The following is a 57167-nucleotide window of genomic DNA, read 5'->3' as shown; positions in this document are numbered from 1 at the left end:
CTGCTCGAACATCTTCTCCCGATACTCTTCCCACAGGTGCGGGAGGAGTTCGGTGTCGGTGTGCGTGCGGAAGACGTGGCCCTTGGCTTCGAGCTGCGGCTTCTTCTCGGGGTAGTCGTACAGTTCGCCGTTGAAGACGGTCCAGACGGTGCGGTCTTCGTTCGAGATGGGCTGCTTGCCGTCGGCGAGGCCGACGATCGAGAGCCGGCGGTTGGCGAGGTGCAGGCCGGGGCGCTCGAGGAACCCGTCCTCGTCGGGACCGCGGTGGTAAATGGCCTGCGCCATCGCGGGCACCACGCCGACCGGCGCTTCCCGCTGGCCACTCAGGTCGAACATCCCCGCGATTCCGCACATCCTAAGCGACCGTTGGTTGTTGGTTGTCGTGATGCCTTGGCGAGCCGGGAGCGTGAGCGACCGGAGTCTTCGGATCCCGCTTCGTCCGGTCGCTCACGCTCCCGGCTCGCCTCGGTCAACGTGCTGTTCGCGTCTCGCGTAGTTCCACACCTTGCGCTGCATGAAGAACCGGACGCCGCGGGGGAACATGCGGCGGCCGAACCACACCCACCACGACGCGGTGCCGCACGCCTTCTCGGCCCGGTTCGTCTGAAGGCTGCGGACGACGGAATCGGCGACTTCCTCGGGCGGTTGCGCGCCGTCGAAGTCGAGGTAGATCTTGCCGTCGTTCCGCACCATGTGGCGGTTCAGGTCGTCGCTGCGGACCACGCCCGGCAGAACCAGCAGCACGTCGATGCCGTACCGGGCGAACTCGCCGCGGAGCGCTTCCGTGAGCCCGACGAAGGCGTGCTTGCTCGCGCAGTGCTCGGACATCGACGGGATGCCCCACCGGCCGCAGATGCTCGCCACGTTCACCACCGCCGGCCGCCAGCCGTCACGTGCCGTCGCGCTCGTGAGCAGGTGCGGGTGGCACGCCCGGATCATCTCGGCCTGGGCGAAGAAGTTCACCTCCATCGACCGCCGCACGACCTCCTCCGTCGAGGTCGCGAACTCGCCGAAGCTGCCGACGCCGGCGCAGTTCACCAGCACGTCGAGGCCGCCGAACCGCCCCACCACGTCAGCGACGAGCGTCTCGCGGTCCGCGGGGCTCGTCAGGTCGGCCGGGAACCCCTCGGCCTCGGCCCCGTGCGCCCGGCACGTGCCGACGATCTTCGCCAGTTCATCGACCGAGCGCGACGTCAGGGCGAGTCTTGCGCCGAGCTTCGCGAGCCGTTCGGCGGTGCGCCGGCCGATGCCCCGCGAGGCCCCGGTCACCAGCACCACCCGTCCCCGCAGTTCGCGCCGCATCACCATCACCTTTCATCGGTCCGGGGGCAACCGCAGAACCGCCCCGCCGAGGAATTTTATGCCCGGGGGTCCGCTTTACCAGCAGTGCCCCCGCCGCAATCGGTCGTAATTTGTTGCGGGGTAGGACAATCGGTACTCTTTCGCCGCCCCCGCGACGGTTCCTATAACACCCCCGTGCGGGCGACGCGCCTGCGCCTCACAGAGCAGGAGTCGAAATGGGTTACGACTACGTCATTGGGGCGGCCCTGGGGGCCGCGGTCGCGGTGTTCCTGTTCGGGTTCGCGATCGTCGTCCGGTCCGGGAACCTCGCCGGGGCGTTCGAGGGTATGGCGATCGCCGGCCGCGCCCGTCGCGACGCCGCGTTCAAGGCGAAGCTCGACGCGATCATGGCCGGCGGCGACGTGAAGCCGACCGCGCCCGTCGCGCCGCCGAAGCCGGCCGCCCCGCCGCCCCCGCCCAAGCCGAGCGGCGCGCCCCTGCGGATGCTCGCGCTGCTCCAGGCCGAGGCCCGGCTCCTCGACTTCCTCATGGAAGACATTAGCGGCGCCCAGGACGCCCAGATCGGCCAGGCCGTGCGCGAGATCCACAAGAAGGCCCAGGGGGCGATCAAGCGGCACGCCGTCATCGAGCAGGTGCTCCCCGGCGACGAAGGCGACACCACGACCGTGCCGAAGGGGTTCGACCCGAGCGCGATCCGCGTCATCGGGAACGTGGCCGGGAGCCCGCCGTTCACCGGTGCGATCAACCACCCGGGCTGGCGCGTGGTGGAGTTGAAACTGGCCCCGCCGCCCGAGGGGGCCGACGAGTTCGTACTGCAACCGGCCGAGGTGCAGATCGGTTAAGAACGCGACCCGGAAACGAAGCGACCCCCAACACCCGTCGGGGGTCGCACGGTCCGATCGGCTCGCGATCAGACGAGCGGGATCGTGGTCCGGACGCCGAGCGGGTGCGTGAGTTCGAGTTCGGTCGCGGTTGCGCTGGCCCCGAGGAGGCTGTAGCGCATGAACCGGCCGTCGCGGTCGCACTTCACCAGACCGGCCGCCCGCATCACCCCCAGGTGGTGCGAAACGTTCACGACCTCGGACTTGCACGCCTTGGCCAGTTCCGTGACCGTCTTCTCGCCGATCGCAAGCGTGCGGATGATGGTCAGGCGGGTCGGCTCGCCGATCGCTGCGAGCCAGTCGGCCTCGGACCGGAGTTCTTCGACGGATCGTTTCATGGGTAGTCGTGCGGAGGGGGTTGGGGCGGTGGGCGTAAGTCCAACACTTCTATCATAGCACGGTGGACAACACTGGGCAGAATAATCAATTAGAACCCGCGGACGTCGGGGAAAGCCCGACGCGCGAAAACCCGGAGCGGTGCTCCGGGTTCGTGTGGGGACAGGCGCGCTCGCCGCATCACTCGCTGCGGCCGTCGAACAACGGGGTGATGACGCGGCCGCGGTTGAGTTGCACCGGGCGGTTCAACCGGTCGCGGACCTCGGCCGTCGGGTCCACGCCCAGGACCGAGTACACCGTCGCGCCGATGTCGTCCGGCGAGTACGGCGTCGTCACCGGGTACCCGCCCGACTTGTCGCTCCGGCCGATCACCTGCCCCGGCCGCACTCCGGCCCCGGCGAACAGCCCGCAGAAGCACGAAGCCCAGTGGTCGCGGCCGGCGGTCTTGCTGTCCACCTTCGGCGTGCGGCCGAACTCGCCCAGCACCATCACCAGCGTGTCGTCGAGCATCCCGCGGTCGCCGAGGTCGTCGATCAGCGCCGCCACGCCGCGGTCGGTGGGCGGGAGCAGTTCGTCCTTCATCCGCTTGAAGTTGTTCCCGTGCGTGTCCCAGTTCTGCACGCGGCCCATGTTCGCCTGCACCACCGGCACCCCGGCCTCGACGAGCCGCCGGGCCATCAGGATCGACTGTCCGAAAGCGTGCCGGCCGTACTTGTCGCGGACCGCCGCGGGCTCGCGGTCGATCTCGAAGGCCCGCGCGACCGCCCCCGAGGTCAGCACCGAGACGGCCTGGTGCTGCTGGTCGCTGAGCTTCTTCGTCTCGGCGCTCTCGGCGAGCCACCGCTGCTGGGCGTTCACCGCGTCGAGGAGCGCGACGCGGTCCCTGAGTTGGTCGACGTCCATCCCCGCGGCCGGGCGGAGGTTGTCGATGCGGAAGTCGGGCTTGTTCGGGTCAGCCGTCACCTGCATCGGGTCGTGATTCGGCCCGAGGAACCCCGCGTACTGCCCCGGCCACAGGAGCGGCCCCTCCTGGAGGTACGTCGGCAGGTTCACGCCACCGGGCGTGCCCTCGGGCGGCTTGTGGAAGTAGCTCCGGCCGGCGGCGTAGTTCGGGAAGTCGTCGCGGCTCGCGACCTTGTCGAAGAACGCGCCCGGCTGCTGGTGCCCGGTGAGGACGTGGTGCGTGGCGACGAGGTGATTGTTCTCCCGGTGCGCCAGCGACCGCACGACGGCGAACTTGTCGCTCCGGGCCGCGAGCTTCGGCATCGCCTCGCAGGCGAGCAGCCCGGGGGTCCTGGTCTGGATCGCACCGAGTTCGCCGCGGATCTCGGCCGGCGCGTCGGGCTTCGGGTCCCAGGTTTCGAGGTGGCTCGCCGCGCCCGTCAGGAAGACGATGATGAGCGACTTCGGCTTCTTCCGCGGCGCGGCCGTAGCGGCGTTCGCGAGCCCGAGGCCGAGGAGCCCGGAGTAGCCGACCTGGAGCAGTTCGCGGCGGGTGACGCCGATCGTGTGGCGGTGGGGCGCGGTCATGGCGGCGTGGTCCTCGGAACGAGGAGTGGCGGGGGGATGCCTGGCGGGTACTGACATTAGAGCCGGGAACCACGACGCGGGCAACGGGAAACAGCAAAGTGCCGTGGATTGGGGCCGTGGCCGGGCGAACCCTGAGCGCCCGCGAGGGGGTGCGCCATTTGTGGCCGGCACTCGTGGGGGATCGAACGCGCCAGGGATCGTGGCGAGCCGGGAGCGTCAGCGACCGGAGTTCTTGGTGAGCGCGCACCTCCGGTCGCTGACGCTCCCGGCTCGCCGTGCGGCTGGGTTTCTCGACCGCTGACTGGTCCGGGCGACCACGAGCGCAACTTCAAAAGCGCCAGCGAGGGGTGAGGCGCACCCCCTCGCTGGCGCTCAGGGTTCGCCCGGCCACTGCCCGCTCGGTCGGCAGCGCCGGCACCACGGGGGCAAGCCCCGTGGCTCGAAAGGCGACAAATGAAACGAGCCACGAGGTTGCCCCCGTGGCTCGCGCGCGTGCCGGGCGTCGCCGGTCACTCGGCCGAGATGGTCTCGCCGCCGTTACGGGTGACGATCGAGATCAGCGCCCGGATGTCGGTGTTCTGGCGGAGGAACCGGACCGACCCGTCGCAGAACAGGGCGTTCACGCCGCCCGTGTGGAACCCGTAGATGTGGCCCGTGCCGTCCGTGTTGTAGTACGGGTGCGGGTACGTGGCCCCGAGGTCCTCACCGTTAGTCACGTTGATCGCACTGGTGCCCGGGAACGTCGTGCCCGTCGCGTCCGACCCGCGGAGGATGAACAGCTCGGACGCCGGGCGGCACCACCCGCCCCCGTTGACCCGCGAGGTCGCGGTCGCCGTCACCGCGAGCTTCCCGTTGCGGTAGATGTTCGGGCGGCCGGCCGACTCGGTCAGGTGCAGGGTGTTCGACAGCCCGTCGGTGAACGCGTTGAAGTTCAGCTTGGTGGTCTTCGAGATCGCCCCGTTGGTCGCGCTCCCGGACCCGGGCATGGCCGGGGAGACGAGGCTGGTGAGGGCGGGGTCCACGCCGTAGAAGCCCGAGTAGTCGCCGTTGGCCACGATGTTCGTCCAGCCCGTGTCCGGCGCGCCATCGACGATCGTCCCGTTCGGGGCCGACGGGCACTCGAACCCCTTGAGCCGGGTGCCGAACACGGTCGGCTGGGCGTGCCAGTTCGTGGTGAGGCTCACCTGGGAGAACAGCGGCCCCTGCTCGATGTACGGCAGCAGGTACGTCGCCCAGCGGACGCGGACGGTGCTCGTGGCGTCCGGGCGGATGTTGCTCGGCAGGCCGCCGTTCGGGTCGTGGTAGTTGTGCAGCGCCAGCCCGAGCTGCTTGAGGTTGTTCTGGCACTGGGCGCGGGCCGCGGCCTCGCGGACCTTCTGCACGGCTGGCAGCAAGAGCCCGATCAGGATCGCGATGATGGCGATCACGACGAGCAGTTCGATCAGCGTGAACCCGCGGCGGGTGCGGGCGAGGTGAAACCGGGTCATGGCTTGGGCTCCGTTTATCGGGTGTGTTGTGGGTGCGGGGTCGGGGACGGTCACTTCAACTCGATCGTCGCGAGGTCGGTCGGTGCGCTCTGCACCTGGGCCTTCAGGCCCGACGTTTCCGGCTTGCCGAACTTGGCGGCGAGGAAGTTCACCGGCGGGCCGTCCGGGTCGCCCCGCTTCACCGGCGACAGCCACCACTCGACGGTGACGGCGTAGTCGCCGGCCGCCGCGCCGTCGCCCGCCGACACGCTGGTGAGCTTGAACGTGCCGTCCGGGCCGACCGTCGCCCGCGGCTTCACCGCGTCCGGGGCCGCGCCGATCGGGTGGAACACCACCGTGGCGTGCTCGGCCGGCTTCCCGTTGACGAGCACCTTGCCGGTCACCGGGTACAGCGGCGTTTCCTTCTTGCCGCACCCGGCGGCAACCGTGGCAAGGGTCGCGGTGAGGAGCGCGAGCCCGAGCCGAGTTCGGAGAGATCCTGTGAGGGTCATGGGCCTATTGGGGTTTGGTGTGTGCGAGGGTCGGGGTCTGATCGAACATCCACCAGGGGCGGGGCACGTCGGCGGGGTCACGCGCCTTGACAAAGACCCCCCCGCGGGACCGCCCGCGGATCCCCGACGAGCATCGACTCGTCGTCCGGCGAAGCGATCACCCCGTACTCGGCACCGGGCATCCGCCCGGCCAGGAGCTGGAAGTAGCGATCAAACAAGCCACTCATTGCCGTCACCTCCGATGCACGACTAACATCATCGTTGAAGTCGTGTTGAGGAAGATATCGGCAGTTACACCACTTTGCAAGTAGAGAAACTCGTGTTTAACACAGATGTGACGCAAAACGAAATCAGCACGCTACTTGCGGTAGCGTGCTGATGCGGGTTGGCGAGAATATTGCGGTCAGATCGCGTAGTCGCCGTCGAAAATCTTCCCCGACTTCGGCGTGACGTACACCATCTCGGCCGGCTTCAGGGTGAGCAAGCGGTAGCGGTCGGGTGTTACGTCCACGGTTATGACGAGGCCGAAGTCCTCGGCCATGAGCCGCACCTTCACGACCGACCCGGCCGGGTTGATGTGCAGCACCTTGGCGAGCATGCAGTTGCCGCCCTCGGCGGTGCGGGAGATGTCGAGTTCGTGCGGGCGGATGTAGGCGTCGATCTTGCCGTTCTCACTCGCACTGAACAACTTCGTCGGAAGTTCGACCGTGCCCGACTTACCGAGCAGCGCCTTGCCGCCCTCGACGCGGACCGGCAGCTTGTTCACGTTGCCGAGGAAGTCCATGACGAACGCCGTGGCCGGGTGCTCGAACACCTCGATCGGCGTCCCGACCTGCTCGACCTTGCCCCGGTTCATCACGACGACCTGGTCGGCGACCTCGAACGCCTCCTCCTGGTCGTGGGTCACGAAGATGCTGGTGACGTGGAACTCGTCGTGGAACCGGCGGAGCCACGAGCGGAGTTCGGCCCGCACCTTGGCGTCGAGCGCGCCGAATGGCTCGTCGAGCAGCAGCACCTCGGGGTCCGGCGCGAGCGCCCGCACCAGCGCGATCCGCTGCCGCTGGCCCCCCGAGAGCTCCAGCGGGAAGTGCTTCGCCTTCTCCTCCAGCCGCACCAGCCGGAGCAGTTCCATGACCCGGTGTTGAACCTTGTCCTCGGGAGTCTTGCGGACCCGCAGGCCGAACGCGACGTTCTCGAACACCGACATGTGCTTGAACAGCGCGTAGTGCTGGAACACGAACCCGACCTTGCGGTCCTTCGCCGAGTAGCGGGTGACGTCGTCGTCCTTGAACAGCACGCTCCCCGCGTCGGGCACTTCGAGGCCCGCGATGATGCGGAGCAGCGTCGTCTTCCCGGACCCGGACGGCCCGAGCAGCGCGATCAGTTGCCCGGCCGGGCACTCGACGGAGACGTTGTCGAGGGCCACGAAGTCCCCGAATCGCTTGGAGACGTTTTGTGCGGTAATTGACATGGTGCGGGCCGGTGGACTGCACTGCGGGGTTAGATTCGGGCGGGCCGCGGTTCCGGACCCGCGGCAATGCTTTATCATTATCCCGGTCAAGTTGGTAGGGGAAGTCGCCGCCGCCCGTCGTGCGGGGCCGACATTGTCACCTCAGCGAGCGCCTCGATGTCGAAGAAGTCACGCGCCCGGCAACAACAAGCGGCCGCGGCGAGCGCCCCACCGGTCCCCGCGGCGCGAGGCCCCTGGAAGTGGCTCGGTCTGCTCGCAGTCGGCGCGCTCGTGGGCGGCGGCGCGTACTGGGCGGTGAACCCGGGCGGCCCTCGCGGCCCGCGGCCGCCGGGGATGGTCTGGATTCTGGGCGGCACGTTCACAATGGGGACGTCTGACACGAACCCGCACTTCATCGACGCCCGCCCCGAGCACGACGTTGAGATCGACGGCTTCTGGATGGACGAAACCGAGGTCACGAACGCGCAGTTCGAGGAGTTCGTGGCGGCGACCGGGTACGTCACCGTGGCCGAGCAGAAGCCGACGAAGGAGCAGATCATGGCGAACCTCCAGCCGGGTGTGCCGCCGCCGCCCGACGACAAGCTGGAGCCCGGCGCGCTCGTGTTCCGACAGCCGGACGACCCGATCCCGTGGGTCGACGAGATGAACTGGTGGGAGTGGCTCCCCGGCGCGAACTGGCGGCACCCCGAGGGGCCGGGCAGCGACATCGCCGACCGCATGAACCACCCGGTCGTTCACGTGTGTTGGAAGGACGCTGATGCGTACTGCAAGTGGGCCGGGAAGCGGCTCCCCACCGAGGCCGAGTGGGAGCGCGCGGCCCGCGGCGGCCTGGTCGGCAAGAGCTACGCCTGGGGCGACGAACTCCCCGGCGACGGCGGCACCTGGCGGTGCAACATCTGGCAGGGTCCGTCGCCGAAGACGAACACGAAGGCCGACGGGTACGTCCGCACCGCCCCGGTGAAGTCGTACCCTCCGAACGGGTACGGGCTGTACGACGTGGCGGGGAACGTGTGGGAGTGGTGCGGGGACTGGTACGCACCGGACTCCTACCGCACCGCCCCGCTCAAGAACCCGCAGGGACCGGCGTCGAGCTACGACCCGCGGGCACGCGAGAACGAGAACCCGTACGCGCCGAAGCGGGTGATGCGGGGCGGGTCGTTCCTGTGCAGCGACGGGTTCTGCTCGCGGTACAAGCCCTACGGCCGCGGCCAGGGCGACGTCGACACCGGCCAGTCGCACGTCGGCTTCCGCTGCGCCAAGGACGCGAAGTGAAGGGCCGTGCCCGCGGTCGTAATCGAACGTGATTGGCGGGCCGCCACGGAAGGCGGCCCCTACCAGAGGGGTCGCGTTAGGTTTGTAGGGGCCGCCCTCCGTGGCGGCCCGCGCCTGGGGATGCTCCCAGAATCGCGAGGCGTCACATTACCCCGAGTTCCTACCGACCGCCGACCCAGCGCGTCACCACCCGTAGGTAGTCGGCCCACAGTTCGGGCAGACAGGTGAGGCTCGGGATGTGGTTCACTTCGAGCAAGTACGGGCCGCTCGTCGGCGACACGATGTAATCGTTGGCGATCACGTCGAGCCCCAGGCCTCGCTGGATCGCTCGCGTGTCCTCGACGAGCGCCGGATCGGCCGGCACGAACTCGGCGCCGGCCCCGTGGACCGACTTGAGCCAGCCCGGCCCGGTCATGCGGATCTGCCGCGGTTCGTCCACGATCACCAACCGCACCGCCTCGCCTTCGACGAACGGCTCGAACAGCGTCGGCTCCTTCGCGACCCACGTTCCGGTGAACCGCTCCTTGTTCTCGCCGCAGTGCCAGTTCCCCCACTTCGCGACGCTCTCACCATCGGCCGCGTACTCGCCGTAGGTTGTGGCGAAGCCCCGCGGCGCGCCCGCGAACCGAGTGTGCCGCAGCGCCCGGACCAGGCACGGCACCCGCAGGCGGCAGTCCATCATCGCGACCGGGTTTGGGAAGCACGGCCCGCCCCACAGCGCGAGGCCGGCGAGGAAGTCGAGGTCGTGCTCGAAGATGCCGTGGAACACGACCCGCGACACCCGCAGGTAGCGGGCGCTGTCGGGCGACCTCGCGAAGAGCTGGCCGCGCTCGACCACGATCTTCGGGAGCATGTCGTGCGCGACGCACTCGAAGGGGAGCCGGGCGGCGAGGGTCGCGGCGTCCGGGGCGTCGAACCCGACGAGGAGGATGCGTTCGTCCATTACAAGAGCCTGCGGGGTGGAGGCCCCGGCGAGCCCGGGGCTGCCCGCTAGACAGGCAGCTTCTTCATCAGGTTCACCATCTCGACGGCGCACACGGCGGCCTCGAACCCCTTGTTGCCGGCCTTCGCCCCGGCCCGGTGGACCGCCTGCTCCAGCGTGTCGCACGTCAGCACGCCGAAGATCACCGGGATGCCGGCGGCGAGCCCCGCGTTCGCGATCCCGCTCGTCGCCGACCCCGCGACGTGGTCGTAGTGGTCCGTGTCGCCGCGGATCACGCACCCCAGGCAGATCACCGCCGCGTACTTCCCCGACGTGCCCAGCTTCTGCGCCACCACCGGGATCTCGAACGAGCCGGGCACCTTGACGATGTCGATGCGGTCCTCGGTGACGCCGTGCCGCTTCAGCGCGTCGAGCGCGCCGGCGGTGAGCTGCTCCACGATGACCGCGTTGAACCGGGCCGCCACCAGCACGAACCGCCCGGCCGGGGGGGAGAAGTCGCCTTCGTAGATCATGGACCGCTGCCTCGGAGTTTGTGTGGGGGTGTTGTACGCGGCGGGACCGCGAGGAGCAGCCCGAACCGCTCTCGACACGCCCCCGCGGCGCGGCTATCTCGCGGCCTCACGCTTGGAGGAGTCCCGGTATGCCGAACCTCGCCGTCCGGATCGCGGCCGCGGCCTGCGCCTGCCTCGCCCAGACCGGGTGCGTCACCGGCGAACTCGCGGCGCAGCGGAGCCTGTCGCCGGACCCGAGCAGCCCGAACTCGGCCAAGGTGAAGACGCCCGGGAACCCGAAGATCCCGATGGCGCACCTCGAAACGAGCCGGCGCGTCGAGCAACTCGGCAAGCAGATCCTCACGCAGAACCCGTTCACCGGCGTCGAGCCCGCGTTCGCCACCGCCGGCGTGCCCGAGACCGTGCTGTTCCACCGCGGCACGGAGATGATCGTCGTCAGCGAGGGGCTGGTGAAGAAGTGCAAGACCGACGCGGAACTCGCCGCGGTGCTCTGCACCGAGTTGGGCCAGATGGTCGCCGAGAAGCAGGGGCTGAAGCGGGCCGCGAAGGACCCGATCCCCGAGTCGGCGCTGCCCGGCGGCGCGTCGCCGGCGAGCGGCGCGCCGTCCGACCCGGGGCTCCAGGCGGAACTCGCGTTCCGCGAGCGGGGCCGGCCGCGCGCCCCGCGGGTGAGCGAGACCGAGACCGCCGCGAAGCTCTCGCGCGAGTTGCTCCGCGGTGCGGGGTTCGACCCGGCCGAGTTCGACCGCGTCGAGCCGCTCGTGCGTCAGTCGGACCGCGGCACCGCCCTCCGCAAGCAGATGAGCGACTCGGCCCCGCCCCCGAAGTGGGACCACTGATCGCCTGAAACCACCTCGCGCCGGTGCCGTCATCCCTCGGGAACAATCCCCGAGGCACCGGTGACGCGCACGCCCCCTTCCCTCCTCCGTGCCGCCGGCTGGTGCGGCGCGACCGCGCTCGGTGCGGCGCTCCTGTGGCCGCTCGCGGGCCTTGTGGCGTGGCTCGCCCTCGGCCAGTCTCCCGATCTCAGGGGCGTGGACGTCCGCGGACTCGCGCTGATCGGCGCGTTCTTCGGGGCCGCCGCGGGTGCCGTCGCCGCACCGCTCGTCCTGCGCCCGCGACGCGCCGCCGCGGTGTTCTGGGTGCCCGCCCTCGCAGTGGCGAGTGGTGTCGGAAGCGGCGCGGCCGGAGCGGCCTGGGACATCGACGCCACCGGCGTCAGAGGTCTGCTGAGTTCGTCGCCGGGGTTCGGCCTCGGCGGCGCGCTCGCGGGCCTGGCGGGGTTCGTCTGGGCGCTCCGGTACCCGCGACCGTCGCTGTCCGCAGTGGCCTTCGACGATTCCGACGAGTTGGGGCAACCCGCACCTGCGGCTGCGACGACCATCGCACCACGCGGGCGGATCGGGTTGCTCAGTCTGGTGCGCCTCGTTCCGCTGATGGCATCGGCGGGGTGTTCGATGGCGCTCGCGGTCCGCGTGGGTGAATCGGACGGCGCTTCGGGAGTGCTGATCGGCGTGGTGGGCCTGTCGGTCGTGCTGACGCTGTGCGATCACGAGGAGCGGGTGCGGCGGTTGGAGCGCGAGGGGGAGTGGCGGGTCGTGATGAGGTGACTGTGCGGACGTCGAGCGATGCCCCCTCACCCGCCGCTCGAGGACTCGCGGCGACCTCTCCCCCGAGACCGGGGGCGAGGTGGGGCCTGTTGGCCTGATCCCGAGCTAGTCAGATCACATTGCTTGTGAGGAGCCCGGCGGCCCCACCTCGCCCCCGGTCTCGGGGGAGAGGTCGCGACCCGGCTTTGTGGGTCGCGGGTGAGGGGGCGCTGTGCTGCTCGGCACGACACCTCCGCATCGCTTACTTCACCGGCGTCACTCGGTGATCTTGAACGAGTCGAGGAAGGCGTCGGCGTCCTTGCCGCCCACGAAGTCCTTGGTGCCGATCACCATGACCTGGTAGAGCCGCTTGCCGGCGAGGTACACCCGCGCCCGGACGAGCCCGTCCTTCGCCGGCAGCGACGCCGAGAACTCACGCCCCGGGTACTTCTTGTCGAGCGTCACCTCTTTGCTCTCGACCAGCTTGCCCTTCACGTTCCCGACCGCGCCATCGCGCGCGCCGTCGAGCCGCTTCTGCGTCATCTCGGCCGTCTCGCCGTCGGGGATCGGCAGGTCGGCGATGCCTACGACGTACCCGCCCTCCTTCGCCCCCGAGACGTGCATCGTGAACTTGATGCCGTTGGTGGTCTGCGACTTCTCGTCGGGCTTCGCGGGGAACTTCGCCTTGAACTTCCCCTCCTTCGAGGTGAACGGCTCCGCGTCCTGGCCGACCGACGCGGCGGGCAGGGCGAGGGCGACGATCGACACAACCAGAGCGGCGCGTGCGGTGGTGAACACAGGTCGGTCCCGTGGAGGTGAGTGGGGGCCGCGCCGTTATACCCGCACGCGGCCGCCCGGACCAGCGCCCCCCTCACTTCCCGCCCGCGTCGACCGCGAAGTACGGGTCGGCGAAGTCGGTGCCGGTCTTGTCGGCGGTGCGGGCCGCGAAGACCTGCAGCCCGGGTGCGAGATCCGCGGGCAGTTTCACCTTCACCGACTTGGTCTGCTTCGCTCCCGCAGGGAACGTCACCGACTGGTCGGGGAACAGGCCGCGGCCCTGGAGAACGACCGTCGCGCCGGGGTCGTCGCGGCCCGACTCCGAGAGCGTCACTTGAAGCGTGATCTCGTCGCCCGGCTTCGCCCGCGTCAGCACCGGCTCGACGCTCACGCGGTGCGGGGTCCAGTCGCGCCGGTGGTCGCCGCTGACGCAGACCGCGTCGCACGCCTTCCCCGCGGCCTCGCCCCACTTCACGCGGCGGGCGTAGTCCTCCTTGCTGAAGGCGTACGGCCCGCCGTGCTCGGCGAGAATCCACTCGGGGGCGATGTCGAGCACCTTCGCGGCGCTCGTGCCGTAGGCCGCGGGCGAGCTGCGGTTCAGCCCCATCCACCCGCCGGTGCCGCTGAACTGGTCCTGGTGGAAGAAGTTGTCGGCCGTGAACACGCACCGCTTCCCGTCGATCGTCGCCTCGATGCCGCTCGTGAACCACGACTGGCCCGGCAGGTGGTGGAACTTGAACGTGTACCCGCCCCACGTCGCGCTCTCGCCGTCCTTCAGTTCCTTGGTGAACGCGATCGGTCGCTCGTCGAGGAACGGCGCCCGGAGCCGGAACGGCTCCTTGAGCGGCAGCGCGACGAGGTCGAGCGACCACACCTCCCGCGGCTCGCCGGTCTTCAGGACGTGGATGCCGTCGAAGTGGTCGTAGTGGGCGTGGCTGAACGCGACCAACTCGACGGGGCCGAGCTTCTCGTCCTTCTGGAGCTTCGCCACCTGATCGGCAGAGCGCTGGCCCCACGGGTCGAGGACGAAGACGCCGGTGCCCGTGGACGACTTCACGACGTAGGTGTTCCCGGTGATCCAGACGTGGTCCGACACCTTCGACCACGGCTTGTCGCCGCCGCTCGCGATCTGCTCCTTGGGGACCAGGAACTCGTACTTCGGCGGGTTCCCGAGCCGGTCCTTGCTGAACCGCTCGAAACTCTTCTGGAACCCGGCCTCGTCCACCAGCTTGGCCGTCGCTTCGAGCGAAGCGGCGATGTCCTGCGAGAGCACCGGCCCGTGCGCCGGGCACAGGTGCGTGAACTTCAGCTTCGCCATCTTCCGCAGCGACTCGGCCGCCGGCTTCAGGCCCACGTCGGTCCAGTGGTCCCAGTCGGTCGTGTACGGCGTCCAGAGCTTCCCCGGCGAGCAAAACGCGTCGCCGCAGAACAGGAACGACGCCGTTTTCGGGTCGGCCGGCTCGCACAGGTACGCGAGGTGGTCCCGTGAGTGGCCCGGCGTCGCGACCGGCGTGACCGTCCAGTTCCCGAACGCGACCGGGGTCTTCTCGTCGAGCGTGCAATCGACGCCCGCGACGCCGGCGGGCAGCACGAAGTACGCGGTGCGCGAGCCCCGCAGCGGGATCGAGTCCTTCCAGAACTTCGCCACGCCCTCGGGGGTGAGCCACTCGGCCGCAGCTTTCGGGGCGCGCACCGGGTGGCCCTTCGTGCGGTACGCGGCGGCGAACGCCGCAGCGTCCCGGTGGTGGTGCGTCAGGAGCACGACCTCGACCGACCTCGCGCCGAGTTCCGCAACGGCCTCCGGCGGCGCGGCCGCGTCGATGAGGAGCGCCTTGTCGCCCGAGACGAGCGCGTACGAGTGCGGCGACGCCTTCGTGCGGAACACGCCGGGTTCGAGTTGCTCCCAGGACGGGGGAGCGGCGGGCTTGGTGCCGCCGGCCGCGAACCAGGCGGCGAGCGCGACGGCGACGGCGGACAGCAGAGCGAGAGCGAGGCGTGCGGGCATGGCGAGTTCCTCCGCCCGCATCGTCCCAGATTCGGACCGCGGGTCAAGCACTCTCAACACGCCCCGTTCGGGAAGTTCGTCCGGACTTTTCCAAGCGTCGGGCCTGGCGGCCAGTTCAGCAGACGTGGCGCGTAACACGCTACCTGATCGAAGATTGCAACGCGACGCAGTCGATCTGATACAAATTTGTCCGCAAGAATTAGGTTGATTTGGCGAAATCGGAGTTCATCGGCGACGGGTGGCGCGGGCGCGCCAAACCAATGATGAGAGGGGCGGCCCGCGGGCGGGTCGGGAGCGCGCGAAAAACCGCGACGAGTGGTTGCGTTCGGCGGCGATCACGGGTCTACTGGGGGCACCTGTCAGGCGGCCCCAACGGATTGCCCACGTTCACGCCGCGGAGGATGCCCATGGCCGTGGCACCCGACTTCTTCGAGACCGAACCCCGGAACTGGCGCGCCCGGCTCGCGGCCAGCGTCGAGGTCATGCGCGAGCTGAGCCGGTACACCGACCCGCAGGAGATGTACGCCGTCTTCGCGCGCCGGATGGCGCAACTGTTCCCGGTCAGCCGGCAGCTCACCGTGTCGCGCCGCGGGCTCGCCGCGCCGCAGTTCCGCGTGACCCGGTTCAACCTGTGGCGCGACCCGGTGAACCCGTGGAAGGACTGGCAGCGGCTGCCGGTCCACGAGGGCGGGCTGCTTGCCGAGTTGGTGTACGCCGACCAGCCCCGCCTCCTCGGGGACGTGACGCTCGACCGCGACGACCCGGCCCTGGCGTACCTCGACGGCCAGCGGTCGGTCCTGGCCCTGCCGCACTTCGACCAGGGGGTCGCGCAGAGCGTCGTCGTACTGGCCCGCGAGGAGCCGGACGCGTTCCCCCGCGACCGCATCGCCGACCTGGTGCTGCTGAGCAACCTGTTCGGGCGGGCCACGCAGACGCTCGTGCTGTCGCAGGCCGTCAAGGAAGCCTACGAGGCGGTCGATTACGAACTGCGCACGGTCGCCGACATCCAGAAGTCGCTGCTGCCGCCGTCGGTCCCCCGCGTGCCGGGCCTCGACGTCGCCGTCCACTACCAGACGGCCAAGCGGGCGGGCGGCGACTACTACGACTTCTTCCCGCTGCCCGAGGGCAAGCTCGGCGTCCTGGTCGCCGACGCGAGCGGGCACGGCGCGCCGGCGGCCGTGATGATGGCGATCGCGCACAGCATCGCGCACACGCTGCCGGACCCGCCGGTCCGGCCGGCCGCGCTGCTGACGCACCTGAACGCCCACATGACCAAGCGGTACACGCGGCAGACCGGGACCTTCATGACGGCGTTCTACGCGGTGTTCGACCCCGCCGCCCGGACGCTCTCGTACGCCAGTGCCGGGCACAACCCGCCCCGGCTGGTGCGGGCCGCCGACGGGTCGCGGGTGGTCCTGAACCGCGCGCAGTCCCTGCCGCTGGGGATCAAGCCGGACGAGCGGTACCCCGAGCAGGTGGTGCCGCTGCGCGCCGGCGACCGGGTCGTGTTCTTCACCGACGGCGTCATCGAGGCCGTGAACGCCGAGGGCGACGTGTTCGGCCCGGACCGCCTGGACGCGACCACCGACGGGCCGGCCGAGTCGGCCGAGGAGCTGCTGCGGGCCATCCTCCGGGGGTTCAACGGGTTCACCCAGGGCGTTCCGGTCGCAGACGACCGGACCCTCGTGGTGGTCCGCCGGGCGTGATCGGGAGTCGGTGGAAGCGCCAGGGATCGTGGCAAGCCGGGAGCGTCAGCGACCGGAGTTCTGGTGGAGCGCCCACCCCCGGTCACTGACGCTCCCGGCTCGCCGGGCACCTGGACTACTCGACCCCCGCTCGCTCAAATGTCCAAAACGCGAGCCGCACCCAGTGCGTTCTGGTGTTTGTGAAAAGACGAGTTAAGATACATCCTTCCGGCGTACCGACTTCGACCCACCGACCCACCGGCCCACCGCGGATGAAGGGTCTGGCCCCAACTCCCCACCCCGATGTCATCGCAAACACAGACGTTTCCGTGCCCCTTCTGCGGCCGCCGAATGGGCGTCGGGATCGAACTCCTCGGCAAGCACGTTCGGTGCCCGCACTGCAAGCAGGTCGTCCTGGCCCCGGCGACGCCGGGGGGCGCACCCGGGGGCGGGCCGGCCGCCCCGCCGCCGCAGGTCGCGCCACAGCCGGTGCCCGCCCCGGCCCCGCAACAGGCACCTTCGCCGGCGCTCCCGCACCTGCCGCCGATGCCCGAACCGATGTTCAACATCATGCCGAAGGAGGCGGCCGATAGCATCCTGAGCGAGCCCGACGAGTCGGACGACGAGGTGTTCGGCTCCCAGGGATTCAACCGGATGCCGGTCCCGCGGCTCCCGGACCTGAACCCCGGCCCGTCGCCCTACGGCTCTCCCCCGGCCTACGGCCCGCCGCCCTCGCCGTACGGCGCGCCGCAGCCCTACGCGGCACCCCCGCCCCAGCCCGCACCGGTTCACGTGCCGCAGCCGTACGCGCCGGCCCCCGCCGCGGCCCAGAACGGGAACCCGTTCTCCTTCGAGCCCGCTGCCCACGCGGCACCCGCGCCGCAGCCCGGTGTCGTGCCGGCCCCCGTACACGTGCCCGCGCCCGCGGCCAGCCCGCAGGGGCTCCACGCAACGGCGCTCGACGTGAACCCGTTCGGCGGTTTCGACGGCCCGGCACCGGCACCGCCCCCGCCGCCCCCGCAGCACGTCCGGCCGGCCGTGGTTCCGGCACCGGCGCCCGCCCCGTCGGCCCCGGCACCGAGTAACCCATGGGCGGGGGTCGAATCGCAGGGCGCTCAACCGTTCCAGACGGCCCCGGCGTACCCGTCGCCGGCCCCGCAACCGTACCCCGCACCCGCGCACCAGCAGTACCCGTCGCCGGCCCCGCAGCCTCAGCCGTACCCAGCCCCGGCGGCGTCGCCGTTCTCCGCACCCGCGAGCGGCTCGCAGCACGCGGCCCGACAGGACGACGACCGTGACGCGGCGAAGGCCCAGCCGCGCCCGCAGCGCGGCAAGGCGGCGGCCGCGCCTGCGTCGGGCGGCATCCCGAAGGCGGTCGTCTACGGCCTCGCCGGGTACGCCGCGCTGATGACCCTGCTCGCGCTCTACGGCCTCTTCTTCAAGGGCGGCGACGCGCCCCCGGGCCACCCGCTCGAATCGATCCCGGACACCATGGGCGAGTTCGACCCGGCACAGCGGAAGAAAGTCAGCCTGTACAAGTTCAAGGTCGACGGCCCGCTCCCCCCGAACCTCGTGGCTCAGCTCCCGTCCGGGAAGGTGGACGTGGGCGGCCTGGAGATCGAACCGGTCAAGGTCGAGCGGCGGCAGTTGGACATGATCACCGTCGACAAGAGCGGCCAGAAGTCGCCGGGGGGTCGGAGCGACTCGACACTCGTTCTGCGGTTGAAGATCAAGAACACCTCGGACGTGCCGTTCTGCCCACTCGACCCGGCGTTCAGCCGCAAGCCGAGCGCCCCCGACGCCCCGGCGACGCGGCTCGTCCTCGGCACGAAGGAGTTTACCGGCGGCCCGATCGTGTGGCCCAGTAAGTCCGGGGCACGGATGTACGAGAAGGACCAGGAGAAGGACAGCGAGCCGCTCAAGCCCGGGGAAACCCGCGAGTACAGCGTCTGTGCCACGACGGACGCCAAGCTGATACCCGAAATCAAAAAGGGCGGCGACAAGATCGTGTGGCGCGTCCAGGTCCGGCGCACCCCCGTCGAGTACAAGGGCCGGAGCATCCCGGTCACGGCGGTCATCGGCGTGGAGTTCTCGCGGGCCGACATCCAGAACTTCTGAGCCGCGCCCGGCGCGGAACGAGGGCGGCAGCCGGTCGGCTGCCGCCCTCGCGTTTCCCCGCCCCCGTCGACCGCCCGACCCGGACGCGACGTGATGTGGTAGATTGACCACTCACCCGAGGCCCCGCCATGACCCCGGCCGACCAGCGCTCCGAACTCGCGTCGAAGTACCTCGACCAGCTCCCGTACCCGCCGTACCCGGTGCAGGAGGAGGCCCTGCTCGCGTGGTTCACCGCCGAGCAGGGGGTGCTCGTGTGCGCGCCGACCGGCACCGGGAAGACGCTCATCGCCCATGCGGCGCTGTACGAGGCGCTGCACACGAACACGGTCGCGTACTACACCACGCCGCTGATCGCGCTGACCGAGCAGAAGTTCGCCGAGATGCAGGTCCAGGCCGTGCGGTGGGGGTTCCGGGCCGAGGACGTGGGGCTCGTGACCGGGAACCGCAAGGTGAACCCGAACGCCCGCGTGCTCATCGTCGTCGCCGAGATCCTGCTGAACCGGCTGCTCCACGCCGACGGCTACGACTTCTCGCACGTCTCCGCGGTCGTGATGGACGAGTTCCACAGCTTCGCCGACCCCGAGCGCGGCATCGTCTGGGAGCTGTCGCTGAACATGCTCCCGAAGCACGTCCGGCTGCTGCTGCTGTCGGCGACCGTCGGCAACTCGGTCGAGTTCATCAGTTGGCTCGACCGCGTCCACGGGCGGAAGCTCGAACTCGTCGAGGGCCGCGAGCGGAAGATCCCGCTGACGTACCGCTGGGTGCCCGACCAGTTCCTCAACGAGCTCCTCGTGGACATCGCCAAGGGGGACGACGCGACCCGCAAGACCCCGGCGCTGGTCTTCGCGTTCAACCGCGACGAGTGCTGGAGCGTCGCCGAGCAGCTCAAGGGGCTCGACCTGATGAGCCCGGCCCAGAAGGCGGCGCTCAACAAGGAGTGCGACCTGCTCGAGTGGCCGATGGGCGTCGGGCCGAAGCTCAAGCAGATGCTCCGCCGCGGGGTCGGGGTCCACCACGCGGGGCTGCTGCCGAAGTACCGCCGCGTGGTCGAGGAACTGTTCGAGAAGAAGCTGCTCTCGGTCGCGCTCTGCACCGAGACGCTCGCGGCGGGGATCAACCTCCCGGCCCGCTCGGTGGTGGTCACCAGTCTCGTGAAGGGGCCGTTCGGCAAGGAGAAGCTGATCGACCCGAGTTCGGCGCACCAGATCTTCGGCCGCGCCGGCCGCCCGCAGTTCGACACGGAAGGGTTCGTCTTCGCGTACCCGCACGAGGACGACGTCCGCATCAACCGCTGGAAGCAGCAGTACGACCAGATCCCCGAGAACACGAAGGACCCGGGGCTGCTCAAAGCGAAGAAGGCCCTCCTGAAGAAGAAGCCGGCGCGGAACTCGCAGAAGAAGTACTGGACCGAGACCGACTTCGAGCGGCTCCAGAACGCGGCCCCGGCCCGGCTCTACAGCAAGGGGCCGCTCCCGTGGCGGCTGCTCGCGTACCTGCTCAAGGTCTCGCCCGACGTCGAGAAGATCCGCAGCGTGGTCCGCAAGCGGCTCCTCGACCAGCCGCGGATCGAGGCCGGGCTGAAGCAACTCAACCGGATGCTCACGACGCTCCACAACAAGGGGTTCGTCGTCCTCGACCCGCCCCCGCCCGAGGAGACGGTGCCCGCGGCGAGCGGCCCCCGCGAGTCGGCCGCTCCTGCGCCGCCGCCGGCAGCGGCGACCCCGACAAAGGGGCTCTTCTTTGACGCCACACCCGGGCGAGCGGGGGGCGCAAGCACCACGAATGCGTCGCTGGTGCCGAACCTCGGGGGGCTCACGCCCCCCGCTGCACCGGTGCGCCCGGAGTACGTTCCCCTCACCGCCACGCCCACGGACGCGCTCGACAAGCTCCTCGTGTTTCGGGCGTGCCACCCGCTGTACGGCGCGTACCTCGTCGACCTCATGGCGACCGCGAGCCGCGAGGAGCGGCTCCAGCTCCTCGAGAGCGTGCTCGAACTCCCGCGGCCGCTGCTGAAGTTCGTTCGCGTGCCGTGGGACCTCAGCCCCGGCCCGCTCCAGACCGAGAAGCTCGACCCGGACCTCGTCAACCGCGGGCTCATCACCGCGAAGCCGCCCGCCGTGCCCGGCGAGGAGGAAGAGGAGGAAGAGTACGTCCCGTGGGACGAGCGGCCGCCGCTGCTGGCCGAGAAGGCCCGGATGCTGTTCGACGCGCAGTACCCCGAGGTGTCCGACTTCAACACGACCGCGGTGTGGGCCGCCGGCGAGGTGCTGAACTACGGCAACTTCAACACGTTCGTCACCACCAAGGACCTCACCAAGCAGGAGGGGCTGATCTTCCGGCACCTGCTGCGGTTGATCCTGCTCACCGAGGAGTTCGAGCAACTCACACCGCCGGGCGTCGAGGACGCCGTGTGGAAGGCCGACCTGAAGGAGATCGCCGACAAGCTCACCGACATCTGCCGCACCGTGGACCCGACCAGCACCGAGGAGGCGATCAAGAAGGCGCACGCGGCGGACGTGGTCGAGGGGGAGGAGCACGCGAAAGCGGTGACGGCGACCGTTCCCGAGCAGCCCGCGTCGCCGGCCGGCCTGACGTCCGACGAGGAAGACGCCTTCGGGGCGGGACTCGTTGAGTGAGTGGGTCCCGGGCAGTGAACAGCGGAAAGAGCGGCAGTGCCGCGGCCCGCGTCCTAAACTGCTGACTGCCCACTTTCCACTGTCCACTGCACGTTATTCCGATGAAGAACTCCGCCGTCTTGCTCATCACCTGTCCGGACCGCAAGGGCATCGTCGCCACGGTCGCGGAGTTCCTGTACAAGCACGACGCGAACATCCTCCACGCGGACCAGCACCAGGACGCGGAGCGGAGCCTGTTCCTGATGCGCGTCGAGTGGTCGCTCGACGGGTTCGCGCTCGACCTCGCGGAGTTCCCCCGGCGGTTCGCGCCGCTCGCCGACCGGTTCGAGATGCGGTGGCGGCTGGAGCGGTCCGACCAGCCGATCCGCGTCGCGCTGTTCGTCTCCAAGTACGACCACTGCCTGATGGACCTGCTCTACCGCCACAAGACCGGCGAGCTGGAGTGCGACATTCCACTGATCGTGGCCAACCACCCGGACGCCGAGAAGTGGGGCACGTTCTACGACGTCCCGTTCCACCACATCCCGGTGACCGCCGCCGGGAAGGAGGCGGCCGAGCGGGCTCAGCTCGACCTGCTCGCGGCCGAGAAGATCGACCTCGTCGTGATGGCCCGGTACATGCAGGTCCTCTCGAAGGAGTTCGTGGCCCGGTACCCGCAGCGGGTCATCAACGTCCACCACTCGTTCCTCCCGGCGTTCATGGGCGCGAAGCCGTACCACCGGGCGTTCGAGCGGGGCGTGAAGCTCATCGGCGCGACGAGCCACTACGCCACCGAGGACCTCGACGAGGGGCCGATCATCGAGCAGGACGTGGTCCGCATCTCGCACCGCGACGGGCTCGAAGACCTGCTGGAGAAGGGCCGCGACCTGGAGAAGGTGGTGCTGTCGCGGGCCGTGCGGTGGCACATCGACCACCGCATCCTCGTCTACGACCGCAAGACCGTGGTGTTCGACTGAGCGGCCGTGGGAGGATCGCCGGAGGGTCCGCGTGGGCACGTGGCGGGAACAACTCGAAGCCGACGGGTTCGCACTGTTGCCCGGGGTGGTGTCCCCCGCCGCGGTCGCCGGCGCGCTGGCCGAGTGGAACGCGGTGAGCGCCGCGAACGCGGCCGACCCGGCGATCCTCGCGAACGACGGCCCGGCCTACGGCGCGCGGAACCTGCTCCAGATGTGGCCGAGCGTCGTCTCGCTGGTGCGGGTGCCTTCTCTCCGCGAGCCGCTGATCGACGTGCTCGGTCCGGGTGCGGGCGTGGTGCGGGGGCTGTTCTTCGACAAGCCGCCGGGCCACACCTGGGCGCTGCCGTGGCACAAGGACTACAGCATCGCAGTCGCCGAGCACCGCGGCGGAACCGTGTTGACGAAACCGACCACGAAGGCCGGCGTGCCGCACGTCCTGGCGTCCCCGGAAGTGATCCGCGTGATGCTCACCGCCCGAATCCACCTCGACGACGCGACCGCCGACAACGGCGCGCTCCGTGTCATCCCCGGCTCGCACGTCCGTTACGAGATGGGTCGCGACGACCCCCGCGACCCCGTGACGGTGTGCTGCCAGGCCGGCGACGTGCTGCTGATGCGACCGCTCCTCACGCACTCCAGCGGCCACAGCGCGCCGGGCGCGAACCGGCACCGCCGCATCGTCCACCTGGAGTGCGCGCCGTCCCCTGCCCTTCCCGACGGGTACGAGTGGCACGCGTTTCACGCGATCGGAGACACCACATGTTGACCGCCGAAGGGTGCCGGCAGCGCCGGCAACGGCTTCTGGACCAGGTGAAGCCCACGCACCCGCTCGTGTTCGCCGACCCGGTGAACCTGCGGTACTTCGCGAACTTTTACGTCGATCCGTTCAGCCTCGCGGCCGACTTCGGCGGGTTCCTGGTGCTGCGGCCCGAGGGTCACGCGCACCTTTACCACGACGCGCGGCTCCCCGACTCGGTGCGGCTCGCGCACGCCGACGAGCGCACGCCGGTGATGTGGTACACCGGCCAGGAGCCCGGCCGCGGCGTGCGGCAACTGCTCCTGCGGTCGGCACTGGAAGCGCACGGGAGCCGGGTTCATGACGCACTCGCCGACGCGCTGGCGCCGCGGCTGTTCGAGATCGCGACCGACCTGCGGCGGCGCAAAGGCCCCGACGAAATCGCGCTCCTGAAGACGTGCATGCGGGCGACCGAAGCCGGGCACACCTGGGCGCGTGCGAACATCCGCGAGGGGATAACGGAACTCGACCTCTACGCCGGGGTGAGCGCCGCGTGCCACCGCGACCTCGGGCATTGGGCCATTGTCTACGGCGACTTCGTCGCGAGTACCGGCGGGCGTCGGGTCGGCCCGCCCACCACTCGCGTGCTCAAGAACAGCGAGACGTTCATCCTCGACTTCTCGGTGATTGTGCAGGGGTACCGCAGCGACTTCACGACGACCCTCTTGGTCGGTGGCGCGCCGAGCGCCGAGCAATCGCAGCTGTTCGCTTTGTGCGTCGAATCGCTAAAGAGTGGTGAACGCGAGCTGAAACCCGGGACCAAGTGCCAGACGGTGTACGACGCGGTGTGCGGGGTGTTCGCGGCGGCCGGCCTCCCGGATGCGATGGTCTCGCACGTGGGCCACGGCCTCGGGGCGATGCACCCCGAAGCACCGTTCATCGTGCGGCACTCGACGGAAACCCTCGGCGAAGGAGACGTTGTCACGCTCGAACCGGGTCTGAACGTCGGAGACGTCGGCATCCGCATCGAGCACAACTACCTCATCACCGCCGCCGGCTTCGAGCGGCTGAGCAACCACACGATCGCGCTGGTATAGTCACTTCAGCTTCTTGATCGCAATGTCCTTGAAGTGAACTTCCGCGCCCTCGGACTGGAGGGCGATGCGGCCCTTTGTGAAGCTGCAGTTCTTTCCCTCGTTCACATTTACGCCGTTCACGACGAACACGATGTCGCCGCCCGTGCAGGTGATCTCGCACGCGTTCCACTCGCCGAGCGGCTTCTCGACGGGCTCCTTCGGCTCGATGCGGAGGTAGCGCCGCTCGAGCTTCGGGTCGTGCCGCGACTTCTCGACTTCGAGCTTCGTGTCCGGCGGAAGGTTGAGGAGGAAGTCGCCGGCGCGGCCGGTGAGGAGTTGCGCCTCGATCGACGTCGGCCAGTACTTCTCGTCCTGAACGTGGAGCAGCACGCCGGTGTTCCCGCCCTTCCCCTCGGCCGGGAACCGCCACTTCAGTTTGAGGGCGTAGTCGCCGTAGTCCTTCGAAGTGACCATGCACCCGTTCGGCTTGCCGGTACAGCGGATGTACCCGTCCGTGACCGACCACGTCAACTTCGGGTCGGCCCTGTTGCCGTCCTTGTCGGGCTTCACGATGTACCCCCACCCGTCGAGCGAGTTGCCGTCGAACAGCGGCACGAACTCCGCATCGGCGGCGGGGAGCGCGGCCGCGAGGGCGGTTCCGATCGCAACGGAGAGGAGGCTCGCCCGCATGGCGGTTCTCGGTGGGGTGCAGGTCGAAGAACGACGTGGGATCGTTATAATCCCCGCATGCCATTCGAGCAGGTCACGGTTGTCGGGGTCGGGTTGATCGGCGGGTCGGTCGGGCTCGCGTCGCGCGCCCGCGGAGTTGCGTCACGGGTCGTCGGTGTCGGCCGCGACCCGAAGACCCTCGCACGGGCCGTCGAACTCGGGGCGATCGACGCCTTCTCGACCGACCTCGCCGCGGGCGTGCGGGACGCGGACCTCGTCGTCGTTTGCACCCCGGTGGACCGCATCGCCGGCATGATCCTCGCCGCGGCCCCGCACGTCCGCCCGGGGACGATCTTCACCGACGCCGGGAGCACCAAGCAAAACATCCTCTGCGGGCTCGCGGGGAAGTTGCCGGACCGGTACCCCTACGTCCCGGCGCACCCGATCGCGGGGGCCGAAAAGGCCGGCGTCGAGCACGCCCGTGCCGACCTGTTCCAGCACCGCGTGACGATCATTACACCGACGACACTCGGCACGGACTCCGAGGCCCTGGTCCGCGTCGAAGCGTTCTGGAAAGCACTCGGGGCGCGGGTGGTGCGCATGTCGCCCGAGGAGCACGACAGCGTGCTCGCCTCAACGAGTCACCTGCCCCACGCCGTCGCGTCAGGCGTCGCCGCGTCCACGCCCGTCGATTACCTGCCGCTGTCGGCCGGCGGGTTCCGCGACGTGACCCGGATCGCCGGCGGCGACCCCGCCCTGTGGGCCGCGATCTTCCAGGCGAACCGCGACCCGGTGCTGTCCGCCCTCCGCGTCTTCACTCAACACATGCTCGAGTTCCAGCGACTCCTCGAGGCCGGCGACGGGGCCGGTCTCGTGCGGTGGCTGGCCGAGGCAAAGCAGGTGCGCGATGCTCTTTGAAGTCGAGATCCGGCCGCTCGGGCGCGACGCGGAACGCGAGCGGGTGTGCGACGAGTTCGACCTGCTCACCCACGCCCAGCGCGGCGGCGACCTCGTCGCGGCGGCGGCCCGCGGGTTCCTGCTCGAGGGCGACCTGACCACCGAGCAGGTCGAGCAGTTCACCCGCGACGTGCTCATCGACCCGCTCGTCGAGACCGGCACCGCGGCCCCCGCCGGCACCCGCGGCGAGCAGTCGTACACCGTGCTCCTCAAGCCCGGGGTGATGGACCCGGTCGCGCAGACCGTCCTCGATTCGGCGACCATGCTCGGCCTGCCGGTCACCGCGGTCCGCACGTTCCGCCGGTACTTCGGCCAGCACGACATCCCGTCGCAGGACCGCGACACGTTGTTCCGCCGCGTGCTCGCCAACGACGCCATCGAGCGGGTCGTCGCCGGCCCCGTGAGGGCCGACCACCTCGGCTTCGGCACCGCGTACCAGTTCAAGCTCGCCACCGTGCCGATCTCGACGCTCGACGACGCTTCGCTGGTGAAGCTGAGCAAGGACGGGATGCTCGCGCTCACGCTCGACGAGATGAGGGCGGTCCAGGCCCACTTCCGCGACCTCGGCCGCGAGCCGACCGACTGCGAGCTCGAGTCGGTCGCGCAGACGTGGTCCGAGCACTGCTCGCACAAGACGCTCAAGGGCACCATCACCCTGCACGACAAATCGACGGGCGAGACGCGGACGTACAAGAACCTGCTCAAGGAGACGGTGTTCGCGGCGACGCAGGAGATCCGGCAGCGGCTCGGGGCCGACGACTGGTGCGTCAGCGTGTTCGCCGACAACGCCGGCATCGTGAAGTTCGACGACCAGAACCACCTGTGCTTCAAGGTCGAGACGCACAACCACCCTTCGGCGATCGAGCCCTACGGCGGCGCGAACACCGGCCTCGGCGGGGTCGTTCGCGACCTGCTCGGCACCGGGCTCGCCGCGAAGCCGGTGTGCAACACCGACGTGTTCTGCTTCGCCCCGCCGGACTTCCCGCCCGAGCAACTCCCGCAGGGCGTGCTGCACCCGCGGCGCGTGATGCACGGCGTCGTCGCCGGGGTCCGCGACTACGGCAACCGCATGGGCATCCCCACGGTGAACGGCGCGATCCTGTTCGACGAGCGCTACCTCGCCAACCCGCTCGTGTTCTGCGGCACCGTCGGCATCATCCCGGCCGATAAGGCGTTCAAGCAGGTGATGCCGGGCGACCTGATCGTCGCGGTCGGCGGCCGCACGGGCCGCGACGGCATCCACGGCGCGACGTTCTCCAGCCTCGAACTCACGCACGAGTCGGAGACGGTGAGCGGCGGGGCCGTGCAGATCGGCAACGCGATCACCGAGAAGAAGGTGCAGGACGTGATCCTGCAGGCCCGCGACCGCGGCCTGTTCACCGCGATCACCGACTGCGGGGCCGGCGGGTTCAGCTCGGCCGTCGGCGAGATGGGGGCCGACCTCGGCGCGACCCTCGACCTCGCCACCGCCCCGCTCAAGTACGAGGGGCTCAGCTACACCGAGATCTGGATCAGCGAGTCGCAGGAGCGGATGGTGCTGTCGGTGCCGACCGACAAGTGGCCCGAGTTGCAGGCGCTGTGCGAGTCCGAAGACGTGGAAGCCGTCGCGCTCGGCACGTTCGACCCGACGGGCCGCCTGAAGCTGACCTACGGCGAGCACGTCGTCGCCGACCTCGACATGCACTTCCTCCACGACGGCCGCCCGAACCAGGTGCGGAGCGCGGAGTGGGCACCGCACGCCCACGGACCGGGGTCCGTGGGCGGGGGCGACACCGCTCCCCTGGACGTGTTGCTGAAAATCCTCGGCACGCCGAGCGTGGCCTCCAAGGAGTGGGTGATCCGGCAGTACGACCACGAGGTCCAGGGCGGGAGCGTCGTGAAGCCGCTCGTGGGCGTAAAGAACGACGGCCCGTCGGACGCTGCGGTCATCATGCCCGTTCTCGGCTCGTGGACCGGCGCCGCGGTGGGGTGCGGCATCAACCCGCTGTACGACGACCCGTACTGGATGGGTGCGGCCGCGATCGACGAGGCGGTGCGGAACGTCGTCGCGGTCGGGGCGGACCCGAAGCGCACCGCGATCCTCGACAACTTCTGTTGGGGGAACGTCAACGACCCGGCCGTACTCGGGGCGCTCGTGCGAACCGCCGAGGCGTGCCGCGACGTGGCGCTCGCGTTCGGCACCCCGTTCATCAGCGGCAAGGACAGCCTGAACAACACCTACGCCGGGAAGACCGGCGAGCGCATCAACATTCCCGACACGCTCCTCGTCTCGGCGCTCGGCCGCGTCCCCGACGTCCGCAAGTGCGTGACGATGGACCTGAAGGAGCCCGGCAACGCACTGTACCTCGTCGGCGCGACGAAGGACGAGATGTCCGGCTCGCACCTGCACCGCGTCACCGGCCGGGCGGGCGGTGAGGTGCCGAAGGTCGATCTCGCGGTCGCCCCGAAGGTGTTCGCCGCGGTCCACGCAGCGATCACCGGCGGCTTCGTGCGGGCGTGCCACGACCTGAGCGAGGGGGGCCTCGCCGTCGCGGTCGCCGAGATGGCCTTCGCCGGCAACATCGGTGCGGACGTCACCAACCTCCCCGGCTCGCTCCCCGACGAGGTGAAGCTGTTCAGCGAGTCCTGCACCCGCTTCCTCGTCGAAGTGAAGCCCGAACGCGCCGCTGAGTTCGAGGCGTGCTTCGCCGGCCTCCCGCTCGCCAAGATCGGTACGACCGTCGTGGAGCCGCGGCTGCGGATCGCCGGGGCCGGCGGCGAGTGGCTCGTGTGGACGAAGCTCGCCGACCTGAAGGAGGCGTGGCAGAAGCCGCTGCGGTGGTGATTCGGCCACGGGCTATATTTTCGCGCGCGGCGAGCGAATAATGGAGCTGGCGGGGGCTCGCCCCGCCGGTCACCGGAGTTCCCGATATGTCCCGCTTGCTGCTCCCCGTCGGGTTCGCCGCGTGCCTCGGTCTCGTCGCCGGGCTCCCGGCGACCGCCGCGGCCGCCGCCCCACCGAAGGCCGAAGAGGAACTGGTCGACAAGGTCCGCAAGTCGATCGACTCGGGCGTCCGCTACCTCAAGAGCCAGCAGAACCCCCAGGGGAACTGGGAGGGGCTCGTCATCGGCTTCCTGGCCGACATGGAGGGCGGCAGCACGGCCCTCGTCACGCTGGCGCTGCTGAACTGCGGCGTGCCGCCGGACGACCCTGCGGTGAAGCGGGCCATCGACTACCTCCGGAAGCTCACCGAGACCCCGAAGAAGACCTACGTGGTCGCCCTGTGCAACCTCGTGTTCGCCGAGGTCCGCGACCCGAAGGACCGCCCGCTCGTCCAGAAGAACGCCGACTGGCTGGTGCGGAGCGGGCTGGGCTGGAAGCCGGACGCCGACGGCCGCGTCGCGGGTGAACTGAACGGGTGGAGCTACCCCCAGAACCAGATCGCCGACAACTCGAACACGCAGTACGCGCTCCTCGGGCTGTACGCCGCGAAGCAGGCCGGGGCGAAGTTGCACGAGAGCGTGTGGGCCGGGGTCCAGAAGTATTACAGCAGCAGCCAGATCCCCGTGACGCCGACGACCGGCGCGTGGCCGTACTACAACGCCCGCGACGCCGGCGGCCGGGCCGCCGACACGCCGAGCATCAGCATGACCGTCGCCGGCGTGTGCGGGCTGCTCATCGCCCGCATGGGCCTCGACTCCAACGAGCACGGCCTCGACCCGCGGACCGGGGTCGCCCAGAACTGCGGGGCGTACAGCGAGAACCCGGCGCTCGTGAAGGGGATGAACTGGGTCGCCGCGAACTTCACGTTCGATTCGCCGAAATCGATGTACTACAACGTGTACGGGATCGAGCGGCTCGGGCGGCTCTCGGGCCAGCGGTTCATCGGCTCGCACGACTGGTACCGGGAGGGGTGCGAGAAGCTCATCGCGATCCAGCAGCGGGCCGGCGACGGCTCGTTCGCCGGCGGCAAGCAGGTCGACGCCACGGCCCACCTGTCCACGGCGTTCTCGCTCCTGTTCCTGTCGAAGGGCCGCACCCCGGTCCTCGTCAGCAAGTTCGCCTGGGGGACGCTCCAGACCGGCGGCACCGCGGAGCAATCGGAGCCCGGGTTTCCGGCCCCGCCCGGCGGTGCGAACTGGAACCGCAAGCACAACGACACCCGCCACGTCGTCGAGTTCTGTAGCCGCGAGTTGTTCAACGGCACCCCGCTGTCGTGGCAGGTGTACGACGCGCGGCGCCGGGCGTTCGACAACGAGGGCGCGGCCGGCAAAACGAACGACGAGAAGATCCTCGAAGAGGTCGGGCTGCTGCTCCAGTCCCCGGTGCTGTACCTGAACGGGCACGGGCCTCTCATCCTGACCCCGGCCCAGGAGAAGATCCTCAAGACGTACATCGAGGAGGGCGGGTTCATCGTCGCCGAGGCGTGCTGCGGGGACGAGGCGTTCGCGGCCTCGTTCCGAAAGCTCGTGAAGAAGCTGTTCGAGACCAACCTCCAGAAGATGTCGCCGGACCACGCGATCCTCAAGATGTTCCCCGGCGTGCTCCCGACCGACTTCCCGGAGCTCGAGGTGCTCAACCGCGGGTGCCGCACGGTCGCGGTGTTCAGCCCGGTCCCGCTCGCGGGGTACTGGGAGGAATCGAAGTACATGCCGAAGGACTCGAAGAACCCGGCGAACCGCGGCGAGAAGGCGTTCTGCCTGATCCGCAATATCGTCGCCTACGCGACCGGCATGGAACTGCCCAAGCCGAAGCTGTCGAAGCAGGTGATCGTCCGCGGCGTCGAGACCGGCGTGACCCGCAGCCACTTCAAGGCCGTGCAACTCAAGATCGAGGGCGACCCCGAGCCGGCCCCGGACGCGCTGAAGAACCTGATGGGCTACCTCCGCGACAACGCCCGGCTCGAAGTGGCGCTCAACAGCGTCGTCCTCCCGGCCCACGACGACCAGTTGTTCAACTTCAAGTTCATGTACCTGCACGGCCGGAAACTCAAGACCGAGCAGGGCGGGCTCGTGTTCCAGCCGGACGCCATCGAGGCGATCCAATCGAACCTCAACTCCGGCGGGCTCCTGTTCGCGGACGCGGCGTGCGGCGGGTTCGAGCAGTGGAAGGCGTTCGACAAGTCGTTCCGCGAGTTGTGCGCGAAGCTGTACCCCGATCGGAAGCTGGAGCTGATCCCCGAGAAGGGGTCCGACGGCAAGGAGGACCCGCTGTACCGCGTCGCCCGCGAGGCCGGGCTCGACCTGAAGCACCTCCGCTGCCGCCGCGAACTGCCCGACGGCAAGGGCGGCGAGGCGGAGCTCCGGGCGTACCCGGCGCACCTGGAGGGGATCAAGATCGACGGCCGCTGGGTGGTGGTCTACAGCAAGTACGACGTGGGGTGTGCGATCGAGGGCCATAAGTCGGCCGACTGCCTGGGGTACGACAAGGAGAGCGCCCTGCGGATCGCCGGGGCGGTCGTGCTGTACTCGCTGAAGCGGTAGTGTATCGAGCCGCGGGGTTCATCCCCGTGGTCTTCTGCGGTTTGCCCCCCACGGGGGCAAGCCCGGTGGCTCAACCGCGTCACCGCCCGATGGGGCTGGGGCGGTCGATGTAGGCGTTCGGGCCGACGGCCCAATCGTCCTCGGTGATCGCGAGCCGCGCGCGGCCGCGCTTCTGCTGCTCCTCGATCGTGTACCCGGGGGCGTCGGCCCGGTCCATCTGCCGCACCGCGAGCGGGCCGGCGAACCGCGTACACGCGGCGCACGACATCAGCAGCAGTCCGACGATCAGCACCCGGCGCATGGGAGACTCCTTCGCATCGGCCGGAACCCGTCCGGGGTCATTATTCGCTGCTCTCGCCGCGCGTTGCGGGGAATCCGCACGCGGCGGGCCGGCCGCGGGTGCGGCCCGGCGGCGTATCCGGCACAATTCGCCCCCGCAACCCCGCCTTGAGCGGGGGCGGCCGGTTCCCTAAGATGACACCGACCTTCCGCACCTACCTCGTACTTCGCCAACCGTTCGGGCACCTCCGCTCCGGGGTTGGGTAACACCCTACCGCGGGGTCCGTCCACATGGCCGCGACCAGTCGACCCACGAAAAACAAGTACGGCGAGTATCCGGACGACATCTTCAAAGACACGAGGATGTCGTTCGGCGAGCACATCGAAGAACTCCGCGTGCGGATGTTCAACGCGATCAAGTGGCTGTGCTTCTTCCTGGTCATCGGGTTCGTCCTCGACGGCGTCGGCGACGCGATGAAGAACCCGCGGATCGGCGTCGGAAAGCCGATGCTCAAGGTCATCACCGAGCCCGTCGAGTCGCAGGTCCGCGACTTCTACTACCGTCGAATCGAAAAAGTTGCGAGGGAGAAACTCGGGGCGGCCGCGACGGCCACGTCGGAGCAGAAGCGGGAGACCCTGCGCATACTGGAGAAGGTGGAGATGGCGGGGGGCAAGCCCGACGACCTGACCCCGGACGAGTTGGCGATCTACGTGAAAACGCCGCAGGCGATCCAGCGGAAGCTGGAAGCGAACAACAACAGCCTCACGGCCCTCTCCCCCGAGGAGATCACGATCCTCCGCCTGACGCCCGTGAAGATGCCCATCGTCCTCCCGACGGCCCCGCTCGCGGAGGCACTCGGGCTCCCGGCCGGGCAGGTCAAGGCGAAGGAGGTCGAGATCGAGGCCCTGGTCGTCCCGGCCCGGTTCACCCACCTGACGAACATGGGCGAGGGACTCCTGGAGAACCGGCAGTACCTCAGCACGCTGAGCGTGCAGGAGGGGTTCGTCGTGTACTTCAAGGTGTCGATCCTGTGCAGCATCGTGCTCGCGAGCCCGTTCCTGCTGTACCAGTTCTGGGCGTTCGTCGGGGCCGGGCTGTACCCGCACGAGCGGCAGCACATCTACAGCATGTTCGCGCCGAGCCTGGTGCTGTTCCTCGCGGGCGTGGTGCTGTGCCAGTTCATCGTCCTCCCTGGGGCCGTCAAGGCACTGCTCGGGTTCAACGAGTGGCTCGGGCTGGACCCGGAGATCCGCCTCCGCGAGTGGCTCGGGTTAGCCCTCGTCCTGCCCCTCGTGTTCGGCGTCTCGTTCCAGACGCCGCTGCTCATGGTGTTCCTCAACCGCATCGGCGTCTTCACCGCCGCGGACTACCTCTCGAAGTGGCGGCAGGCGTTCATGGTGATGGCCGTGTTCGCGGCGCTCATCACCCCGACCCCGGACGTCATCACGATGCTGTACATGTTCGTGCCGATGTTCGGCCTGTACCTGCTCGGGATCGCGGTGTGCCACTACTTCCCGGCGGCGCACGAGGCCCTCGAAGAGGCCGAGGCCGAGGAAGTCGCCGTCTGACGGCACCCCGAAGTGCGGAACGCTGAACGGGGAGCGCGGAACCGAGGACGAGTCGTCGAGGGCGGCGGTTGCCGCGGTCCCCATTCCGCAGGTACAGGGTTCCCGAGGTCAAATGACTGACCCGTCGCAACCGCTGGTGTTCTTGGTGGGCGCGGGGCCGGGGAGCCCCGGGCTGCTGACGCTCCGCGCCGCCGAGGTGCTGGCCCGCGCCGACCTGGTGCTCTACGACCAACTGGTCCCCGAGCGGCTGCTGGAGTTCGCGGCGCCGACCGCCCACAAGATGTGCGTCCGCGAGCTGCCGGGCCAGCACCCGGACAAGTACCCGCACATCCACTCGCTCCTGATCGAGACGGCCCGCGCCGGGAAAACCGTGGTGCGGCTCAAGGGCGGCGACCCGCTCATCTTCGGCCGCGGGGGCGAGGAGGCCGAGGCGCTGCGGACCGCCGGGATCGCCTACGAGATCGTGCCCGGGGTCACGGCCGCGGTCGCCGCCGGCGCGTACCTGGAGATCCCGCTGACGCACCGCGACCACGCCAGCGCCATCGCGTTCGTCACCGGGCACGAGCTGCCGAACAAGCCCGGCAGCCGCATCGACTGGAAGGCCCTCTCCGCGTTCCCCGGCACGCTCGCGATCTACATGGGGATCGCCCGGCTGCCGATCATCGTCTCGGAGCTGCTGAAGCACGGGAAGGACCCGAAGACCCCGGCCGCGGTCGTCGAACGGGTGTCGTCGGGCGAGCAGCGGTCGGTGTACGCGGCCCTCGACAAGATCGAGGACGCCCGCCGTCACGGCGGCCTGGAGGCCCCCGGGCTCATCCTCATCGGCGACGCAATCGCCCGCCGCTCCGCGACCCCGTGGTACGAGTCGCGGCCGCTGTTCGGCCGCCGCGTCCTCGTCACCCGGCCGCGGCACCAGGCGCTCGGGATGGTGCGGAAGCTCGAGCACCTCGGGGCGGTCGTGTCGCGGCTCAGCGCCGTGGACATCTGCGAGCCGGCCGACCTCGGCGGGACCGACGCCGCGGTCGCGCAGCTCCAGCGGGGCGAGTGGGACTGGCTCGTGTTCACGAGCGCCAACGGGGTCCACGCCCTGCTCCGCCGCGTCGACGCGCTCGGGCTCGACCTGCGGGTGCTCGGCCGGGTGAGGATCGCGACCATCGGCCCGAAGACCGCGGCCGCGCTGCGGGAGTACCGGGTGCGGGCCGACGTGGTCCCCGAAGCCACGTTCTCGTCCGAGGGGCTCGCGGTCGCGCTCGGGCCGCACGTCACCGGGCAGCGGGTGCTGCTGGCGCGGGCGAACCGCGGCCGCGACCTGCTCCGGCAGGAACTGGCGCGGGTCGCGGCCGCGGTGGAACAGGTCACCGTGTACGACCAGGTGGACGCGGTCGCGCCCGAGGGCGCGGTCCTCGACGCGCTGCGGCGCGGCGAGATCCGGTACGTCACGCTGCCGAGTTCCAACATCGCCCGCGGGGTGCTGGGCGCGTTCGACGAGACGATCCGCGGGCGGGTCGCCCGCGGAGAGGTCCACCTGGTCGCGATCAGCCCGGAAACGGGTAAGGCAATCCGCGACTTGGGGTATCCCGTTGCAGCCGAAGCAGACGTGTTCACGGAAGACGGGCTGATCGACGCGGTCGTGCGGCTGGCGCGGGCCGAGCCGGCCCACTGAGCGGCCGGGTCACTTCAGGTCCTTCGAGGCGTTGAACGCGAGGTACGCGACGATCGCCGACGCCAGGAACCCGAGTACGTCCACGAACGCGAACGGGTTCCCGTCCTTCGCGTCGACGACCTTGGGCGCGAACGGCACCCCGATGATGAGGTCGAGGAGGAACAGGATCATCATCAGGATCGCGACGGCGAGCGACCCGTAACAGAGAGCTTTGTCCATCGCCCGACCTTTCACAGCCTCGCGGCACAAGCGGACATGCACCGGCCCCCTGGCCCGTAACGTGTTGGCCGTCAGGATAGGGTGAGCCGCCGGTTACGGACACGGGCAGGCGTCAAGTGTTGGGCAATTCTACAACGCCGTATCACCCACGCAACAGCGGACTTTAGCCGCCCGCCCGGAACACCCCCGCCCCGCACCCGAGCGAACCCTACAACCCGTGCCGCCCGTCCCCCGGCGGGGCTGCCCCGTCTGGGTTTCCGCACCGTTCCCGCGGTCCCGCCGTTTACAACGCCCCCCGCCGTTCACTACCCTGACTGGATACCCGCCGTCACCGAGGAATCGCACGTGGCTACCCCACTCTCCGAGTACGCCGTTCACCTCCGCCCGCAGGACAACATCGCCGTCTGCCGCAAGCCCATCCCGACTGGGGCCGACATCTCCTTCGACGGCGGCACCCTCCACGTCCCGGCCGCGATCCGCATGGGCCACAAGGTCGCGGTGCGGTCGATCGCGGCCGGCGAGCCGATTTTGAAGTACGGGCAGGTGATCGGGTTCGCGGCCCGCGACGTGAACCCGGGCGAGCACATCCACGTCCACAACGTGAAGCTCGGCGCGTTCGAGCGGGACTACGCCTACGCGAGCCAGGTGCCCGCCCCGATGCCGCCGCCGGCCGAGCACCGCTCGTTCATGGGCTACGACCGCGGGGCCGGCAAGCCGGACCACCTCCGCTACGGCACCCGCAACTACCTCGCCATCATCAGCACGGTGAACTGCTCCGCGAGCACCAGCAAGTACATCGCCGAGCGGGTGCGGGCGGCCGGCATCCTCGACAAGTTCCCGAACGTGGACGGGATCGTCGCCATCGTCCACCGCCAGGGCTGCGGGATGCAGTACGACGGCCCGGACCACCAGCAACTCGACCGCACCCTCGCCGGGTTTGCCCGACACCCCAACGTCGGGGCGTACCTGCTCGTTGGCCTCGGCTGCGAAATCGTGCAGGCCTCGCACCTCATCGACAACGAGCACCTGGACCTCGTGCAACTGAGCGGCGCGAAGTCGGCCCCGGTGTCGCTCTCGATCCAGGAGTGCGGCGGGATCGGCAAGACCGTCGAGGCCGGCGTCAAGGCCGTCGCCGAGATGCTGCCGCGGGTGAACGACGTGAAGCGCACGTCGATCTCGGCGAAGCACATCATCCTCGGCACGAACTGCGGCGGGTCGGACGGGAACAGCGGCGTGACCGCGAACCCGGCGCTCGGCGTGGCGAGCGACCTCATCGTCCAGCAGGGCGGGACGAGCATCCTCGGCGAGACGCCGGAGATTTACGGGGCCGAGCACATCCTGACCCGCCGGGCCGTGTCGCAGGAGGTCGGCGAGAAGCTCGTGGCCCGCATCAAGTGGTGGGAGAAGTACACGAGCATGTTCGGGGCGGAGATCAATAACAACCCGTCACCCGGGAACAAGGAGGGCGGGCTGACGACGATCTACGAGAAGTCGCTGGGCGCGATCGCGAAGGCCGGCAGCACGGCGATGGTGGACGTGTACCAGTACGCCGAGCCGGTGACCGCGAAGGGGTTCGTCGTCATGGACACGCCGGGGTACGACCCGGTGAGCATGACCGGCATCGTGGCCGGCGGCGCGAACGTGTGCGTGTTCACCACCGGCCGCGGGAGCGTGTTCGGGTGCAAGCCGGCCCCGAGCATCAAGGTGGCGACGAACTCGCCGCTGTACAACCACATGATCGGCGACATGGACATCAACGCCGGCCGAGTGCTGGAGGGCGCGACGGTGGCCGAGGTGGGCAAGGAGATCTTCGAGAAGATCCTGGCGACCGCGAGCGGCGAGCGGACCAAGAGCGAGATCAACGGCGTGGGCGAGGAGGAGTTCGCCCCGTGGTCGATCGGCCCGACCCTGTAATCGCGGAACTCGACGAGAGATCTCAACGGTCGAGGCCCGGGGTGGCACCCCCGGGCCTCACGCTTCAGGACAATTCCGCGGTCAGTCGATGTTCACCTGGCCGTCGTGCGACCCCTGGATGATCCACCACGCCTGTCGAGTGATGTCGTTGCGGACGAACCGGACGCTGCCGTCGGCCATCGCCGCGTTCACGCCGCCGGTGTGCAGGCTGCGGGCCTGTCCCTGATTGTTACTGCAGTCGCTGCAAGACCCAAGGCTGTTGGCCCCGTCCTCGACCGCGTCCTTCATGTCGTCCGAACGCGGGTTCTTGTCGTTGGGAGTGGTGCAGTCGCCCATCGCGTTGCCCACCGTCAGGCTCGACGCGGCGAGGCCGAACGCCCACACCCCGCGAGCGTCGGTCGGGACCATCGCCGCGCGGAGTTCGTTAATGAGGATTGTGTTCGAGCTACCGTCAGGGATGCCCTGAATGCCGAGCCCGATGCGGCGGTAGTTCCCGACGACCATCGTGAACGGCCCGCGGCCCACGAAGCCCCAGTCCCCGACAGGTGCGGCCTGATTTTGGTGGCCGCTGAGCGTATGGAAAGGCCCGACGTTCGCGCCGTAGTTGCCGCGCTTCCAGTTGCTCACATTCGCGAGGCTCCCGTTCGCACCCGCGGTGTAATCCGACTGGTTGTACGGGTCGGTCGGGCACAGGTAGGTCGAGACCGATGTGCCGCGGATCGTCTTCCAGCCGGCGTCGGTGGTCACCCCCGCCATGTGCAAGTTGATACTCGTCGCGTACTGGTTGAACAGGTTCCCCTGCTCGATGTACGGGAGGATCAGGATCGCCCAGTTCGGCCCGATCTCGTTGGTGTACGGGTACTCCGTGTAGCTGTTCATGATGCACGCCGCCGGGATGCCGCCGGTCGCGTCGGCGTAGGCGTGGCACGCGAGTGCGATCTGCTTGATGTTGTTGGTACACTTGGTCCGGGCGGCGGCCTCGCGGACCTTCTGCACGGCCGGCAGAAGGAGGCCAATCAGAATCGCGATGATGGCGATGACGACCAGCAATTCGATCAGTGTGAAGCCGCGCTGTCGGGAAGCGAGGGGCCGCATGGGTGAGCCTTCCGGACCTGGAGGAATGAATCAGCGGACACGCGGAGTGGCGGTTATGAGACCTGATTGGGGAGAACGACACCGCGCGCTCGTTCACAGCATAACTTACTCGACGGATTTCGCCACCCGGAATTATCGCCGGTTCTGAACGCATTCGACACACTCGACCAGCGAATTTATGGTATCCGCACGAGTTCCGGTTCGGGGCACGCGTCGAGGTGCGTGTCGGCGATGAACAGGCAACCGGCGTTCGGGCACCGCGCCCGCACCTCGGCCGGCATCCCCTCGGTCGCGGTGGTCAGAATCAGCTTTACGCCGTCCGGCCGCTGAACGAGTAGCGGGCACGTCACCCGCGGCGAGCCGGGTGTCGTCCACTCTTCAACGGCCTTGCCTGTCGCGAGATCGAACCTGATCGCCTTCCCGGCGTCGGCGTAGTCCGGGTTGTAGAACGCGATGATGACGGTGCCGTCGCCGCAGTCGCACATACCGTCCGGGAAGCCGACCTGTTCGGCGAGGTCGATGGCGACACCGTCGGGCGTGGCGGTGCGGGAAGCGACGTCGAGCCGGTACCGCACGACCTTCTTGGTTGGCGTGTCGATGTCGTAGAGGATCAGCCCGCGGTCGTCGGTGCGGAACACCTTCCCGTTCGAGCAGAGCTGCTTGTCGGCGAGGACCGACACCCGGTTGTCGTCGGCCGTCCACAGGTACAGGTGCGCGATCGGCTCCTTGAAGTGCGTGTCCTTGGTGCCGAACACGACCGCCCTCCCGCCGGGCACGACCTCGCCGTCGTTGATAATGGTCCGCGGGTTGTTGTCGGGGATCGTGGCGAGCGAATCGGACCACTCGGCCGTGGCAAGATCGCAGACGCGGAGTTGCTTCTCGACCCCCACAAGCGCCTTATCACCGTTGAGAACTGGAAGGCTAAACCCCGGCCGCCCTGGGCACGGCATCGAAAAGTCGTCCAGCAGCTCTTCAGTATGGTGTGCGTGGAGATTGCCTGTGGTCGCGAGGGCCGCGGTCTGGATGTTGACCCATACGAGTACCGAGTGCCCCGAAACCGACATCATCCGCGGGCCTTCCGGCAGGAACTTCGGTTCTTCCGTCCCGGGCGTGATGTACTTCTGGGCTTCGGTGGATCGCATCGTGGTCCCTCGCGGTGGTGTCCGTAACGTATCCCGAATACGGAGCGTTCACCAGTCGGGGAATCGGTCATGCTGCCGGGGAAGTCGGCGCTCGTGACGGGGAGCAGCCAGGGGATCGGCCTCGGCGTCGCGCAGGCGTTCGCGGCCAGCGGCGCGAAGGTCGTCGTCACCAGCGAGAAGCCGCTCGCGAAGTGCCCGGACGTTCAACGGCTCCTCAGCGACTACCAGCACACCCGGTATGTGCAGGCCGACCTGCTCAAGGACGGCGAGCCCGAGCGGCTCGTCGCCGAGGCGTGGGCCGCGTTCGGCGGCATCGACGTGCTCGTGAACAACCTCGGCACCTACAAGGAGCCGCCGCTCGACCAGATCACCCGCGACCACTTCGATTTCGTGTTCCGGCTCAACGTGTGGGTGCCGGTCGCGGTCGCGCGGGAGGTGGTGCGGCGGGCCGCGGCCGCGAAGCGCGGCGGCCGCATCCTGTTCAGCACGTCGCTCAACGGGACCCGGTCCGAGCCGCTGCACACCCTCTACGACGCGAGCAAGGGGGCGGTGAACGCGCTCACGCGGCAACTCGCGGTCGAACTCGCCCCGCACGGCTTCACCACGGCCGCGGTCGCGCCGGGGCTGGTCGAGACGCCGCTCACCGACTTCGGCCTGAAGTCCAGCCCGGCCGAGCGCGAAGCGGTGATCGCGCAGATCCCGGTCCGCCGCATCGCCACCGTCGAGGACGTCGCGTGGTGGTACGTCTTCCTGGCGTCGGACCGGGCGTCGTACTCGACCGGGAGCGTGTTCACCGTGGACGGCGGCCTCGACGCCCAGCAAATGGCCGTGCGCCCCGTCACCGACGCCGAGCGGCACTGAGCGCCGTCAGATCTTTCCGTCCAGGCCGAGTTGGTGGAAGTAGTGGGTCACGGTGTCCTGGTTCTCCAGGAGCCAGTCGATCGTCGGCTCGTTCCGCATCGCCTTCTTGATCACCTTGAGCGTGGCCTCGCGGTTCACCCGGAACAGGCCGGCGTGGTCGACCTCCCCCTCGGGCACGCTGAGGATGCTCGGGTCGAGCCACACCGAGTAGATGATGCCCAGGTCGTTGGCCTTCTCCTTCGGGATGTCGCCGGCCCGCACCGCGTCGAGCACACCGTGCGCGATGCCGGCCTGGACCGTTCCCATCAGGATCGACGTGTAGCGGGCGTCCTTGACGGTCACCTTCGAGACCATCAGCGTCGCCGGCTTCACCTGTACGTCGCTGTTGAGGATCGCGAACACTCGGGTGTGGCCCTTCACCTGATCGCCGACGAGCGTGGCGAGGGCCGTCCCGACCGGCCCGTCGAGTTCGCCGATCACCACTTCGGGCTCGGCGCACAGGTAGTCCTTGTCGCCCTCGACGAGCGCCTCGCCCGTCCGCATCACGATCCGCTCGGCCATTGCGCTGCTCCTTGTGGGGTGGGTCCAGGAGACTGGGATACGAAGTCAGCGGCGCGTTTCCGCCCGGAAGGGTGCCGAACCGGGCCGGGCACCCATAGCTTGACTCGGCGGGTCGTTCGCACCACCACTCCGAGGAGACTCCCAATGTCGGACAAGCCACTGGCCGGAAAGGTCGCCCTCATCACCGGGGCGTCGCGCGGGATCGGGGCGGCCATCGCCGCCCGGTTCGCCCGCGACGGGGCCAAGGTCGCCGTCAACTACGCGCGCAGTGAGAAGGAGGCCAACGAGGTCGTCGCCGCGATCACCGCGGCCGGCGGCAGCGCCATCGCGATCAAGGCCGACGTCGGCGACCCGGCCACCATCCCCCCGATGTTCGCCGCCGTCACGAAGGCGTTCGGCCGGCTCGACGTCCTCGTCAACAACGCCGCCGTCATGCAGCGCACGCTCCTGCCCGACGTGACCGCCGATTCGATCGACGCGCACTTCAACGTGAACGTCCGCGGCTACCTGCTGTGCGTGAAGCACGCGGCCGAACTGATGACGGGTGGCGGGAGCATCATCAACGTCGGCAGCGCGATCAGCCGCATGGCGTACCCCGGGGCGGTGGTGTACACGGCGACCAAGGGCGCGATCGACGTCATGACGCGGGTGCTGGCCACGGAGCTGGGACCGAAGGGGATCCGCGTGAACGTCCTCGCGCCGGGCTCGACGCGGACCGACATGAACAGCGAGAAGAGCGGGAAGACCAAGGAAGAGGAGCAGCAGGAGATCGCGGCGACGGCGCTGCGGCGGATCGGCGAGGTCGACGACATTGCCGACGCCGCGGCGCTCCTCGCGTCGAACGACGCCCGGTGGATCACCGGGGCGTGGCTCGACGCCTCCGGCGGCATCCGGTTGTGAACCCGACTCGATACGCGACGGGTGCGCTGTGGGGCACCCGTCGGCAACCGGGTCAGTCGCTGAGTTCGACGAGCGCTTCGAGGCACGCGGTCAAGGTTTCAACGTCGCCGAAGTTGGTCAGCGTGTGAACCAGCTCCAGGAGCTTCTCGGGCGACATCCCCACGTCTTCGGCCAGCTTGCGGGCGTTCATGAGGTCGGCCAGCGTCGGCACGTCCCCGTTCCGCGAGGCGACCGCCGCACCGCCGCGGGCCTTCACCCAGCCGAGCTTCTTGCGCGCGGCGTAGACGTATTGTTTGAGCGTCGACGGGGAGAGTTCGATCCCCTTGTAATCCCGCTTCAGCGCGTCGCGGACGGCGTCGTCACTGACCGTGTCGCGGCCGATCTTTTCCACGATATCCAGGATGATCGCCGGGTTACTCTTCCCGTCGTGGTTCGCGTCCGCCTTCGTATCCGCCTTGGCCTTTGCCATGTGCCCCTCGATGTGTTGAATACAACGTCGCTTCTACATTACATCGTGCTGTAGTTGTGGCCAGTAAAGAATCGTCCGAATTATGCACCGGGGGCGGTATAGTTGGCCGTGTTGTTCGGGCACCGCGGGCGGTGCGCCGGACTCGCCTTGTGGGGACCGGGGGCGGTTCGTATACCCCGCTCAAGGCGGTTCCGCGAGGCGCGCCGCGAGCGGTTCCAAACGATTCCCCGGGGCTTCCCGTGGCCTCCGACGTTCCCTTCCGGTTCAGCGAGCGGGCGGCGGTGATCCGCGCCCTCGCCCGCACCACCCTCGACTCGTACGGCCTGCCCGCCTGGGACTTCGGCTTCAACTCCAATCTCCGCCGGGCCGGGGTGTGCTTCTACCCGCACCGCGGCGAACCCGGCCGCATCGAGCTCTCAGTCCACTTCGCCGAGCGGAACGGGGACGAGTTCGTCCGCGACACGATCCTGCACGAGGTGGCGCACGCCCTGGTCGGCCCCGGGCACGGGCACGACGCGGTGTGGCGGGCCAAGTGCCGCGAGATCGGCGCGCGGCCCGAGGCGTGCTGCGCCGAAGACGTGGAGGCGCCGAAGGGCCGGTGGCGGGCCGCGTGCCTCGGGTGCGTGGCCGAGTACAGCCGGCACCGCCGCCCGGCGCGGGTCGACGGGTGGTTCTGCCGGGCGTGCGGGCCGCAGCGGGGGAAGCTACAATGGCGGGACGTCGGCCCCCTCTGAGGCGGCGCGGCCCCCGTCGCAGGAACCCGGATGAGCCACGAGCCAACCCCGCACGTCGTCAGCATCGTCTACACGCCGCGGGGAACAACCCCGCGCCGCCCGCAGGGGAACTACACGCGCGTTCCCATCGAGCGGGTCGAACTCGCCGAGTTCAAGGGGATCGTCGGCGACCTGCGGGGCGGGACGGGGAAGCGCCAGCTCAACATCATGTCGGCCGAGACGCTCGCCGAGCTGCGCGCCGAGGGCTTCAGGACCGGCCCCGGCGAGTTGGGCGAGCAGATCGTCGTGTCGGGCGTCGACCTGATGGCACTCCCCGTGGGCGGCCGGTTCCGCCTCGGGGCGGCGGTCGTCGAGGTCACGCTGCCGCGGACCGGGTGCGACCGGTTCGCGATGATCCAGGGGAAACCGAAAGCGGCGGTCGCCGGCCGGCTGGGCGTCCTCGCCCGCGTGGTGACCGGCGGCGCGGTCGCGGTCGGGGACCGCGTCGAACTCCTCCCCTCACAGGGCTGAACCGGTCGCCCGTCCCTGGTCGCCTCCCGGCGGCCGCCGTACACCTTCCACGGACGCGCGAACCGCCGACCGGCCGCGAGCGTACCGGCGGGTATCGACCCGCTCGACCCGCACCCTACCGGGCCACACAGCATGTTCTCCTGGGTGTACGACCCGCCGATGCTCCTCGCCGGGCTGCTGCTCGCGATCGTCCAGTTCGTCGCCGCGCTCCCGTGGCTGTATGCCATCGACCCCAAGGGGTTCAAGCACACGGCCGCCAGCGGGCTGGGGATGGCCTACGTCGGGGCCGGGCTGCTCGCGGCTGGGGCCGGGATCGCCGCGTTCATGGGGTACAAGTCGGACCCGACGAACCTCGCGTGGTTCGGCCGGTACGTGTACGGCGCGGCCCTCCACCTCCAGCTCCTGGTGGACCTGTTCCTGCTGCTCCCGCACCTCGCCGTCATGCTGTTCCCCAAGGCCGGGGCCGTGGCGCAGGCCGCATACCGCGAGGCGTGCCGGCAGCCGATGTTCTGGCTCATCGTCGTCAGCGCCAAGGTGCTCATCTGGCTGTCGGTGTGCATCCCGTACTTCACGTTCGGCGACGACTACAAGATGATGAAGCAGATCGGGTTCGACGCGGTCATGCTCTCGGCCGTGCTGTTCGGGGTGCTGGCCGCGAGCATGTCGATCAGCGAGGAGATCGAGGGCCGCACCGCCGTCACCCTGATGAGCAAGCCGATCAACCGCCGGCAGTTCCTCCTCGGGAAGTACCTGGGCATCCTCCTCGCGTGCCTCGTGATGTCGCTGGTCCTCGGGTGGACCCTGAACTTCGCGCTCCGGGCGATGCGCGAGTTCGACCCGATCAACAACGCCCCGGACCCGGTGGACCCGACCGCCGGTCAGGTCGAAAAGGTCGTGGACCCGCTCACGTTCCAGGCCCAGAAGACCGTCGTGCCGGTGTTCGAGAGGCCCGTCCCGAGTGCCCCCGGCAAGGCGCTGGCCCGCGGGTGCGGCCTGTGGTTCTCCGACACGCTCGCGCACTCGTTCGGTATCCTCCTCGGGTTCGGGCAGGTCATGATCCTGGTGGCGATCGCCTCCGCCCTGGCGACCCGGATCTCGTTCGTGGTGAACATCGTCTTGTGCCTGCTCATCTACTTCCTGGGGCACCTCGCGCCCGTACTGGTGCGGGTGACCGAGTCGGCGGGCGCGGCCGGCGGCGTGGGGGTCGGGCTGGTCGGGTTCATCGGGAAGCTGTTCGACGTGCTCCTGCCGGCGCTGGAGTTCTTCAACATGGGGCCGGCGATCATCCGGGAGACCCCGCTCGACCTGTGGATGTTTGGAACGTACGTCGTGACGGTCCTCGGGTACTCACTCATCTACACGGCGATCGCGCTCCTCGTCGGCCTGCTCCTGTTTGAGGACCGCGACCTCGCGTGAGGCCGCTCGGGTCCGGCGGCACCTACCGAAATCCGCACGGGCGGGCGACGACCCCGGGGTCGACGCCCGCCCGCGTCACTCACCGGTCCGGTCGGGCGTGTTGTGCCGACCGTTCCGGTCCCTTCGTTTCTTCGTTCGGGCTTTTCCACTATTGTGAGTGCGGGTGGGTCTGCTACGCTCAGGCAATACCCGAGTTCCCTTCCGCCACCCCCCCGAGGTCGTTGTGGACTCCTCTGCGTTCAACCAGCTCAAGGCGGACTTCCTGAGGGCCCGCACCGAGCGCGGCATCGCGATCTTCTGCTCCGTCGGCGTCGCCCTCAGTTACCTGTTCCTGCTCGTGCTCCTGTACCTGTTCGTCGACCTGCTCGTCACCCGCGGGTACGTCACCAGTTACGCGCAGCTCACGCACGCGCGGCAGCGGGAATTCGCCGAGGAGTGGGACCGGCGGCCCGAGGCCGACCGCGCCGAGGCGGTGAAGCGCGTCACCGGGTGGGACGCCCAGGCGAAGGTGCTGGTCGGCAGCGCGACCGCCCCGACCCCAACGGCCGCCGAGTGGGAGCTGCGGTGGCGGGCCGGCGCGTACCTCGCCCTCAAGGAGCGAGTGGGCCCCGCGGCGGCCGACGCGTACCTGCCCGAACGGGGGACCGCGGCGGCCGACGAGGAGCCCCGGCTCGGGGCGCTCGGGCTGATCGTGCGGGAGCGGAACACCTGGGCCGGAAGGGTGCTCGGGGCCCTGGCGTCGTGGAACCCGTGGATGTGGCGGCCGAGCGGCACCCAGGACGCGAACCCGAAGTACCTCGCGGGGCTGTTCGTCCTGGCCTTCACCGTGAGCGTCCTCCGCGGCCTCATGGTCAACGCCCTGGCCTACGTCGCGGCCGCGGTCACGCTCGACATCGTGACCCGGCTCCGCCGGGCGGTGTTCCTGCACACGTACCGGCTCGGGTCGCTCCTGGCCCGCACCGAGGAGCCGCAGCACCTGTTCACCCGCCACGCCGACACCGTCGGGAGCGCGGTCAACGCCTCGCTCCTGTCGCAGGCCCGCGCCCCGATCCTGGTCGCCGGGCTCCTCGTGTTCATCCTGCTGACGAACCTGTGGCTCGCGGTCAGCTTCCTGCTCATGGCCGCGCTCATCTGGCTGGTGGGCGGGCAGTACGCGGCCCACGTCCGCAAGGAGGGGCGGCTCGGGGCGCGGCAGGCCGAGACGTCCACGGCCCTGATGGTGGAGAGCCTGGGCCTGCTGCGGATGGTCAAGTGCTACCGCATGGACCGGTTCAACCAGAACCGCGTCGAGCGGCAACTGGCCGAGTCTGGCCGGGCCACGTGGCGGCGGCTCCGGGGCACGGCGCTGATCCGCCCGCTGCTCGTGGCGGCCGCGCTCGTCGGGGCGGTCGCGCTGCTGTACCTCGGGGGCCGCTCGGTGCTGTCCGGGGAGTTCTCGATGGCCGGCCTCGTCGTCATGGCGGTGGCGCTCGCGTCGCTGATGCCGCCGATCGCCGACTGGTTCGACTACCGGCTCAAGCTCCGCCGCGGCCGCGAGGCCGCCGCCGCGATCGGCGAGTTCCTCACCCGCAAGGGCGAGTCGGCCGAGGCCCCGGACGCCGAGCACCTCCCGGCGCTGACCACCAAGGTCGAGTTCCGCGGGGTCCGCCTGGACGAGCCGGGGGGCGGCCGCCGGCTCCTGGAGAACGTCTCCTTCACCGTGCCGGCCGGGTCGCGGGTCGCCATCGTCGGCACCGACCCGGACGAGAAGCGGGCGCTCGTCGACCTGCTCCCGCGGTACGTGGACCCGACCGCCGGCGAGATCCGCATCGAGGACAAGAACATCCGCTGGGTGACGCACGAGTCGCTCCGGGCGCAGGTCGTCGCCGTCATGCAGAACTCGTGGATCTTCACCGACACGGTGGTGAACAACATCGGGTGCGGGGACCAGCAGTTCACCATGCCGCAGATCATCGAGGCGGCGAAGCTGGCGCACGCCCACTCGTTCATCGAGGTGCTGCCCCACGGGTACGAGACCGTGGTCGGGGACCACGGGCACGTCCTCAAGGTCGGCGAGCGGTTCCGCCTGTCCCTGGCCCGCGCCCTGCTCCGCGACCCGAGCGTCCTCATCATCGAGGAGCCGGCCGGGTCGGTGGACGAGGACACCCTGGCACTGCTCGACGACACCCTGGAGCGGGCCGCCGCCGGCCGCACGCTGATCTTCCTCGCGAACCGGCTCTCGACGCTCCAGAACGTCGACCGCGTGTTCCTGCTCAAGGAGGCCCGGCTCGTGGCGTCGGGCACGCACGCCGAGTTGTGGGAGACCAACGAGCACTACCGCCGGCTCCAGATGGTCGCCGACAGCGCCAGCGAGGTGCCCGCCGGTGTCGAAGACGAGGGGGCCGAGGACGAGGGGGCCGAGGACGAGGGGGCCGAGTAGCCGCCCGCCGATCGCGCCCCCGCCGCGGGCCGCCCTTCGTGGCGGCCCGGCGAGTTTGTACACTTGACCCCACACCGATTCCGGCGGGCACCGAGGGGAAGCGTCATGGCATTCGACAAGGAACTGCTCGTCGCACTCGAGGCGGCGGGCAAGGCGTCCAAGTTCATCCGCACGGAGTACGAGTCGTTCGCCGCGGTGCCCGACGCCCCGGTGGACATTAGCACGCACGTCGACAAGGCGTCGCAGGACCTGATACTCAAGATCCTCCACGCAGCGTACCCGAACGACGCCCTGTGCGCCGAGGAGTCGGTCGCCGGGTTCGAGAGCGTTCCCAAGAGCGGCCGGCGGACCTGGGTCGTGGACCCGATCGACGGCACCCGCGGGTTCGCGAAGAAGGTCGGGCAGTTCTCGGTGATGATCGGCCTGCTGGTGGACGGCGAGGCGGTCGTCGGCGTGGTCGCCGAGCCGGCCCAGGACCGCACCACCTACGCCCAGCGGGGCAACGGGTGCTACTGCGCCGTCGGCGAGGAGACGCTGACGCGGTGCCGCGTATCGAAGCGCCTCCCCGAGGCGCTCGTCATGACGCAGAGCTGGGCGAAGCCGGGCCAGCCGTCGAAGGCGGCCGAGGCCATCAAGCCCGCCAGGGTGATCGAGACGTACTCGGGCGGGGTGAAGCTCGCGCAGGTGGCCCGCGGCGACGCCGACGTGTACGCGAACACGTACGAGAACTTCTACGACTGGGACATCTGCGCCGGGCACGTCCTGGTGGTCGAGGCCGGCGGCACCGTGACCGACCTCGCGGGCCGGCCGATCGTGTACCAGGCCGCCGACTTCTCGCAGCGCAAGGGGCTCCTCGCCACGAACGGCCCCGCCCACGCCGAGGTCATCAAGCGGCTCGCCGGGGGCTGAGGCCAGTGGCCGGCTCGACAGGGTATGGCACTCACTTCGTGAGTGACTTGTTCCACGCAACCGCATCAGAACGGGCGACTCACGGAGAGACGCCCACCTTGCCGACCGTCACGGCCGCACGTCGAAGCACAGGACCTGCGTCTCGTCGCGGAGGTAGAGGCGGCCGTCCACGAGCGTGGGCGTCGCCCAGTTGTTCTTCCCGCTCAGCACCTTCGGCACCTTCGCGACCAGCCGGAACTCGTCGGGCGTCGCTTCCGCGAGGCACAGGTCGCCGCCCTCGGTCTGGATGATGAGGTGCTTGTCGGCGAGGATCAAGCTCCCCTTCCCCACGCCGTCGGCCTCCCACCCGTCCTTCGGCTTGCCCGTCTCGAACGCGACGCACTTCAACTGCGACTCGTCGAACCCGTACAGGTAGCGGTCGCGGTACACGCTGGAGCTGTGGTGGTTCTTGAACCCGCGGCCGCGCCGCGCGTACACCGGCACCAGCTTGACGCCGTCGCCCTTCGCCTCGCACCGCAAGAGCGCGCACCCCATCTGGTACGCCGACGAGACGAACACGTAGTCGTCCACGACGAGCGGGGTCGCGATGTTCCCCTGGAAGTTCGTGGGCCACGCGAAGCTGTCGGTCACCGTGCCGTCGGGCCGCACGGCGAGCAGCGCGTCGCCCAGGAACGCGAAGATCATCGGCCGCCCGGCGACCGTTGCGGACACGGCCGAGCTGTACCCCGGCGGGTTCGAGCCGGCGGTCCACTTCACCTCGCCCGTGTTCTTGTCGAGCGCCGCGACCGCGCCCTTCGAGCCGCCCGGGAGCACGACGACGAGGTCGTCTACGACGAGCGGCGAGCAGGCGGTGCCCCACTGCGGGAGCGGGGCACCGAACTCGGTCAGTAGGTTCTTCGACCAGACCTTCTGCGGCTTCTCGCCGTCGGCCCTCGGCAGTTGCAGGCAGAGCAGTTCGCCGGCGCCGCCGGTGGCCCAGAGCCGGTCGCCGATCACGGTCGGGGTCGCCCGCGGGCCGATGTTGTAATCGACCTTCGCGTAGTCGGCCGGGTAGATGAACTCCCAGACGGGCTTGCCGTCCTCGGCGTTCAGGCAGATGACGCGCTCGCTCGCGCCCTGGCGGTCCTGGGTGTACAGCCGGCCCCCGACGACCGTGCAGGACGAGTACCCGCCGCCGCACTCGGCCCGCCAGAGCTGCTTCGGCGGGGTCTTGTCCCAGTCGGTGCGGAGCGGCCCGGCGGGCGCGCGGCCGTCGCGGGTCGGGCCGCGCCACTGGAACCACCCGGTCGCGGCGGCCGCGGGCGGGGCCTGGTCGATCTTCTTGTCGGCGAGCGTGGCGATCTCGCCGGCGTTCTCGCTGTCCGGAACGAACCACCCCTTGCTGTACGCGACGAACGCGGCGGCCGCGAGCGCGAAGGTGCCGACGACGCCGAGGATCAGACCGAACGACCGCTTCGTCATGGTTGTGCCCTGTCCGAGTGGCTTGGTTCCCGGTCAAAGTCGTCGTGATGGGCGGGGTGCCACGGAGGGCGGCCCGCGTGAGAGCACGGACTCAATCCCGCTCGCCGGCTGTGTCACCCCGCGGCGATCGCCTTGAGCGCGTCGCGGGCGGCGGCGATCGTCTCGTCGATGTGCGCGTCGGTCATCGGCACGCAGAGGAACGCGGCCTCGAACTGGCTGCACGGCAGGTACACGCCGCGGTCCATCATCTCCCAGAAGAACCGGCCGAACCGCTTGGTGTCCGCGGTCTTCGCGGTGTCGAAGTCGGTCACCGGCGTCGGGGTGAAGAACAGAGTCCACATGCTGCCGATGCGGTTGAACTGGTGCGGCACGCCCGTGTCGGTCGCGGCCATACGCAGCCCGGCTTCGAGCCGCGCGCCGAGCGCGTCGAACCGCTGGTACGGCGGGCTCGCCTTCAGTTCCTTGAGCGTCGCGATCCCCGCGGCCATCGCGACCGGGTTGCCGGAGAGCGTGCCGGCCTGGAACACCGGCCCCGCGGGCATGATCTGCTTCATGACGTCGGCCCGGCCGCCGTAGGCCCCCACGGGGTAGCCGCCGCCGATGATCTTGCCGAGCGCCGTGATGTCGGGCGTGTCGCCGAGCAACTCCTGCGCGCCGCCGTACGCGAGGCGGAAGCCCGTCATCACCTCGTCGTAGATGAGCAGCGCGCCGTGTTTCTGGGTCAGGCGTCGGAGTTCGGTACGGAACTCGGCGCTCGGGGGCACCAGCCCCATGTTGCCGACGACCGGTTCGAGGATCACGCCGGCGATCTTGTCGCCCTTCGCCGCGAAGAGTTCCTTCAGTGCGGCCGGGTCGTTGAACCGCAGCACGAGCGTGTCGTCGGTGCAACCGCGGGGCACGCCGGGGCTGTTCGGGACGCCGTGCGTGAGCGCGCTCGAGCCGGCCGAGACGAGCAGCGAATCGACGTGCCCGTGGTAGCACCCGGCGAACTTGACGATCAGGTCGCGGCCAGTGAACCCGCGGGCGAGGCGGATGGCGCTCATCGTCGCCTCGGTGCCGCTCGACACGAACCGCACCATCTCGACCGACGGGATCGCCTCGACAACGAGTTCCGCGAGTTCGGTTTCGGGTTCGCACGGCGCACCGTAGCTCGACCCGTTGCGGACCGCGGCCATCACAGCATCCACCACTCTCGGGTGGCAGTGCCCGAGGATCATCGGTCCCCACGAGCCGATGAAGTCGAGGTAGCGGTGGCCGTCGATGTCGAAGAGGTGCGGCCCGTCGGCCCGTGCGACGAACAGCGGGGTGCCGCCGACCGCGCCGAACGCGCGGGCCGGGCTGTTCACGCCGCCGGGGGTCACCTTCCGGGCGCGCTCGAACGCGGCCGTGCTCTTGGTCTGCGAACGGGTCGGCATGGGGGCTCCAAAAACCTCGATGCGGGGAGTAGCAGATGTCTTTCGAGCCACGGGGTTCGTCCCCGTGGTCCTGGACCCGCCAAGACCACGGGGACGAACCCCGTGGCTCGAAAGTCAGTCACTTCGGGACCGTGGCCGCGATCTCGCGGGCCTGCTTCACGTACCCCTTGATTGTCGGGTCGGCCTCGTCGTCGTACAGGTCGATGATCTCGCGGCACTGGTTCCGGGCCTGGATGCGGCGCGGCCCGCCCTCGGCCCGTGCGGCGTCGGCGTACTGCTGCGCGAGTTCGACCTGCTTCTCGACGAGCGCGAGCCGCTGCTTCGCGCCGCCGTCGGCGCTGCGGGGCACGGCGGCCCGCTGTTGGCATGCGAGCAGGTACCAGTCGCGCTTGTCCGGCTCCTTCTCGGTGAGCGTGGCGAGCTGGTCCCAGACGCGGCCGGCCTTGTCGGTGTCCCCGAGTTCTTCGAGCCGGAACCCGCGGACCGCGAGCGCCTCCGGGTTCGTCTGCTCGGTGCCGAACGGGGTCTCGAACTGGCGGGTCTTCTTGATCTTCTCGGTCGTGGCTGCGCTCAGCGACGCGACCCGCTTCAGGTCCGCGATCCGCTTGTCGGCGACCCACCCCCACCGCGCCTTCGCGAGCGCGTCGTCCTTCAGCGCGAACGACAACTTGGCCTCGTCCGGGAACCGGGCCCTGGCCTTCTTCCAGAACTCCTCGGCCATCACCAGCAGCCCGTTCCGCTCGGCCTCCATCGCCTGCCACGCGGCCTCGTAAGCGTCCCTGTCGTCGGCGTCGTCGGGCTTCTGCATCTTGTTGGCGAACCGCTTGGCGAGCTGCTCCTCGCGCTTGCGGGTCGCGGCCTCGCGGAACACGGCCGCGGCGCGGTCCGTGGCCTCGCCCGGGGCGTCGCCGTACCGCTCCAAGTACTTCGTGGCCGCGTCGAGCTTGTCCTCGGTCGTGGTGGCCCCGTCGAGCGCGGCGGCGAGCTTCGCGGCCGAGGGCGGCCGGAGCAGCAGGTACGCCCCGAGCGCCATGCCGAGGAGCACCACGCCGATCCCGGCCATCCTGAACCACGGCTGCTGGTGGACCGGCACCACCGGCTTCTTCTTGGCCTTCTTCTTCTTGCCGCGGAGGGCGCGGGCCGCCTCGCGGTCCTCGTCGTCGAGCTTCGACCCGTCGAAGTTCCGCGGCTTGTCGACGCGGCGGCTGGTCGCGGCCCCGAGCCCGGCGCTCTTGCGGGCGAACACGTCCTCCTCGATCTCGCCGATCAGCCGCCCGACCCACGCGGCGTCCCGCGGGCGGTCGTCGGGATTCTTTTCGAGCAACTGGAGGATGAGCGTTTCGAGCTTGCTCGGCAGGTCGGCGACCTGGTTCCCGATCCGCGGCGGCTCGTCGTTGACGTGCTTCAGGAACATGTCGATCGTCGTCTCGGCCAGGAACGGCTTGCGGCCGGTCAGCAGCTCGTAGAAGACGATGCCGAGCGAGTACAGGTCCGACTTGTTCGTGAGGTCCTTCTCGCCGCGGCACTGCTCGGGCGACATGTACGCGGCCGTTCCGATGGTGCTATTGGCACCCGTGAGGGCGGTGAGATCGGCGTCCTTGGCGATGCCAAAGTCCGTGAGCTTCAGGTTCCCGTCCCTCGTGACCATCAGGTTCGACGGCTTCAGGTCGCGGTGGATGATGCCCTTTTCGTGCGCGTACTGGAGCGCCTCGCAGAGCTGCTTGATGTACTCGGCGACCTCCTCCCACCCGAGCCGGCCGCGGCGGCCGAGGAGCCGGTCGAGCGGCTCGCCGTCGATGTACTCCATCGCGATGAACGGGGTCTTCTTGTACGTCCCGGTGGCGTACAGCCGCACGATCCGCGGGTGCTTGAGCTGCTTGAGGATCGTGGCCTCGCGCTCGAACCGGGCCATCGCCCCCTCGTTCCCCGCGAGCCCGAGGAGGACGACCTTCAGCGCGACGGTGACGACGGTGCCGTCGCGGTGGAACTGGGCCCGGTAGACCGAGCCCATCGCCCCGCTGCCGAGTTCCTTGTCCACCTCGAACCGGTACGCGCCGGCACCGATGGTCTGCCCGACCAGCATCTCGAACGCCCTCCTGGGAGAGGAGCACCACGCACGGTCATTGTAACCGGCACCGGCCGCCCGGACCGGCGGATTCGCGTGGCGGTATCGTGTAGATCTGTAACGAGCCGCAAACCCAATCTGTGACTGGAACGTCGGAATTGTGGGGCGGTTCGTGTTCCGGCTCAACTCCGGTCCCACACGGCCCCCGGGTTGGTGTAAAATGCCCGTCGGCGGTGTGCGAACGATAGCGTAGCGCCCCCGCCCGGCTCCGGAGACAGGTATGGCCGCGGCCCTCGACTACAAGTCCGACCCCGCCTCGAAGTTCAGCTCCCAGGTGGACGAGCAGATCGCGCAGGCCACGAGCCGCATCCGCGTCCACGACCTGGTGCTCGGCGGGCTCACCCTCGCGTCGCTGGTCGCCGTCTACGCGGCCGCCATGATCTCGCTCGACAAGTCGCTGAACCTCCCGGAATGGGTCCGGCAACTGTCGCTGGCCGGGTTCGGGGCCGCGTTCGCCGCGGTCGCGTACCTCATGGTGGTGCGGCCGCTCAAGCGCCGCATCAACCCGCTGTACGCCGCGGCCCGCGTCGAGGACACGATCGACGACGCCAAGAACGTCGTCATGGGGTACGTGGACGCGACCGAGCGGGGCACCGCCCACGGGGCGGTGCGGGCGGCGATCTCGGCGAAGGCGGCGAAGGCCGTCGGCGGGGCCGACGTGAACCGGGCCGTCGACCACCGCAGCCTCATCATCGCCGGCGGCGTCCTGGTCGCGCTGCTCGTCACCCTCGCGGTCCTGTTCTTCGTCTTCCGCCCGACGCAGTTCACCTCACTCGTCGGGCGAGCGTTCGTGCCGTTCTCCTCGAAGGCGATCGCCACCCGCACCCAGATCACGCTCCTGAAACCCGAGCCGGCCGAGCCGACGCTCACAACGGGCCAGACGATCACCGTGGCCGTCACCATCGGCGGCAAGGTGCCGGCGAAGACCGACCCGGCCCGCGTGCGCCTGCTCATCCGGCACAACCCGACCGACCCGAACTACGAGGAACTCCCGCTCCAGGAGGGCGACACCACCCGGGACTGGGCACTGAAGGTGCCCGAGTACCTCGTTCAGAACGGGTTCTGGTACAAGGTCGCGGCCGGCGACACCGAGACCCCCGAGTACCGCGTCACCGTGCGGTCGCTGCCGCTGTTCACCGACTTCGACGTGAGCTACGAGTACCCGAAGTACACCCGCAAGCCGGCCGACAAGGGCACCGACCCGAACCTGCGGGCGTACCGCGGCACGAAGGTCACCGTGCACGCCCGCACCAACCGCGAGGTGAAGGACGGGCTCCTCAAGTTCGACGGCGGCATCCTCCCGGGCGTCGTGGGCAAGCCGGTCCCCGGTAAGCCCGACACACTCGCCTTCAGCTTCACCGCCACCGAGGCCGCGAACTACCGCCTCTTCATGCAGACCACGACCGGCGAGCGCAACGCCGACGCCCCGCGGTTCTCGCTCGCGCTCGACTCCGACAACCCGCCGCGCGTCGAGGTCGTGAAGCCCCAGGAACCCGAGATCACGCTGCCGGCGAACGGGCAACTCGCGGTCGACGGCACCGTCGGCGACGACTTCGGCATCGACAAGGTCCGGCTCCGCCTCAAGGTCGGCGACCGCGACCTCGCCCCGGTCCCCTACGAGGGCGGCAAGTCGTTCTTCCGCCCGAAGGACGCGACGTGGCCTAACGACCTCGCGTACAAGGGCTCGGTCGACCTCGCCAGGTTGAAGTACGCCGACGGCCAGAAGTTTGAGCCGAAGGAAGGGATGGTCGTCGAATTCTGGCTCGAGGCGCTGGACAACTGCACCGAGACCAAGCCGGTCGAGGGCTGGGGCGACAAGCCGCAGACCGGCCAGGTCGGGCGGTCCGAGGGCCGCCGCGTCACGCTCACGGCTCCGAAGGTCGAGCCCGAGGACAAGCAGCAACTCGACAACCAGAAGCAGCAGCGCCAGAACGAGGAGAAGCAGCACAACGCGCAGCAGCAACAGAAGCTCGACAACGAGCCCCGCGACCCGCAGCAACCGCAGGACCAGGGCCAGCAGAAAAAGAACTCCGACGCCAAGGACGGGGAGAACCCCAAGGGCGGTGACCCGAAGAGCGGAGAGCCGAAGGGAGGCGAGCAGCCCAAGAATGAGGGCAAGCAGGACACCCCAATGAAGAAGGGCGGTGATCCCAACGGCATGGGCACGCCCGACAAGTCCCCGATGGACAAGGGCGGCGACCAAAAGAACCCGCCCGAGAAGAAGGAGGGCACCGGCGCGTCGAACCCGGCGAACGACCCGAAGACGCCGCCCGACCCGAAGGTCGATCCCAAGAACCCCGCCGATCCCAAGATGGAAAACGGGATGGGGGGCAACTCGGGCCAGACCGACCCGAAGATGCCGCAGGACAACAAGACCGACACGCCGCCGAAGACGGGCGACAAAACCGGCATGGGCGGGATGGGCGAGACGCCCAAGATGCCCGAAACCGCGCCGATGCCCAAGTCCGACGAGCAGAAGAAGGGCGAGCAAGAAGCAGAGCGCGTCAAGAACGAGCTGGACAAGAACAAGGCCGAGGGCGGCGACGCGAAGCCGAACCCGGAGGCCAACCAGCAACCGCAGGACCGCACCGACCCAGCCCAGCAGAAGCCGCAGCAGCCGATGGGCGGCAACGAGCAGAGTTCGCCTCCGAAGGAAGCGCCGAAGCAACCCGACCCGGCGAACCCGCAGGGGCCAAAGGGCGACCAGGGTGGCGCGTCGCAGTCGAAGCCCGAGGGCAAACTCGACCCGCCACCGGACAAGAACGGCGCGAGCAAGCCCGAGCCGAAGAAGGACGGCACCAAGGGCGAAAAGGGCGGCGATGCGTCCGAGCGCCGCGAGGAACCGCTCGGCGGCAACCCCGGCGAGGAGAAGCCCGAACCGAAGGCCGGCGACAACACCGCCGAGCCCAAGGGTACGGAACCCAAGGGCGGCGAGCCGAAGGGCGGCGAGCCGAAGGGCCCGCCAGGGAAAGACCCGAAGTCGGGTTCCACCGCGAAGCCGCCGACCGATCAGAAGCAGGGCGGTGAGCCGAAGTCGGGCGAGCCCAAGGCCGGCCCGGACAAGGCGAACCCCGCCGAGCAGGCCGGCAACACCAAGCCGAACGTCGAACCGGCCCGCGGCCAGGACAAGAATCCCGGCGCGAAACCCGAGGGCGGTCAGAAGCAACCCGGCGACCAAAGTGAAGCCGGCGACGCCAAGCCGCAGCAGGCCCCTCCGAGCGGCGAGAAGAAGCCGGAGCCCAAGAACGGCGGCGCTGACGAGAAGCAGCCCGAAGCAAGCGAGGGCAAGCCCGAGCCGAAGGACGTCACGGACCCGAAGGGTCCCAAGGGCACCGGCGGCGCGTCCGCGTCCGAGACCAAGCCCGAGCCGAAGAAGCCGATGGGCAACATGGGCGAGGCCGGCGAGGACAAGGGCGGCGAGCCGGGCACCGACAAGCCGCAGCCCAAGCAGGGCGAGCCGAAGGGCGGCAAGGACGGCGACCCGACCGCGAAGAAGGGCGGCAAGGACGGCGGTAAGAAGCTCGACGAGAAGCAACTCAAGGAACTGGAACAGGCCGCCCGCGACCTCAACAGCGCCGACCCGCAGAAGCGCAAGGACGCCCAGGACAAGCTCGACAAGGCCATCGGCGAGGACAAGCGCAAGGAGCTGGAGCAGACCGCGAAAGACCTCCAGTCCGACGACCCCGCCAAGCGCGAGGCCGCACAGAAGAAGCTCGATGATGCCAAGAAGCAGGCCCAGGAGCAGGCCAACAAAGGCGGCGAACCCAAGACCAAGGAGGGCGCAACCGGTGAGCCCAAGGGCAAGGACGGCAAGGGCGGCGACGCCAAGGACAAGGGCAAGGAACTGACCAAGGATGATATTGCCGAACTCGCGAAGAAGGCCGGTGACTTGAACTCGAAGGACGACAAGAAGCGCGCGGAGGCCGAGAAGGAGTTCGACAAGAAGATCGGTAAGGAGGCTCGCGAGGAACTTCAGAAGGAATTCGCCAAGCAGCAGCCGATGGGCGACCCCGCGGACCCGAAGGGCCAGGACGACCTCAAAAAGCAGATCGAGGAGCAGGCCCGCAAGAACCCGCCCAAGGGCAAGGGCGACAAGACCGACGAGTTCACCCCGGGCGGTGGGGCCAGCGCGGAACCGCCCAAGCCCGAAGACCCGACCGACCCGAAGAACAAGCTCAAGACCGCTCAACTCCAGTTGGAGGAGTTCGAGAAGAACCGGTACAACAAGGACCTCCAGGACAAGCTCGGGTGGACGCAGGAGCAGTACGACGCGTTTCTGAAGGCGCAGGCCGAGCGGCTCCAGCAGATGCAGAAGGAAACCGCGAAGCAGGACGAAGAGGCCCGCACCGCACCCCCGCCGGGCGACCCGACGATCAAGCTCGGCACCGGCGGGAAGGTCGAGACGCTCGGGCCGGGCTTCGGCACCGGCCCGACCGGCACCGGGGCGGTGTACTCCCCGCCCGGCTTCGAGGACGCCAAGAAGCGCTTTGCGGAGGAATTGCGGAAGCTACAACAGAAGAAGTGACCCCTGCTGCTCGGTCGATGTCCGGCGCGGTCGGCGGTCCGCCACGGAGGGCGGCCCCTACGAGACCTCCTGGTTTGTAGGGGCCGCCC

The 57167-nt window shown here is 69.4% G+C and carries 46 protein-coding genes (1 of these 46 running past the window's edge); 24 read left to right on the top strand and 22 right to left on the bottom strand.

What is annotated here, in order from left to right:
• Both asnB and ACTIGN_RS02505 read right to left on the bottom strand, forming a co-directional pair.
• Positions 1 to 354: the start of an asparagine synthase (glutamine-hydrolyzing) gene (gene asnB, locus ACTIGN_RS02510; RefSeq protein WP_439621001.1), read on the bottom strand. 1632 nt of this gene lie to the left of the window's left edge; only the first 354 of its 1986 coding nucleotides appear in the window; it begins with the start codon at positions 352 to 354; the stop codon falls past the left edge of the window.
• Between the two features lie 93 nt (positions 355 to 447).
• Positions 448 to 1302 (bottom strand): SDR family NAD(P)-dependent oxidoreductase, encoded by an 855-nt coding sequence (locus tag ACTIGN_RS02505; RefSeq protein ID WP_439621000.1) that lies wholly within the window; start codon positions 1300 to 1302, stop codon positions 448 to 450.
• A gap of 215 nt (positions 1303 to 1517) precedes the next feature.
• Here ACTIGN_RS02505 and ACTIGN_RS02500 point away from each other — a divergent pair, with 215 nt between their 5' ends.
• On the top strand, positions 1518 to 2144 hold the full coding sequence (locus ACTIGN_RS02500; RefSeq protein WP_439620999.1) for a DUF2760 domain-containing protein: 627 nt from the start codon (positions 1518 to 1520) through the stop codon (positions 2142 to 2144).
• Between the two features lie 68 nt (positions 2145 to 2212).
• On the opposite strand, the gene ACTIGN_RS02495 is transcribed toward ACTIGN_RS02500, so the two are convergent.
• The 6 genes from ACTIGN_RS02495 to ACTIGN_RS02470 form a co-directional block, all read right to left on the bottom strand.
• Positions 2213 to 2521, bottom strand: coding sequence for an ArsR/SmtB family transcription factor (locus tag ACTIGN_RS02495; protein ID WP_439620997.1), 309 nt, complete (start codon positions 2519 to 2521; stop codon positions 2213 to 2215).
• Positions 2522 to 2699: 178 nt separating this feature from the next.
• Entirely contained in the window at positions 2700 to 4049 is a 1350-nt protein-coding gene (locus ACTIGN_RS02490; protein WP_439620996.1) for a DUF1501 domain-containing protein, read from the bottom strand.
• 509 nt (positions 4050 to 4558) lie between these two features.
• Positions 4559 to 5536 (bottom strand): DUF1559 domain-containing protein, encoded by a 978-nt coding sequence (locus ACTIGN_RS02485; protein WP_439620994.1) that lies wholly within the window; start codon positions 5534 to 5536, stop codon positions 4559 to 4561.
• 50 nt (positions 5537 to 5586) lie between these two features.
• Entirely contained in the window at positions 5587 to 6027 is a 441-nt protein-coding gene (locus ACTIGN_RS02480) for a hypothetical protein (protein WP_439620992.1), read from the bottom strand.
• 77 nt (positions 6028 to 6104) lie between these two features.
• Positions 6105 to 6254, bottom strand: coding sequence for a hypothetical protein (locus ACTIGN_RS02475; protein WP_439620990.1), 150 nt, complete (start codon positions 6252 to 6254; stop codon positions 6105 to 6107).
• 176 nt (positions 6255 to 6430) lie between these two features.
• Positions 6431 to 7498, bottom strand: a complete 1068-nt coding sequence (locus ACTIGN_RS02470) for a sulfate/molybdate ABC transporter ATP-binding protein (RefSeq protein ID WP_439620988.1) — start codon at positions 7496 to 7498, stop codon at positions 6431 to 6433.
• 156 nt (positions 7499 to 7654) lie between these two features.
• Between ACTIGN_RS02470 and ACTIGN_RS02465 the strand changes: the two genes are divergently transcribed.
• Positions 7655 to 8770, top strand: coding sequence for a formylglycine-generating enzyme family protein (locus ACTIGN_RS02465; protein WP_439620986.1), 1116 nt, complete (start codon positions 7655 to 7657; stop codon positions 8768 to 8770).
• A gap of 160 nt (positions 8771 to 8930) precedes the next feature.
• Here the strand turns inward: ACTIGN_RS02465 and ACTIGN_RS02460 are convergent, their stop codons facing one another.
• Both ACTIGN_RS02460 and ribH read right to left on the bottom strand, forming a co-directional pair.
• Complete coding sequence (locus ACTIGN_RS02460) at positions 8931 to 9713, bottom strand: hypothetical protein (protein WP_439620985.1); 783 nt, start codon at positions 9711 to 9713, stop codon at positions 8931 to 8933.
• 47 nt (positions 9714 to 9760) lie between these two features.
• Positions 9761 to 10225 (bottom strand): 6,7-dimethyl-8-ribityllumazine synthase, encoded by a 465-nt coding sequence (ribH, locus tag ACTIGN_RS02455; RefSeq protein WP_439620983.1) that lies wholly within the window; start codon positions 10223 to 10225, stop codon positions 9761 to 9763.
• 128 nt (positions 10226 to 10353) lie between these two features.
• On the opposite strand from ribH, the gene ACTIGN_RS02450 reads away from it, so the two are divergent.
• Together ACTIGN_RS02450 and ACTIGN_RS02445 are read left to right on the top strand one after the other, a co-directional pair.
• Positions 10354 to 11064 carry a hypothetical protein gene (locus ACTIGN_RS02450; protein WP_439620982.1) on the top strand — a complete coding sequence of 237 codons (711 nt, stop codon included), beginning with the start codon at positions 10354 to 10356 and terminating at the stop codon, positions 11062 to 11064.
• A gap of 60 nt (positions 11065 to 11124) precedes the next feature.
• Positions 11125 to 11835, top strand: coding sequence for a hypothetical protein (locus ACTIGN_RS02445; RefSeq protein ID WP_439620980.1), 711 nt, complete (start codon positions 11125 to 11127; stop codon positions 11833 to 11835).
• 255 nt (positions 11836 to 12090) lie between these two features.
• On the opposite strand, the gene ACTIGN_RS02440 is transcribed toward ACTIGN_RS02445, so the two are convergent.
• Both ACTIGN_RS02440 and ACTIGN_RS02435 read right to left on the bottom strand, forming a co-directional pair.
• Positions 12091 to 12612, bottom strand: coding sequence for a hypothetical protein (locus ACTIGN_RS02440; protein ID WP_439620978.1), 522 nt, complete (start codon positions 12610 to 12612; stop codon positions 12091 to 12093).
• Positions 12613 to 12685: 73 nt separating this feature from the next.
• The gene (locus ACTIGN_RS02435; protein WP_439620976.1) at positions 12686 to 14596 is read right to left on the bottom strand and encodes an MBL fold metallo-hydrolase; all 1911 of its coding nucleotides are present in this window, start codon (positions 14594 to 14596) and stop codon (positions 12686 to 12688) included.
• A gap of 407 nt (positions 14597 to 15003) precedes the next feature.
• On the opposite strand from ACTIGN_RS02435, the gene ACTIGN_RS02430 reads away from it, so the two are divergent.
• The 6 genes from ACTIGN_RS02430 (at position 15004) to ACTIGN_RS02405 (ending at position 23824) form a co-directional block, all read left to right on the top strand.
• Complete coding sequence (locus ACTIGN_RS02430) at positions 15004 to 16302, top strand: PP2C family protein-serine/threonine phosphatase (protein ID WP_439620974.1); 1299 nt, start codon at positions 15004 to 15006, stop codon at positions 16300 to 16302.
• Positions 16303 to 16632: 330 nt separating this feature from the next.
• A complete protein-coding gene (locus tag ACTIGN_RS02425; protein ID WP_439620973.1) occupies positions 16633 to 18399 on the top strand; it encodes a hypothetical protein in 1767 nt (588 codons plus the stop codon).
• Between the two features lie 128 nt (positions 18400 to 18527).
• Positions 18528 to 21035 carry a DEAD/DEAH box helicase gene (locus ACTIGN_RS02420; protein ID WP_439620971.1) on the top strand — a complete coding sequence of 836 codons (2508 nt, stop codon included), beginning with the start codon at positions 18528 to 18530 and terminating at the stop codon, positions 21033 to 21035.
• Positions 21036 to 21136: 101 nt separating this feature from the next.
• Positions 21137 to 21991 (top strand): formyltetrahydrofolate deformylase, encoded by an 855-nt coding sequence (purU, locus tag ACTIGN_RS02415; protein WP_439620969.1) that lies wholly within the window; start codon positions 21137 to 21139, stop codon positions 21989 to 21991.
• A 31-nt stretch (positions 21992 to 22022) separates the two neighbouring features.
• Complete coding sequence (locus ACTIGN_RS02410; RefSeq protein ID WP_439620968.1) at positions 22023 to 22757, top strand: phytanoyl-CoA dioxygenase family protein; 735 nt, start codon at positions 22023 to 22025, stop codon at positions 22755 to 22757.
• Positions 22751 to 23824, top strand: coding sequence for a M24 family metallopeptidase (locus tag ACTIGN_RS02405; protein WP_439620966.1), 1074 nt, complete (start codon positions 22751 to 22753; stop codon positions 23822 to 23824). The genes ACTIGN_RS02410 and ACTIGN_RS02405 overlap by 7 nt, the downstream gene beginning before the upstream one ends.
• Here the strand turns inward: ACTIGN_RS02405 and ACTIGN_RS02400 are convergent, their stop codons facing one another.
• The gene (locus ACTIGN_RS02400; protein ID WP_439620964.1) at positions 23825 to 24493 is read right to left on the bottom strand and encodes a 3-keto-disaccharide hydrolase; all 669 of its coding nucleotides are present in this window, start codon (positions 24491 to 24493) and stop codon (positions 23825 to 23827) included.
• A gap of 57 nt (positions 24494 to 24550) precedes the next feature.
• Here ACTIGN_RS02400 and ACTIGN_RS02395 point away from each other — a divergent pair, with 57 nt between their 5' ends.
• From ACTIGN_RS02395 to ACTIGN_RS02385, 3 genes are all read left to right on the top strand, one after another.
• A complete protein-coding gene (locus ACTIGN_RS02395; RefSeq protein WP_439620963.1) occupies positions 24551 to 25390 on the top strand; it encodes a prephenate dehydrogenase in 840 nt (279 codons plus the stop codon).
• Positions 25380 to 28253 carry a phosphoribosylformylglycinamidine synthase subunit PurL gene (gene purL, locus ACTIGN_RS02390; RefSeq protein WP_439620961.1) on the top strand — a complete coding sequence of 958 codons (2874 nt, stop codon included), beginning with the start codon at positions 25380 to 25382 and terminating at the stop codon, positions 28251 to 28253. Before ACTIGN_RS02395 ends, purL begins: the two co-directional genes overlap by 11 nt.
• An 86-nt stretch (positions 28254 to 28339) precedes the next feature.
• On the top strand, positions 28340 to 30892 hold the full coding sequence (locus ACTIGN_RS02385) for a DUF4159 domain-containing protein (RefSeq protein ID WP_439620960.1): 2553 nt from the start codon (positions 28340 to 28342) through the stop codon (positions 30890 to 30892).
• Positions 30893 to 30971: 79 nt separating this feature from the next.
• On the opposite strand, the gene ACTIGN_RS02380 is transcribed toward ACTIGN_RS02385, so the two are convergent.
• Complete coding sequence (locus ACTIGN_RS02380; RefSeq protein WP_439620958.1) at positions 30972 to 31193, bottom strand: hypothetical protein; 222 nt, start codon at positions 31191 to 31193, stop codon at positions 30972 to 30974.
• 269 nt (positions 31194 to 31462) lie between these two features.
• Between ACTIGN_RS02380 and tatC the strand changes: the two genes are divergently transcribed.
• On the top strand, positions 31463 to 32740 hold the full coding sequence (gene tatC, locus ACTIGN_RS02375) for a twin-arginine translocase subunit TatC (RefSeq protein ID WP_439620956.1): 1278 nt from the start codon (positions 31463 to 31465) through the stop codon (positions 32738 to 32740).
• A 112-nt stretch (positions 32741 to 32852) separates the two neighbouring features.
• A complete protein-coding gene (cobA, locus tag ACTIGN_RS02370; protein WP_439620954.1) occupies positions 32853 to 34403 on the top strand; it encodes a uroporphyrinogen-III C-methyltransferase in 1551 nt (516 codons plus the stop codon).
• A 9-nt stretch (positions 34404 to 34412) separates the two neighbouring features.
• Here cobA and ACTIGN_RS02365 read toward each other — a convergent pair whose 3' ends face one another.
• Positions 34413 to 34622: a hypothetical protein gene (locus ACTIGN_RS02365; protein WP_439620952.1), complete on the bottom strand. Its 210-nt coding sequence runs from the start codon at positions 34620 to 34622 to the stop codon at positions 34413 to 34415.
• A 345-nt stretch (positions 34623 to 34967) separates the two neighbouring features.
• On the opposite strand from ACTIGN_RS02365, the gene ACTIGN_RS02360 reads away from it, so the two are divergent.
• Positions 34968 to 36536 carry a UxaA family hydrolase gene (locus ACTIGN_RS02360; protein ID WP_439620950.1) on the top strand — a complete coding sequence of 523 codons (1569 nt, stop codon included), beginning with the start codon at positions 34968 to 34970 and terminating at the stop codon, positions 36534 to 36536.
• An 81-nt stretch (positions 36537 to 36617) separates the two neighbouring features.
• On the opposite strand, the gene ACTIGN_RS02355 is transcribed toward ACTIGN_RS02360, so the two are convergent.
• Complete coding sequence (locus ACTIGN_RS02355) at positions 36618 to 37631, bottom strand: DUF1559 domain-containing protein (RefSeq protein ID WP_439620948.1); 1014 nt, start codon at positions 37629 to 37631, stop codon at positions 36618 to 36620.
• A gap of 176 nt (positions 37632 to 37807) precedes the next feature.
• Positions 37808 to 38773 carry an SMP-30/gluconolactonase/LRE family protein gene (locus ACTIGN_RS02350; RefSeq protein WP_439620946.1) on the bottom strand — a complete coding sequence of 322 codons (966 nt, stop codon included), beginning with the start codon at positions 38771 to 38773 and terminating at the stop codon, positions 37808 to 37810.
• 69 nt (positions 38774 to 38842) lie between these two features.
• Here ACTIGN_RS02350 and ACTIGN_RS02345 point away from each other — a divergent pair, with 69 nt between their 5' ends.
• Positions 38843 to 39634 (top strand): SDR family NAD(P)-dependent oxidoreductase, encoded by a 792-nt coding sequence (locus ACTIGN_RS02345; RefSeq protein ID WP_439620944.1) that lies wholly within the window; start codon positions 38843 to 38845, stop codon positions 39632 to 39634.
• A 6-nt stretch (positions 39635 to 39640) separates the two neighbouring features.
• On the opposite strand, the gene fae is transcribed toward ACTIGN_RS02345, so the two are convergent.
• Complete coding sequence (gene fae, locus ACTIGN_RS02340; protein ID WP_439620942.1) at positions 39641 to 40195, bottom strand: formaldehyde-activating enzyme; 555 nt, start codon at positions 40193 to 40195, stop codon at positions 39641 to 39643.
• A 144-nt stretch (positions 40196 to 40339) separates the two neighbouring features.
• Between fae and ACTIGN_RS02335 the strand changes: the two genes are divergently transcribed.
• Positions 40340 to 41095, top strand: a complete 756-nt coding sequence (locus ACTIGN_RS02335; RefSeq protein ID WP_439620940.1) for a glucose 1-dehydrogenase — start codon at positions 40340 to 40342, stop codon at positions 41093 to 41095.
• Positions 41096 to 41147: 52 nt separating this feature from the next.
• On the opposite strand, the gene ACTIGN_RS02330 is transcribed toward ACTIGN_RS02335, so the two are convergent.
• Positions 41148 to 41564 (bottom strand): hypothetical protein, encoded by a 417-nt coding sequence (locus ACTIGN_RS02330; RefSeq protein WP_439620938.1) that lies wholly within the window; start codon positions 41562 to 41564, stop codon positions 41148 to 41150.
• 239 nt (positions 41565 to 41803) lie between these two features.
• Between ACTIGN_RS02330 and ACTIGN_RS02325 the strand changes: the two genes are divergently transcribed.
• From ACTIGN_RS02325 to ACTIGN_RS02305, 5 genes are all read left to right on the top strand, one after another.
• Positions 41804 to 42298 (top strand): SprT family zinc-dependent metalloprotease, encoded by a 495-nt coding sequence (locus ACTIGN_RS02325; RefSeq protein ID WP_439620936.1) that lies wholly within the window; start codon positions 41804 to 41806, stop codon positions 42296 to 42298.
• A gap of 30 nt (positions 42299 to 42328) precedes the next feature.
• The gene (locus ACTIGN_RS02320; protein ID WP_439620934.1) at positions 42329 to 42808 is read left to right on the top strand and encodes an MOSC domain-containing protein; all 480 of its coding nucleotides are present in this window, start codon (positions 42329 to 42331) and stop codon (positions 42806 to 42808) included.
• A gap of 132 nt (positions 42809 to 42940) precedes the next feature.
• A complete protein-coding gene (locus tag ACTIGN_RS02315; RefSeq protein ID WP_439620932.1) occupies positions 42941 to 44224 on the top strand; it encodes an ABC transporter permease in 1284 nt (427 codons plus the stop codon).
• A gap of 223 nt (positions 44225 to 44447) precedes the next feature.
• Positions 44448 to 46643 carry an ABC transporter ATP-binding protein gene (locus ACTIGN_RS02310; protein ID WP_439620930.1) on the top strand — a complete coding sequence of 732 codons (2196 nt, stop codon included), beginning with the start codon at positions 44448 to 44450 and terminating at the stop codon, positions 46641 to 46643.
• 105 nt (positions 46644 to 46748) lie between these two features.
• Positions 46749 to 47552 (top strand): 3'(2'),5'-bisphosphate nucleotidase CysQ family protein, encoded by an 804-nt coding sequence (locus tag ACTIGN_RS02305; RefSeq protein ID WP_439620928.1) that lies wholly within the window; start codon positions 46749 to 46751, stop codon positions 47550 to 47552.
• Between the two features lie 108 nt (positions 47553 to 47660).
• On the opposite strand, the gene ACTIGN_RS02300 is transcribed toward ACTIGN_RS02305, so the two are convergent.
• The 3 genes from ACTIGN_RS02300 to ACTIGN_RS02290 form a co-directional block, all read right to left on the bottom strand.
• Positions 47661 to 49013 (bottom strand): outer membrane protein assembly factor BamB family protein, encoded by a 1353-nt coding sequence (locus ACTIGN_RS02300; RefSeq protein WP_439620926.1) that lies wholly within the window; start codon positions 49011 to 49013, stop codon positions 47661 to 47663.
• A gap of 113 nt (positions 49014 to 49126) precedes the next feature.
• Positions 49127 to 50428: a glutamate-1-semialdehyde 2,1-aminomutase gene (gene hemL, locus ACTIGN_RS02295; protein WP_439620924.1), complete on the bottom strand. Its 1302-nt coding sequence runs from the start codon at positions 50426 to 50428 to the stop codon at positions 49127 to 49129.
• A 118-nt stretch (positions 50429 to 50546) separates the two neighbouring features.
• Positions 50547 to 52511 carry a serine/threonine-protein kinase gene (locus tag ACTIGN_RS02290; RefSeq protein WP_439620922.1) on the bottom strand — a complete coding sequence of 655 codons (1965 nt, stop codon included), beginning with the start codon at positions 52509 to 52511 and terminating at the stop codon, positions 50547 to 50549.
• Positions 52512 to 52773: 262 nt separating this feature from the next.
• Here ACTIGN_RS02290 and ACTIGN_RS02285 point away from each other — a divergent pair, with 262 nt between their 5' ends.
• The gene (locus ACTIGN_RS02285) at positions 52774 to 57078 is read left to right on the top strand and encodes a hypothetical protein (protein WP_439620920.1); all 4305 of its coding nucleotides are present in this window, start codon (positions 52774 to 52776) and stop codon (positions 57076 to 57078) included.
• The last annotated feature ends 89 nt before the right edge of the window (positions 57079 to 57167 follow it).

It is taken from the genome of Gemmata sp., from assembly GCF_051859125.1.
GTDB lineage: Bacteria > Planctomycetota > Planctomycetia > Gemmatales > Gemmataceae > Gemmata.
The sequence above is the reverse complement of the archived record's forward strand: the minus strand, read 5'-3'. Positions and strand labels throughout refer to the sequence as shown.

Coding starts and splice junctions, on each gene's coding strand:
- ACTIGN_RS02405 (WP_439620966.1), top strand. CDS start 22,751: ATGTTGACCGCCGAAGGGTGCCGGCAGCGCCGGCAACGGCTTCTGGAC.
- ACTIGN_RS02365 (WP_439620952.1), bottom strand. CDS start 34,622: ATGGACAAAGCTCTCTGTTACGGGTCGCTCGCCGTCGCGATCCTGATG.
- ACTIGN_RS02345 (WP_439620944.1), top strand. CDS start 38,843: ATGCTGCCGGGGAAGTCGGCGCTCGTGACGGGGAGCAGCCAGGGGATC.
- ACTIGN_RS02450 (WP_439620982.1), top strand. CDS start 10,354: ATGCCGAACCTCGCCGTCCGGATCGCGGCCGCGGCCTGCGCCTGCCTC.
- ACTIGN_RS02335 (WP_439620940.1), top strand. CDS start 40,340: ATGTCGGACAAGCCACTGGCCGGAAAGGTCGCCCTCATCACCGGGGCG.
- ACTIGN_RS02395 (WP_439620963.1), top strand. CDS start 24,551: ATGCCATTCGAGCAGGTCACGGTTGTCGGGGTCGGGTTGATCGGCGGG.
- purU (WP_439620969.1), top strand. CDS start 21,137: ATGAAGAACTCCGCCGTCTTGCTCATCACCTGTCCGGACCGCAAGGGC.
- ACTIGN_RS02290 (WP_439620922.1), bottom strand. CDS start 52,511: ATGCTGGTCGGGCAGACCATCGGTGCCGGCGCGTACCGGTTCGAGGTG.
- ACTIGN_RS02285 (WP_439620920.1), top strand. CDS start 52,774: ATGGCCGCGGCCCTCGACTACAAGTCCGACCCCGCCTCGAAGTTCAGC.
- ACTIGN_RS02480 (WP_439620992.1), bottom strand. CDS start 6,027: ATGACCCTCACAGGATCTCTCCGAACTCGGCTCGGGCTCGCGCTCCTC.
- cobA (WP_439620954.1), top strand. CDS start 32,853: ATGACTGACCCGTCGCAACCGCTGGTGTTCTTGGTGGGCGCGGGGCCG.
- ACTIGN_RS02315 (WP_439620932.1), top strand. CDS start 42,941: ATGTTCTCCTGGGTGTACGACCCGCCGATGCTCCTCGCCGGGCTGCTG.
- ACTIGN_RS02380 (WP_439620958.1), bottom strand. CDS start 31,193: ATGCGCCGGGTGCTGATCGTCGGACTGCTGCTGATGTCGTGCGCCGCG.
- ACTIGN_RS02470 (WP_439620988.1), bottom strand. CDS start 7,498: ATGTCAATTACCGCACAAAACGTCTCCAAGCGATTCGGGGACTTCGTG.
- ACTIGN_RS02435 (WP_439620976.1), bottom strand. CDS start 14,596: ATGCCCGCACGCCTCGCTCTCGCTCTGCTGTCCGCCGTCGCCGTCGCG.
- ribH (WP_439620983.1), bottom strand. CDS start 10,225: ATGATCTACGAAGGCGACTTCTCCCCCCCGGCCGGGCGGTTCGTGCTG.
- ACTIGN_RS02460 (WP_439620985.1), bottom strand. CDS start 9,713: ATGGACGAACGCATCCTCCTCGTCGGGTTCGACGCCCCGGACGCCGCG.
- ACTIGN_RS02300 (WP_439620926.1), bottom strand. CDS start 49,013: ATGACGAAGCGGTCGTTCGGTCTGATCCTCGGCGTCGTCGGCACCTTC.
- ACTIGN_RS02350 (WP_439620946.1), bottom strand. CDS start 38,773: ATGCGATCCACCGAAGCCCAGAAGTACATCACGCCCGGGACGGAAGAA.
- ACTIGN_RS02425 (WP_439620973.1), top strand. CDS start 16,633: ATGGGCGTCGGGATCGAACTCCTCGGCAAGCACGTTCGGTGCCCGCAC.
- ACTIGN_RS02320 (WP_439620934.1), top strand. CDS start 42,329: ATGAGCCACGAGCCAACCCCGCACGTCGTCAGCATCGTCTACACGCCG.
- ACTIGN_RS02505 (WP_439621000.1), bottom strand. CDS start 1,302: ATGCGGCGCGAACTGCGGGGACGGGTGGTGCTGGTGACCGGGGCCTCG.
- ACTIGN_RS02490 (WP_439620996.1), bottom strand. CDS start 4,049: ATGACCGCGCCCCACCGCCACACGATCGGCGTCACCCGCCGCGAACTG.
- ACTIGN_RS02475 (WP_439620990.1), bottom strand. CDS start 6,254: ATGAGTGGCTTGTTTGATCGCTACTTCCAGCTCCTGGCCGGGCGGATG.
- ACTIGN_RS02420 (WP_439620971.1), top strand. CDS start 18,528: ATGACCCCGGCCGACCAGCGCTCCGAACTCGCGTCGAAGTACCTCGAC.
- ACTIGN_RS02355 (WP_439620948.1), bottom strand. CDS start 37,631: ATGCGGCCCCTCGCTTCCCGACAGCGCGGCTTCACACTGATCGAATTG.
- ACTIGN_RS02485 (WP_439620994.1), bottom strand. CDS start 5,536: ATGACCCGGTTTCACCTCGCCCGCACCCGCCGCGGGTTCACGCTGATC.
- hemL (WP_439620924.1), bottom strand. CDS start 50,428: ATGCCGACCCGTTCGCAGACCAAGAGCACGGCCGCGTTCGAGCGCGCC.
- fae (WP_439620942.1), bottom strand. CDS start 40,195: ATGGCCGAGCGGATCGTGATGCGGACGGGCGAGGCGCTCGTCGAGGGC.
- ACTIGN_RS02430 (WP_439620974.1), top strand. CDS start 15,004: ATGGCCGTGGCACCCGACTTCTTCGAGACCGAACCCCGGAACTGGCGC.
- ACTIGN_RS02385 (WP_439620960.1), top strand. CDS start 28,340: ATGTCCCGCTTGCTGCTCCCCGTCGGGTTCGCCGCGTGCCTCGGTCTC.
- tatC (WP_439620956.1), top strand. CDS start 31,463: ATGGCCGCGACCAGTCGACCCACGAAAAACAAGTACGGCGAGTATCCG.
- ACTIGN_RS02495 (WP_439620997.1), bottom strand. CDS start 2,521: ATGAAACGATCCGTCGAAGAACTCCGGTCCGAGGCCGACTGGCTCGCA.
- ACTIGN_RS02400 (WP_439620964.1), bottom strand. CDS start 24,493: ATGCGGGCGAGCCTCCTCTCCGTTGCGATCGGAACCGCCCTCGCGGCC.
- ACTIGN_RS02330 (WP_439620938.1), bottom strand. CDS start 41,564: ATGGCAAAGGCCAAGGCGGATACGAAGGCGGACGCGAACCACGACGGG.
- ACTIGN_RS02465 (WP_439620986.1), top strand. CDS start 7,655: ATGTCGAAGAAGTCACGCGCCCGGCAACAACAAGCGGCCGCGGCGAGC.
- ACTIGN_RS02305 (WP_439620928.1), top strand. CDS start 46,749: ATGGCATTCGACAAGGAACTGCTCGTCGCACTCGAGGCGGCGGGCAAG.
- purL (WP_439620961.1), top strand. CDS start 25,380: ATGCTCTTTGAAGTCGAGATCCGGCCGCTCGGGCGCGACGCGGAACGC.
- ACTIGN_RS02500 (WP_439620999.1), top strand. CDS start 1,518: ATGGGTTACGACTACGTCATTGGGGCGGCCCTGGGGGCCGCGGTCGCG.